Annotated in this window: 54 protein-coding genes, 2 tRNA genes and 2 pseudogenes (2 of these 58 cut by a window edge); 27 read left to right on the top strand and 31 right to left on the bottom strand. The window is 63.0% G+C overall.

What is annotated here, in order from left to right; all coding sequences use genetic code 11:
• Positions 1–161: the beginning of an MFS transporter gene (locus BMY68_RS18545; protein ID WP_225970762.1), read on the bottom strand. It extends 1,081 nt beyond the left edge of the window; only the first 161 of its 1,242 coding nucleotides appear in the window; it begins with the start codon at positions 159–161; its stop codon lies beyond the left edge, outside the window.
• Between the two features lie 242 nt (positions 162–403).
• Here BMY68_RS18545 and BMY68_RS18540 point away from each other — a divergent pair.
• Positions 404–544, top strand: a pseudogene (locus BMY68_RS18540) (DUF4142 domain-containing protein); the annotation flags it as partial.
• Positions 545–637: 93 nt separating this feature from the next.
• On the opposite strand, the gene BMY68_RS18535 reads toward BMY68_RS18540, so the two are convergent.
• From BMY68_RS18535 to BMY68_RS30145, 3 genes and pseudogenes are all read right to left on the bottom strand, one after another.
• Complete coding sequence (locus BMY68_RS18535) at positions 638–1,036, bottom strand: low affinity iron permease family protein (protein ID WP_085530042.1); 399 nt, start codon at positions 1,034–1,036, stop codon at positions 638–640.
• A 184-nt stretch (positions 1,037–1,220) separates the two neighbouring features.
• Complete coding sequence (locus BMY68_RS18530) at positions 1,221–2,093, bottom strand: AarF/UbiB family protein (protein ID WP_085530497.1); 873 nt, start codon at positions 2,091–2,093, stop codon at positions 1,221–1,223.
• A 236-nt stretch (positions 2,094–2,329) separates the two neighbouring features.
• Positions 2,330–2,540: pseudogene (locus tag BMY68_RS30145) on the bottom strand (AidA/PixA family protein); the annotation flags it as partial.
• Positions 2,541–2,667: 127 nt separating this feature from the next.
• On the opposite strand from BMY68_RS30145, the gene BMY68_RS18520 reads away from it, so the two are divergent.
• The gene (locus tag BMY68_RS18520) at positions 2,668–3,441 is read left to right on the top strand and encodes a GNAT family N-acetyltransferase (RefSeq protein WP_085530043.1); all 774 of its coding nucleotides are present in this window, start codon (positions 2,668–2,670) and stop codon (positions 3,439–3,441) included.
• A gap of 24 nt (positions 3,442–3,465) precedes the next feature.
• On the opposite strand, the gene BMY68_RS18515 is transcribed toward BMY68_RS18520, so the two are convergent.
• The 5 genes from BMY68_RS18515 to BMY68_RS18495 all read right to left on the bottom strand — a co-directional run bounded on the left by BMY68_RS18515 (position 3,466) and on the right by BMY68_RS18495 (position 7,909).
• On the bottom strand, positions 3,466–4,242 hold the full coding sequence (locus BMY68_RS18515) for an AraC family transcriptional regulator (protein ID WP_085530044.1): 777 nt from the start codon (positions 4,240–4,242) through the stop codon (positions 3,466–3,468).
• A 112-nt stretch (positions 4,243–4,354) separates the two neighbouring features.
• Complete coding sequence (locus BMY68_RS18510; protein ID WP_085530045.1) at positions 4,355–5,620, bottom strand: NAD(P)/FAD-dependent oxidoreductase; 1,266 nt, start codon at positions 5,618–5,620, stop codon at positions 4,355–4,357.
• Positions 5,617–5,850, bottom strand: coding sequence for a 2Fe-2S iron-sulfur cluster-binding protein (locus BMY68_RS18505; RefSeq protein ID WP_085530046.1), 234 nt, complete (start codon positions 5,848–5,850; stop codon positions 5,617–5,619). The genes BMY68_RS18510 and BMY68_RS18505 overlap by 4 nt, the downstream gene beginning before the upstream one ends.
• Positions 5,847–6,980 (bottom strand): NAD(P)/FAD-dependent oxidoreductase, encoded by a 1,134-nt coding sequence (locus BMY68_RS18500; protein WP_085530047.1) that lies wholly within the window; start codon positions 6,978–6,980, stop codon positions 5,847–5,849. The genes BMY68_RS18505 and BMY68_RS18500 overlap by 4 nt, the downstream gene beginning before the upstream one ends.
• Positions 6,977–7,909: a 4-hydroxyproline epimerase gene (locus BMY68_RS18495; RefSeq protein ID WP_085530048.1), complete on the bottom strand. Its 933-nt coding sequence runs from the start codon at positions 7,907–7,909 to the stop codon at positions 6,977–6,979. Before BMY68_RS18495 ends, BMY68_RS18500 begins: the two co-directional genes overlap by 4 nt.
• Positions 7,910–8,360: 451 nt before the next feature.
• Between BMY68_RS18495 and BMY68_RS18490 the strand changes: the two genes are divergently transcribed.
• The 6 genes from BMY68_RS18490 (at position 8,361) to BMY68_RS18465 (ending at position 15,057) form a co-directional block, all read left to right on the top strand.
• The gene (locus tag BMY68_RS18490) at positions 8,361–9,281 is read left to right on the top strand and encodes a dihydrodipicolinate synthase family protein (RefSeq protein WP_085530049.1); all 921 of its coding nucleotides are present in this window, start codon (positions 8,361–8,363) and stop codon (positions 9,279–9,281) included.
• Between the two features lie 171 nt (positions 9,282–9,452).
• Positions 9,453–11,021, top strand: a complete 1,569-nt coding sequence (locus tag BMY68_RS18485; RefSeq protein WP_085530050.1) for an APC family permease — start codon at positions 9,453–9,455, stop codon at positions 11,019–11,021.
• Between the two features lie 52 nt (positions 11,022–11,073).
• On the top strand, positions 11,074–12,648 hold the full coding sequence (locus BMY68_RS18480) for an aldehyde dehydrogenase (NADP(+)) (protein WP_085530051.1): 1,575 nt from the start codon (positions 11,074–11,076) through the stop codon (positions 12,646–12,648).
• Positions 12,649–12,755: 107 nt separating this feature from the next.
• A complete protein-coding gene (locus BMY68_RS18475; protein ID WP_085530052.1) occupies positions 12,756–13,772 on the top strand; it encodes an Ldh family oxidoreductase in 1,017 nt (338 codons plus the stop codon).
• A gap of 230 nt (positions 13,773–14,002) precedes the next feature.
• A complete protein-coding gene (locus BMY68_RS18470; protein ID WP_085530053.1) occupies positions 14,003–14,533 on the top strand; it encodes a GNAT family N-acetyltransferase in 531 nt (176 codons plus the stop codon).
• Between the two features lie 182 nt (positions 14,534–14,715).
• Positions 14,716–15,057, top strand: a complete 342-nt coding sequence (locus BMY68_RS18465; RefSeq protein ID WP_009042559.1) for a YXWGXW repeat-containing protein — start codon at positions 14,716–14,718, stop codon at positions 15,055–15,057.
• 90 nt (positions 15,058–15,147) lie between these two features.
• Here the strand turns inward: BMY68_RS18465 and BMY68_RS18460 are convergent, their stop codons facing one another.
• A complete protein-coding gene (locus BMY68_RS18460) occupies positions 15,148–15,810 on the bottom strand; it encodes an NADPH-dependent F420 reductase (RefSeq protein WP_085530054.1) in 663 nt (220 codons plus the stop codon).
• A 102-nt stretch (positions 15,811–15,912) separates the two neighbouring features.
• On the opposite strand from BMY68_RS18460, the gene BMY68_RS18455 reads away from it, so the two are divergent.
• Both BMY68_RS18455 and BMY68_RS18450 read left to right on the top strand, forming a co-directional pair.
• On the top strand, positions 15,913–16,803 hold the full coding sequence (locus BMY68_RS18455) for a LysR family transcriptional regulator (protein ID WP_085530498.1): 891 nt from the start codon (positions 15,913–15,915) through the stop codon (positions 16,801–16,803).
• Between the two features lie 237 nt (positions 16,804–17,040).
• Positions 17,041–18,819 carry a sensor domain-containing phosphodiesterase gene (locus BMY68_RS18450; RefSeq protein WP_062823418.1) on the top strand — a complete coding sequence of 593 codons (1,779 nt, stop codon included), beginning with the start codon at positions 17,041–17,043 and terminating at the stop codon, positions 18,817–18,819.
• Positions 18,820–18,852: 33 nt separating this feature from the next.
• Here the strand turns inward: BMY68_RS18450 and BMY68_RS18445 are convergent, their stop codons facing one another.
• From BMY68_RS18445 to BMY68_RS18410, 8 genes are all read right to left on the bottom strand, one after another.
• Positions 18,853–19,767, bottom strand: coding sequence for an SGNH/GDSL hydrolase family protein (locus BMY68_RS18445; RefSeq protein ID WP_085530055.1), 915 nt, complete (start codon positions 19,765–19,767; stop codon positions 18,853–18,855).
• A gap of 205 nt (positions 19,768–19,972) precedes the next feature.
• The gene (locus BMY68_RS18440; protein ID WP_009042564.1) at positions 19,973–20,380 is read right to left on the bottom strand and encodes a type II toxin-antitoxin system HicB family antitoxin; all 408 of its coding nucleotides are present in this window, start codon (positions 20,378–20,380) and stop codon (positions 19,973–19,975) included.
• Positions 20,381–20,412: 32 nt separating this feature from the next.
• Positions 20,413–20,595 (bottom strand): type II toxin-antitoxin system HicA family toxin, encoded by a 183-nt coding sequence (locus BMY68_RS18435; RefSeq protein ID WP_053259927.1) that lies wholly within the window; start codon positions 20,593–20,595, stop codon positions 20,413–20,415.
• Between the two features lie 445 nt (positions 20,596–21,040).
• Positions 21,041–21,114, bottom strand: a tRNA-Gly gene (locus BMY68_RS18430).
• 202 nt (positions 21,115–21,316) lie between these two features.
• The gene (locus BMY68_RS18425) at positions 21,317–22,201 is read right to left on the bottom strand and encodes an alpha/beta fold hydrolase (RefSeq protein WP_085530056.1); all 885 of its coding nucleotides are present in this window, start codon (positions 22,199–22,201) and stop codon (positions 21,317–21,319) included.
• 351 nt (positions 22,202–22,552) lie between these two features.
• Positions 22,553–23,245: a pseudouridine synthase gene (locus tag BMY68_RS18420; protein ID WP_062823358.1), complete on the bottom strand. Its 693-nt coding sequence runs from the start codon at positions 23,243–23,245 to the stop codon at positions 22,553–22,555.
• A gap of 33 nt (positions 23,246–23,278) precedes the next feature.
• Positions 23,279–23,497 (bottom strand): cysteine-rich CWC family protein, encoded by a 219-nt coding sequence (locus BMY68_RS18415; protein WP_275668600.1) that lies wholly within the window; start codon positions 23,495–23,497, stop codon positions 23,279–23,281.
• Positions 23,498–23,504: 7 nt separating this feature from the next.
• On the bottom strand, positions 23,505–24,992 hold the full coding sequence (locus BMY68_RS18410) for a sensor domain-containing diguanylate cyclase (protein WP_085530058.1): 1,488 nt from the start codon (positions 24,990–24,992) through the stop codon (positions 23,505–23,507).
• A 272-nt stretch (positions 24,993–25,264) separates the two neighbouring features.
• On the opposite strand from BMY68_RS18410, the gene BMY68_RS18405 reads away from it, so the two are divergent.
• Positions 25,265–25,690, top strand: a complete 426-nt coding sequence (locus BMY68_RS18405) for a hypothetical protein (RefSeq protein ID WP_009042572.1) — start codon at positions 25,265–25,267, stop codon at positions 25,688–25,690.
• Positions 25,691–25,744: 54 nt separating this feature from the next.
• Here BMY68_RS18405 and BMY68_RS18400 read toward each other — a convergent pair whose 3' ends face one another.
• Positions 25,745–26,857, bottom strand: coding sequence for an enoyl-CoA hydratase/isomerase family protein (locus BMY68_RS18400; protein ID WP_085530059.1), 1,113 nt, complete (start codon positions 26,855–26,857; stop codon positions 25,745–25,747).
• A gap of 131 nt (positions 26,858–26,988) precedes the next feature.
• Between BMY68_RS18400 and ung the strand changes: the two genes are divergently transcribed.
• Positions 26,989–27,681 carry a uracil-DNA glycosylase gene (gene ung, locus BMY68_RS18395; protein WP_009042574.1) on the top strand — a complete coding sequence of 231 codons (693 nt, stop codon included), beginning with the start codon at positions 26,989–26,991 and terminating at the stop codon, positions 27,679–27,681.
• 168 nt (positions 27,682–27,849) lie between these two features.
• Here ung and BMY68_RS18390 read toward each other — a convergent pair whose 3' ends face one another.
• The 5 genes from BMY68_RS18390 to BMY68_RS18370 form a co-directional block, all read right to left on the bottom strand.
• Positions 27,850–28,881, bottom strand: coding sequence for an AbrB family transcriptional regulator (locus tag BMY68_RS18390; RefSeq protein ID WP_085530060.1), 1,032 nt, complete (start codon positions 28,879–28,881; stop codon positions 27,850–27,852).
• On the bottom strand, positions 28,874–30,388 hold the full coding sequence (locus BMY68_RS18385) for a tripartite tricarboxylate transporter permease (protein WP_085530061.1): 1,515 nt from the start codon (positions 30,386–30,388) through the stop codon (positions 28,874–28,876). Before BMY68_RS18385 ends, BMY68_RS18390 begins: the two co-directional genes overlap by 8 nt.
• 1 nt (position 30,389) lies before the next feature.
• Complete coding sequence (locus tag BMY68_RS18380) at positions 30,390–30,848, bottom strand: tripartite tricarboxylate transporter TctB family protein (protein WP_009042577.1); 459 nt, start codon at positions 30,846–30,848, stop codon at positions 30,390–30,392.
• Positions 30,849–30,904: 56 nt separating this feature from the next.
• Complete coding sequence (locus BMY68_RS18375; RefSeq protein ID WP_085530062.1) at positions 30,905–31,891, bottom strand: Bug family tripartite tricarboxylate transporter substrate binding protein; 987 nt, start codon at positions 31,889–31,891, stop codon at positions 30,905–30,907.
• Positions 31,892–31,971: 80 nt separating this feature from the next.
• Positions 31,972–33,264 carry an OprD family porin gene (locus tag BMY68_RS18370; RefSeq protein ID WP_009042579.1) on the bottom strand — a complete coding sequence of 431 codons (1,293 nt, stop codon included), beginning with the start codon at positions 33,262–33,264 and terminating at the stop codon, positions 31,972–31,974.
• Positions 33,265–33,500: 236 nt separating this feature from the next.
• Here BMY68_RS18370 and BMY68_RS18365 point away from each other — a divergent pair, with 236 nt between their 5' ends.
• Positions 33,501–34,172: a response regulator gene (locus tag BMY68_RS18365; RefSeq protein ID WP_009042580.1), complete on the top strand. Its 672-nt coding sequence runs from the start codon at positions 33,501–33,503 to the stop codon at positions 34,170–34,172.
• Positions 34,165–35,550, top strand: a complete 1,386-nt coding sequence (locus tag BMY68_RS18360; RefSeq protein WP_085530063.1) for a sensor histidine kinase — start codon at positions 34,165–34,167, stop codon at positions 35,548–35,550. Before BMY68_RS18365 ends, BMY68_RS18360 begins: the two co-directional genes overlap by 8 nt.
• A 32-nt stretch (positions 35,551–35,582) precedes the next feature.
• Here the strand turns inward: BMY68_RS18360 and BMY68_RS18355 are convergent, their stop codons facing one another.
• Together BMY68_RS18355 and BMY68_RS18350 are read right to left on the bottom strand one after the other, a co-directional pair.
• On the bottom strand, positions 35,583–36,404 hold the full coding sequence (locus tag BMY68_RS18355; RefSeq protein WP_062823349.1) for an HDOD domain-containing protein: 822 nt from the start codon (positions 36,402–36,404) through the stop codon (positions 35,583–35,585).
• 37 nt (positions 36,405–36,441) lie between these two features.
• Positions 36,442–37,383 (bottom strand): CAF17-like 4Fe-4S cluster assembly/insertion protein YgfZ, encoded by a 942-nt coding sequence (locus tag BMY68_RS18350; protein WP_085530064.1) that lies wholly within the window; start codon positions 37,381–37,383, stop codon positions 36,442–36,444.
• A gap of 149 nt (positions 37,384–37,532) precedes the next feature.
• On the opposite strand from BMY68_RS18350, the gene BMY68_RS18345 reads away from it, so the two are divergent.
• Both BMY68_RS18345 and BMY68_RS18340 read left to right on the top strand, forming a co-directional pair.
• Positions 37,533–37,787 (top strand): FAD assembly factor SdhE, encoded by a 255-nt coding sequence (locus tag BMY68_RS18345; RefSeq protein WP_007930227.1) that lies wholly within the window; start codon positions 37,533–37,535, stop codon positions 37,785–37,787.
• The gene (locus tag BMY68_RS18340) at positions 37,771–38,223 is read left to right on the top strand and encodes a protein YgfX (protein ID WP_085530065.1); all 453 of its coding nucleotides are present in this window, start codon (positions 37,771–37,773) and stop codon (positions 38,221–38,223) included. Before BMY68_RS18345 ends, BMY68_RS18340 begins: the two co-directional genes overlap by 17 nt.
• Here the strand turns inward: BMY68_RS18340 and nadB are convergent.
• Entirely contained in the window at positions 38,192–39,808 is a 1,617-nt protein-coding gene (gene nadB / locus BMY68_RS18335; RefSeq protein ID WP_085530066.1) for an L-aspartate oxidase, read from the bottom strand. The two genes, BMY68_RS18340 and nadB, sit on opposite strands and share 32 nt — an antisense overlap.
• Before the next feature lie 570 nt (positions 39,809–40,378).
• Here nadB and rpoE point away from each other — a divergent pair.
• From rpoE to BMY68_RS18315, 4 genes are all read left to right on the top strand, one after another.
• Entirely contained in the window at positions 40,379–40,960 is a 582-nt protein-coding gene (rpoE, locus tag BMY68_RS18330; RefSeq protein ID WP_007930230.1) for an RNA polymerase sigma factor RpoE/AlgU, read from the top strand.
• A 31-nt stretch (positions 40,961–40,991) separates the two neighbouring features.
• On the top strand, positions 40,992–41,579 hold the full coding sequence (locus BMY68_RS18325; RefSeq protein WP_009042586.1) for a sigma-E factor negative regulatory protein: 588 nt from the start codon (positions 40,992–40,994) through the stop codon (positions 41,577–41,579).
• A gap of 8 nt (positions 41,580–41,587) precedes the next feature.
• A complete protein-coding gene (locus BMY68_RS18320; RefSeq protein WP_085530067.1) occupies positions 41,588–42,550 on the top strand; it encodes a MucB/RseB C-terminal domain-containing protein in 963 nt (320 codons plus the stop codon).
• A 246-nt stretch (positions 42,551–42,796) separates the two neighbouring features.
• Entirely contained in the window at positions 42,797–44,224 is a 1,428-nt protein-coding gene (locus tag BMY68_RS18315) for a DegQ family serine endoprotease (protein ID WP_009042588.1), read from the top strand.
• Positions 44,225–44,300: 76 nt separating this feature from the next.
• Here the strand turns inward: BMY68_RS18315 and BMY68_RS18310 are convergent, their stop codons facing one another.
• The gene (locus BMY68_RS18310) at positions 44,301–45,734 is read right to left on the bottom strand and encodes a M48 family metalloprotease (protein WP_085530068.1); all 1,434 of its coding nucleotides are present in this window, start codon (positions 45,732–45,734) and stop codon (positions 44,301–44,303) included.
• Positions 45,735–45,831: 97 nt separating this feature from the next.
• Here BMY68_RS18310 and BMY68_RS18305 point away from each other — a divergent pair, with 97 nt between their 5' ends.
• Together BMY68_RS18305 and BMY68_RS18300 are read left to right on the top strand one after the other, a co-directional pair.
• Positions 45,832–46,071, top strand: a complete 240-nt coding sequence (locus BMY68_RS18305) for a sulfurtransferase TusA family protein (RefSeq protein ID WP_007930235.1) — start codon at positions 45,832–45,834, stop codon at positions 46,069–46,071.
• A gap of 41 nt (positions 46,072–46,112) precedes the next feature.
• The gene (locus tag BMY68_RS18300) at positions 46,113–47,183 is read left to right on the top strand and encodes an AI-2E family transporter (RefSeq protein WP_007930236.1); all 1,071 of its coding nucleotides are present in this window, start codon (positions 46,113–46,115) and stop codon (positions 47,181–47,183) included.
• A gap of 87 nt (positions 47,184–47,270) precedes the next feature.
• Here the strand turns inward: BMY68_RS18300 and BMY68_RS18295 are convergent, their stop codons facing one another.
• Both BMY68_RS18295 and BMY68_RS18290 read right to left on the bottom strand, forming a co-directional pair.
• Positions 47,271–47,744 carry a peroxiredoxin gene (locus BMY68_RS18295; protein WP_007930237.1) on the bottom strand — a complete coding sequence of 158 codons (474 nt, stop codon included), beginning with the start codon at positions 47,742–47,744 and terminating at the stop codon, positions 47,271–47,273.
• Positions 47,745–47,754: 10 nt separating this feature from the next.
• Positions 47,755–48,315 carry a glycine cleavage system transcriptional repressor gene (locus BMY68_RS18290; RefSeq protein WP_007930238.1) on the bottom strand — a complete coding sequence of 187 codons (561 nt, stop codon included), beginning with the start codon at positions 48,313–48,315 and terminating at the stop codon, positions 47,755–47,757.
• Positions 48,316–48,642: 327 nt separating this feature from the next.
• On the opposite strand from BMY68_RS18290, the gene dapA reads away from it, so the two are divergent.
• The 5 genes from dapA (at position 48,643) to BMY68_RS18260 (ending at position 52,327) form a co-directional block, all read left to right on the top strand.
• Positions 48,643–49,521 carry a 4-hydroxy-tetrahydrodipicolinate synthase gene (dapA, locus tag BMY68_RS18280; RefSeq protein WP_085530069.1) on the top strand — a complete coding sequence of 293 codons (879 nt, stop codon included), beginning with the start codon at positions 48,643–48,645 and terminating at the stop codon, positions 49,519–49,521.
• 17 nt (positions 49,522–49,538) lie between these two features.
• On the top strand, positions 49,539–50,651 hold the full coding sequence (gene bamC, locus BMY68_RS18275) for an outer membrane protein assembly factor BamC (RefSeq protein ID WP_009042591.1): 1,113 nt from the start codon (positions 49,539–49,541) through the stop codon (positions 50,649–50,651).
• A 4-nt stretch (positions 50,652–50,655) separates the two neighbouring features.
• Positions 50,656–51,414, top strand: a complete 759-nt coding sequence (locus tag BMY68_RS18270; RefSeq protein ID WP_009042592.1) for an MBL fold metallo-hydrolase — start codon at positions 50,656–50,658, stop codon at positions 51,412–51,414.
• Between the two features lie 28 nt (positions 51,415–51,442).
• Entirely contained in the window at positions 51,443–52,153 is a 711-nt protein-coding gene (purC, locus tag BMY68_RS18265; protein WP_007930242.1) for a phosphoribosylaminoimidazolesuccinocarboxamide synthase, read from the top strand.
• An 84-nt stretch (positions 52,154–52,237) separates the two neighbouring features.
• Positions 52,238–52,327: transfer RNA gene (locus tag BMY68_RS18260), tRNA-Ser, on the top strand.
• Positions 52,328–52,501: 174 nt separating this feature from the next.
• On the opposite strand, the gene BMY68_RS18255 is transcribed toward BMY68_RS18260, so the two are convergent.
• On the bottom strand, positions 52,502–54,218 hold the final stretch of the coding sequence (locus BMY68_RS18255; RefSeq protein WP_085530070.1) for a beta strand repeat-containing protein. The gene runs 4,265 nt beyond the window's last position; the window shows 1,717 of its 5,982 coding nt (coding positions 4,266–5,982); its start codon lies off the right edge, out of view — the gene reads right to left on this strand; it ends in the stop codon at positions 52,502–52,504.

Below are 54,218 nucleotides of genomic sequence, written 5' to 3'. Positions count from 1 at the left end.
CCGATGGCGTAGGTGGTGGTAACGGCCAGCGTCGTTCCGCTGATGGAGTAGGCAAGGTTGGCGAATACCAGGTCGTAGATGGCTTCGGAAAGTATGAGTAATACCCCCAGGGCCACAAAGGACCAGACTGACCGCGCCGTTGAATTGAAAGAGGTGTGCACAGAAATTTAATCCGTTAAATTTTTTATATGCCCGGTATCACGCGGCCTGGGCTTTGATATTGGCAGGCAAGAACGATTGGAGTTCTTCTATGCTGTTGAACTCCTGTTTGGCCGTAAGGCTATCCAGCGCAACAATTTCCATGGCTTGTATCTTGCCCAGGAGGGTACGCAGTGCTCCAGGTTATAGATCTGAATGTTTCAGATTTAGCATATGTTCTTTTGTTAAGTCCTTAGATCGAACCAAAGTCCAGCAACAGGCCGAAATCACCGAGGTCCCCGAACTCAAGGCCTTCGCTGAAGAAACCCTGCCGAAACTGCAGAATCACCTGCAAATGGCCAAGGCCCTCAAGGCTGGCCGGCTCCTGGATCAGTTGGACGGTTGAGTGCCGTCCCGCCGCCGATGCGCCTTCAGGCCTGGCCTGAAGGCGCACCGCGCCCGGTGTCGCCGTCTCTCCCTGGCATTTTCAGCATCGATTTCAGCTGGGTTTCTGCTGTTGCTCCGGCGGTAGCTCATCCAGCTTCAAGGGCTCGCCCTCGCCGATTTCCTTGTATTCCTGGCGCAGTTTCTCCAACTGCTCGAGATCCAGCCCATCCAGGCTCAGCAACGCATTGTGCGCATCCTTGGTGGCGCGCAGCAGTTCGTCGATCTTCAAGTGCAGGATGTCGTTATCGCGGTTCTGGGTGTTCTGGATCAGGAACACCATCAGGAAGGTGATGATGGTGGTAGAGGTATTGATGACCAGCTGCCAGGTATCGTTGAAACCAAAGACCGGCCCGCTCATGCCCCAGATCGCAATCAATGCCAGCGCGATCAGAAAGGTCACCGGACTGCCGGCCCACAGCGACAGCTTCTGCGAGAATTTGGCGAATTTCATTGTCGTTTCCCCTGTGCGGCGGCATCTGAAATTCAGACAGCGGCGGCAGGGGGAAAATTCTTTTTCTCTTCAGTCGACCTGGCTCGCTGCCTGCTGTCTGACGTTGCCCCGGTATAGATCCGCCAAAGGGGCTGCTAGGCGATATAAAAAACACTCATCAAGAACGCTTGAGCGGGATCTCGGATTAGCCTTGGGAGCCGCTGATTTCGCGCTGGAACGCCGCTTGTGCCCGGGCGCAGGTGAGGATGCGGTAGCGCGTGCTGCGTGAGACGTTTTGGTCGCGAAAGCGCTGGTACACCGGCTGGAAGACGGTGCGATCCAGGTTGGGGTGCTCCGCGTTCAGGTAGGCCTCGCAAAGCCGGTCGTAATCCTGCTGCGAGATGAAGCGCCGGAACCAGAAGCGGTAGAAGTAACCCAGCAGGAAACCCAGGCTGAAGTCGCGGTCGAGTACCGAGTGGGCGCAGCACTCGAAGTCGATCAGGCGCAGGTGGCCATCGGCGGCGACCAGAATGTTTTTCGGGTGGGGGTCCATGTGCACGAAGTCGTCGTCAAGCATCTGGCCGAACAGCCGGAAGATCGCCGGTAACAGGGTTTCAGCCTGCTCGGGATGGGCCAGCAGGCGGTCGTCGACGCTGCAATGATCTGCCCAGAAACCCAGCAGTAAGTACTCTTCGCGCAGGAACGGAAAACGCCCCTTGTAGCCAAACGCCGAGACCTGGGGCGAGAGGGCGGATTTGCCCGACACCACCGACAGGTTGATGAATTCATTGGTCAGGTCGTGCAGGCCGAAGCTGCGCTTGAGCCCGAGGAAGTTCTGCAGCTGCTTTTTCCAGTGAGTCAGGCGGTTGCGCTTGAGCACCCATTGGCGCTCACCTTCGAGCAGGAACACGCCCCGGGTGTCTTCCGGAATATCCAGCGTGGGATATTGCTCGGGCTTGGCCAGAAAACGCCGTAGCAGCGGGTCCAGTTCGTGCCGGTGGGATGGATCGAAGTGGAAGGTCACGCCATCGATCTGCTGCCGATGCAGCGTTCGGGTGAAGCTCCTGAGGTGAAGCATGCAGGGTTCCTGGCCTTGGATGGCGAACGAAGGGTGGCGCTGTGAGCCTGCGCTGAAACGCGAGCCGAAAGGGCGCGCATCATAATTCATCGCAAGTCCTGGCGTTCACGAAATTCATCCGGGTGCCTTCTGTGCCCTTGCGAGGGAAAAGCACCTCTGGCCGGCCACAGCCTGTTTTGGCCGGGGTTGGACCGAGTAGGCCGGTAGGCGGGGTCAAAGCGCGGCATTCTGCCGGAACTGCCGCAGGCCAGGATTTCGGACGACCAGTAGTCGTTGTCCACTTTCTGATAGCTGGGCACCGAAGGGTTGCTGGTGTTGGTAACCGCCATTCAGGCGGTGGCCTTGCGTGGAGTGGGGGCCGTTGCCCTGGCCACTGATGACCTTGTAGAACATCACCGCGGTTTCGAAGCTCTGCGACAGGCTGGTTTCGCGCCGGCGGATCCGGTTGCTCTATCGACGAACACACACCTTCACACTCTAAAACAGAATTTTTCTGGAGGGCCCGGGTGCTCGGGGTTACCGGGGATTGAAGAGCGCGACACCGGGGGCGCGAGCAGACTTAGGAGTGAGCACGATGTCCAGCGTTACGCAGTCCCGTACGGTCGCTCTCTATCATCAGGCAGAGGACCTTTTTTTCTCGGCCATTTCACAAGAAAACTGGCACTTTAACGATAGTCTTGCGGCGTACTGCACGGGGGTCGTCGCCAGCAGTCTGAACCTGCTGTTCGTCAAGCGAACAGGGCCGGACCTGGCCGTGGGGGTGCTTGCAGGCATCGGGTTTCTTGAACGCGCGGGGCTGCCTTTTTGTGTGGTTGTGCACGATGACCTGGTGGCGCAGGTCCGCGACCTGCTGCTGGAGCAGCACTTGTTGGAAGGCGATAGAACCACGTCGATGTGGGTCGATCTGAGCGTCCATGAATTGCCACCGGATGTGGCGGTGAGCTTCGACATTCGTCGTACCGATGAGCAGCTCGAGGATTGGGCTGATCCCGTGGAAAGTGCCTTCGAGTCGGGTGATGCGGGAGCGGGGCAATACCTGGCCCGGCATCGGGTGGCGCTGCAAAACGGCCAGCCGTTGATGCATTTCACCCTGTATGAGCAGTCGCTGCCCGTCAGTTCGCTGACCCTGTCGTTGGGGCCGGCGGTGGCGCGTCTGGATGATATCGGCACCCGGCCCGAATACCAGGGCCGGGGCTATGCCAGCGCACTGATTCGACACGCGCTGGCGTATGCGAAAAAACAGGGGGTGAGCCTGTGTGTGCTGGAGGCCTCCCAGGAGGGGCTGTCGATCTACCGGAAGGCGGGGTTCGACACTTTGTTCGGGTACACGACCTTTTACCGCGAATGAGCAGGTGGTGGGCAAACACTTCGCTCAATGCGCGGCGTTCTGCCGGAACTGCCGTGGGCTGACGCCGGTCAGCGCCTTGAACTGGCGGCTGAAGGCGCTGTGGTCGGTGTAGCCGCATTGCAGGGCGACGTCGGTGATCGGCAGTTCGCCGAGCAGCAGGCGCGAGGCGTGTTCCAGGCGCACCTTGTGGATCATCTGCCGTGGGGTGAGGTGGAAGATGCGTTTGCAGTAGCGCTCCAGCTGGGCGATCGACAGGTCGGCGATATGGGTCAGGTCGTCGAGGCGGATGGCTTCGTTGTAGTGCTCGCGGATATGCCGGTCCACCGCGGCCAGGCGTTCGTAGGCCGGGTGCGCGTCGCGGGCGGCCTGCAGGTCGAGGGAGATGCCGGCCATGCCGATGATCCGTCCGTCGCGCCCGTGCAGCGGCAGCTTGTGGGTCAGGCACCAGCCGGGTTCGCGGCTGCCGTACAGGTGCAGTTCCAGCTGGCCCTTGATGGTGACGCCCTGGCGCAGCACGCGTTGGTCCTGCTCGGTATAGACCGGGCCGAGCACGGCGGGAAACACCTCGGCCGAGGTCTTGCCCAGCAGCGGCGCGACGTTCTTGAAGCCGCAGCGCTGGGCCAGGGTCAGGTTGGCGATGAGGTAGCGGGCTTGCAGGTCCTTGATGAAAAACACCGCGTTGGGCAGGGTGTCGAGCAGCGGGATCACCAGGGCCATGCTGCCCAGCAGGCCGTGAATATCCTCGGGCGCCTGGCTGGCGATGGCTTCGGGCAGGCGGTGCAGCTGAGCGGTATCGATCATCAAGGGCTGCTCTTGTTGTGGGACGGGGCGCGCCCCGCGACTTTGGGTCTACTGGCTCATCCTTGAATGCCGCGGCGTCGTTGGCATGCGGCCCGCGGCAACGGTCTGCGTTTCACTTCGCGCCGGGTGTCGGCGATTCCATCAGCAAGGTTTCGATCCGCGCCGGCACCAGGGGCGCTCGTGGCGTCGGCGCGGCCCAGCCGAACAGGGCCTGTGCCGCCGTGGCGCAGACTCGCCCCTGGCAGGCGCCCATGCCGCAGCGACTGTGCAGTTTGGCCTCGCTCCAGCTCGCTTCGCCAGCTACCTCGGCGTAGGGCACATCCTCGCAGCGGCACAGCAGCGTATCAGCTCGCGCCAGGCGCAGAAGCGCCGGTTGCAGGGCGAAGGTTTCACTCACTCGCTCGGCGAACGCCTGCCAATGGGCCCGGCGCTGGATCAGCGCGATGGCCTCCCGGGTCTGCCCGCTGGCGGCCAGCCCGGCGATCTCGCCTTCGACCCTCGCCAGTTCGCTGCCGCCGACCCCGGTGCATTCGCCGGCCGCGTAGACCCGGGCGAGGCTGGTGGCCTGGTAACGATCCACCGCAATCGCGTTGGCCTGCAGCTGGCAGCCGAGATGGCTGGCCAGGGTGGTGTTGGGCACCAGCCCGAAACCGCAGGCGAGACGTTCGCAGGGTATTTCCCGAACCTGCTCGCCCTGCTGGATACGCACCGCTTGCAGGCGATCTTCGCCCAGGGCCTCGAGCACATGGGCATTCCAGCGATAGGCCGCAGTGGCCAGCCCGGCGGCCTGGCCGAGCTTGGCCGGCCAGCGCCAGAGCCCGGCGGCGAATGTCGCCAGGGCGGCCAGCGGGGCCTGCTCCAGGACCGCCTGCACCCGGGCACCGGCCTGGCGCGCGGTGGCGGCGCTGGCCAGCAGCAACGGCCCGCTGCCGGCGATGACCACGCGCTCGCCGGCCAGCGTCAGGCCGTTTTTCAGCAGCGCTTGCAAGGCCCCGGCGCCCGTCACTCCGGGCAAGGTCCAGCCGGGGAAGGGCAGCAGCAGTTCGCGGGCGCCGCAGCACAGGATCAGGCTCTGATAGCGGACCAGCAAAGCCTGCTCGGCATTTTCCAGCAGCAGGGCATTGGCGCCGGCGCCGGCCACCACCCGGGTGCCTGGCAGGTAACGCAACCGAGGATGCTCCAGCACCTGCAAGGCGTCGCGGGCGACGCCGGCGAGCGTGACGCCCGGCCCGTTGCGCCAGATCTGGCCGCCGGGGCGCGGGTTGTCGTCGAGCAGGACGATCGAGAGATCGCTGCGGCTCGCCGCCCGGGCCGCTGCGAGGCCGGCCGGGCCACTGCCGACGATAAGGATGTCGCAGCTCAGGCGCTGTTGACTCATGGCGTGCGCTCCACGTGCATGCCTTCGCGGCACAAGGTCTGGCAGGCCAGTTGGCGCCGGCCGTCGATGGTCATGCGGCATTCCTGGCAGATGCCCATGCCGCAGAAGGGCGCCCGGGGCTGGCCGCTGCAGGAGGTTCGGGTACGTGGGTCGCCGCTGGCGGCGACGGCGGCGGCGACGCTCAGGCCATCGCGCACGGTCAGCGCCTGACGGTCCAGGTAAATGATCATGGGGCGGTTCCAGTCAGGGAGGCGTTCAGCTCAGTGAAGCGTGCGGGGCGATAGGCCTGGGCGTCGATATCCGGTCGTTCGCCGAGCAGCAGTTGGGTCAGCAGCCGGCCGCTGCCGGGGGCGGTGGTGACGCCCAGGCCTTCATGCCCGACCGCCAGCCACAGGCCTTTATGTTGTGGGTGTTGGCCAAGGATCGGCAGGCCGTCCGGGGTGGCGGCGCGAAAGCCGGTCCAGGCGCGGATGCCGTTCAATTGCGCGAGTCCCGGCAGATAGGCCACGGCCCGTTGCAGCATTGGGGTCAGTACTTCGGGCTCGATGGCCGGGTCGAGGCTGTCGAACTGCCGGGACGAGCCGATCAGCAATTGCCCGGTCGGCCGTGGCTGCACATTGAACGCCACCGAGGTGCCGTTGCTGGCGTGGGCGCTGGCGGCGTAGCCCAGTTCCACCAGTTGGTGGGACACCTGCCGGGGGTAACGATCGGTGATCAGCAGATGGCCTTTCTTCGACCGCAGCGGCAACTCCGGCAGCAGGTTCTTCGCCGCCAGACCGTTGGCCAGCACCACGTACTCGGCGCGCAGCACGCGGCCGTCATCCAGCTCCACGCGGTGGTCGGCGATGGCGCTGACCGTGGCCCGCTCGCAGCTGATCCCCGGTGTGTTGTGCAACAGCCAGTGGGCGGTGGCCGGGGCGTAGAGAATGCCGTCGCCGGGGATTTTCAAGGCGCCGCCAAGCCCTTTGCGCAACAGGGGCTCGAGTGCAGCCAGGGTCGCGCTGTCGAGCAATTCGCCCGCCACGCCGTGCTGGGTCAGGTTGATTTGCTTGGCCCGGGCCAGGTCCATTTCCGCAGCGTCCGCGGCCAGCCACAGGGTGCCGCAATTGCGGTAGGCGCAGGTGGCCGGCAGCTGCGCGCGCAGCTGGTTCCACAGGCCGATGGAGTAGTGACTCAGGGCCAGTTCGGCGCGGTTGTCGTCCATCGCTACCAAGTGGCCCATGCCCGCGCCGGTGGCGCCGCCGCTGGCGTTGTCGAGCACCCGCACCCGCAGGCCGCGGCGGGCCATTTCATGGGCGCAGGCGGCCCCGACTATGCCGCCGCCAATCACCAGGACGTCGGCTTCGGCCGGCTGGCTCACGAGACGATGCCCCAGCCGAAAGGGTCGCTGTCTTCGATCAGCAAGGTGGCTTCGGCGCTGATATGGGCAGTGCCGCGAAGGGTCGGGATGACCTGCTCGCCCGCCTGTTCGTAGTGGGCGCTGAACTGGCTGCCGATCACGCTGGCCTGACGCCAAATCGCCCCGGGCGCGAGTTTGCCGTCGGCGGCCAGGCAGGCCAGCTTGGCGCTGGTGCCGGTGCCGCAGGGGGAGCGGTCGTAAGCCTTGCCGGGGCACAGCACGAAGTTGCGGCTGTCGGCCTGCGGGTCGTCGGCGAACAGCTCGATATGGTCGATCACACCACCGTCGGCACCGCTGATGCCGGCGGCCTCCAGGGCTTCGCGCACGGCCCAGGTGTAGTGGGTCAGGGCTTCGACGTTATCCAGGGCGATACGCTGGCCATGCTCGCTGATCAGGAAGAACCAGTTGCCGCCCCAGGCGATATCGCCACGGACGGTACCGTGGCCGGGCAGCTGCAGTTCGACGCCGCTGCGGTAACGGTAAGCCGGCACGTTGCGCACGCTCACCGAGAGGTCGTCGTGCAGGGTGGCGCTGACGGTGCCCACCGGGGTTTCGATGCGGTGCACGCCGGGTTCGATGCGCCCCAGGTGATACAGCGAACGCACCAGGCCGATGGTGCCGTGGCCGCACATGCCCAGGTAGCCGCTGTTGTTGAAGAAGATCACCCCGGCACAGGCATCCGCCGCCTGGGGTTCGCACAGCAGGGCCCCCACCAGCACGTCGCTGCCCCGCGGTTCCAGCACGCAGGCCGTGCGCCAATGGTCGTGGCGCTCTTGCAGGATCGCCAGCCGTTCGGCCATCGAACCGCCGCCCAGATCGGGAAAGCCGTCGACAACCAGGCGAGTCGGCTCGCCCCCCGTATGTGAATCGATGACGGTTATTTTTTTCATGGCAGCACCTGACGGAAAAGGCCTACAGAGTGGCTCGGGAAAGGGCTGCATCGCTTGTGGGTTTTCTCTGCGGCGGATGACGAAATCGGCACAGTGATGAAGCTCGCCCATCTGTAGCCGCTGCCGAGGTACGAGGCTGCGATCGGCTGCGCAGCAGACGCAAAGCCTGCATCCCGGATATTTCTGTTGCACCGCGTTGTCTGGCTTGGCGGCCGCTATGCGACCGATCGCAGCCTGCGGCAGCGGCTACAAGGACGCGCTGGGGCGGGGATTTGTGCGGCGGTTCGGTGGGGAAATACTGGGGAAAGTTCTGTACGTGAACGGGCAAATGTGCCGATTTCGTCTTGCTTGAGCGGGAAAAACCTCAAGCTCCAGGGCGGTGAAAGGCGGAATCTGTTTTTCGTTTCCAACGCCTGTCGGCCCGGCCGACTCAACCTACAAGGACAAGACCATGAGCCGTAAAGCCATCCACTGGAGCGGTGTGTTCCCTGCCGTCAGCACCCAGTTCAAACCCGACTTTTCCCTGGACCTGGACGCCACCCACAGCGTCATGCGCAACCTGGTGGCCGACGGTGTGTCGGGCCTGGTGGTGTGCGGCACCGTGGGCGAAAACACTTCGCTGAGCACCGCGGAAAAACTCTCGGTGATCGAGGTCGCCAAGGACGCCGCCGGCGGCCGCGTGCCGGTGATCGCCGGGATCGCCGAGTTCACCACCGAGTTCGCCCGCAACACCGTGCGCGAAGCGGCCAAGGTCGGGGTCGACGGGGTGATGGTCATGCCGGCCCTGGTGTATTCGGCCAAGTCCCATGAAACCGCCGCGCACTTTCGTGCCATTGCCACCGGCACCGACCTGCCGGTGATGGTCTACAACAACCCGCCGATCTACAAAAACGACGTCACCCCGGACGTGCTGATCGCCCTGCAGGACTGCGAAAACATCGTTTGCTTCAAGGACTCCTCCGGCGACACCCGGCGCTTCATCGACCTGCGCAATGCCGTGGGCGACCGCTTCGTGCTGTTCGCCGGCCTGGATGACGTGGTGGTGGAAAGCATCGCCGTCGGCGCCGAAGGCTGGGTCTCCGGCATGTCCAACGCCTTCCCGAAAGAGGGCGAGACGCTGTTCCGCCTGGCCAAGGAAAAACGCTTCGAAGAGGCCCTGGCGCTGTACCGCTGGTTCATGCCGCTGCTGCACCTGGACGCGCGTCCGGACCTGGTGCAGTGCATCAAGCTCTGCGAGGAACTGGTCGGTCGCGGCTCCTCGATCACCCGCCCACCGCGCCTGGCCCTGCAGGGCGAGACCCTGGCCGAGGTCAAGGCGATAGTCGCCAAGGCCCTGGCCGAGCGTCCGCAGTTGCCGGACGTCGGTCTGTAAACCAGCCGACAGGCCGCCCCCGCGCAGTGGCTCGCGGGGCGGCCTGGTCCACGAGAAGAACCATCAGGCACTCGCGCAGTGCCGTGTTTCACCCCGTCGGCAGCCTGCTCGCAGGAGGCCGGCGCGACATTCGATCTGCCTACTCCAATAACTCAATAAGAAGGCGCGCCTATGTCAGGCCAAGGCAAATTCAAGAAACAGCTCTCTCTGGTTGACCTCACCTTCATCGGCCTGGGGGCGATCTTCGGTTCCGGCTGGTTGTTCGCCGCCAGCCATGTCTCGGCCATCGCCGGGCCGGCGGGGATCTTCTCCTGGCTGCTCGGCGGTTTCGCCGTCCTGCTGCTGGGCATCGTCTACTGCGAACTGGGCGCGGCCCTGCCGCGAGCGGGCGGGGTGGTGCGTTATCCGGTGTTCTCCCACGGGCCGCTGCTGGGCTACCTGATGGGCTTCATCACGTTGATCGCGTTTTCCAGCCTGGTGGCCATTGAAGTGGTGGCGGCGCGGCAATACGCGGCGGCCTGGTTTCCGGGCCTGACCCATGCCGGCAACAGCAACCCGACCCTTCTCGGCTGGCTGGTACAGTTCGCCCTGTTGTGCCTGTTCTTCTGGCTCAACTACTCCAGCGTCAAGACCTTCGCCAAGTCCAACAACTTCATCAGCCTGTTCAAGTTCGTGGTACCGCTGCTGGTCATCGGCGTGCTGTTCACCTTCTTCAAACCAGAGAATTTCCACGTCCAGGGCTTTGCTCCCTTTGGGCTGTCCGGCATCGAAATGGCGGTCTCCGCCGGCGGCATCATCTTCGCCTACCTGGGCCTGACGCCGATCATTTCGGTGGCCAGCGAAGTGCGCAATCCGCAGCGCACCATTCCCATCGCGCTGATTCTTTCGGTCCTGCTCTCGACCCTGATCTACGGCCTGCTGCAACTGGCGTTCCTCGGCAGCATTCCCACCGATATGCTGGCCAACGGCTGGAGCAGCATCAGCAAGCAATTCTCCCTGCCGTACCGCGACATCGCCCTGACCCTGGGCGTCGGCTGGCTGGCCTATCTGGTGGTGGCGGACGCGGTGATTTCCCCCAGCGGCTGCGGCAACATCTACATGAACGCCACGCCACGGGTGGTGTACGGCTGGGCGAAGACCGGCACCTTCTTCACGATCTTCACCCGCATCGACGAGCAGTCCGGCATCCCGCGCCCGGCGCTGTGGCTGACCTTCGGCCTGTCGGTGTTCTGGACCTTGCCGTTCCCGTCCTGGGAAGCGCTGATCAATGTGGTGTCGGCGGCCCTGGTGCTGAGTTACGCGATCGCCCCGATCAGCGTGGCGGCGCTGCGCAAGAGTGCGCCGGACCTGCCGCGGCCGTTCCGGGTCAGCGGCTTCGGCCTGTTGGGGCCGGTGTCCTTTGTCATCGCCGCGCTGATTGTCTACTGGTCCGGCTGGAGCACGGTGTCCTGGCTGCTGGGCCTGCAGATCCTGATGTTCTTCATTTACTTGGGCTGCAAGCGCCTGGTGCCCACCGACCACCTGAACCTGACCGAACAGGTGCGCTCGTCCCTGTGGCTGATCGCTTTTTACGCCCTGACCATGGTCATTTCCTACCTGGGCAGCTTCGGTGGGATCGGCGTGCTCACTCACCCCTACGACACCCTGGTCGTCACCCTCATGGCCCTGTGCATTTACTACTGGGGAGCCAACACCGGGGTGCCAGGCAGCAAGCTGCTGCTGGAAGGGGCAGACGAATGAGCACGGCCCAGGCATCCATTCAGCTCACGCCATTTATTCAGAGAGGTAACCCATGCTTGTAACAGGACAACTGCTGATCGGCCAATCCCGCGTGCGGGGTGGCCACGGCGAAGTGCATGCGCTGGCCGCCGCTACCGGCGAGGCTCTGGCGCCGGGTTTTGGTGGCGCCGGCCCGAACGACCTGGAGCACGCCTGCGCCCTGGCCGAAGCGGCGTTCGACCGCTATCGGGAAACCAGCCTGGAACAACGGGCGGCGTTCCTGGAGAGCATCGCCGGCAACATCCTCGCCCTCGGTGATGAGCTGATCGAGCGCTGCATGAGCGAGACCGGCCTGCCCCGTGCCCGCCTGGAAGGCGAGCGCGGGCGCACCGTAGGCCAGCTGCGTTTGTTCGCGGCGGTGGTGCGCGACGGCAGCTTCCTGGAGGCACGCATCGACCCGGCCCAGCCGGAGCGCCAACCCTTGCCCAAGGTGGATCTGCGCCTGCGCCAGATCGCCATCGGGCCGGTGGCGGTGTTCGGCGCCTCGAACTTTCCCCTGGCGTTTTCCGTGGCCGGCGGCGACACCGCCTCGGCACTGGCCGCCGGTTGCCCGGTGGTGGTCAAGGCGCATTCGGCGCACCCCGGCACTTCGGAGCTGGTAGGCCAGGCGATCCAGCAGGCGGTGCACAGCCACGGGTTGCCGGAAGGGGTGTTCTCGCTGCTGTTCGATGCCGGCCGCGGCATCGGCCAGGGGCTGGTGGCGGACAGTCGGATCAAGGCCGTGGGCTTTACCGGTTCGCGCAGCGGCGGCGTGGCGTTGATGAAAATCGCCGCGGCCCGCGAGGAACCGATCCCGGTCTATGCCGAGATGAGTTCGATCAACCCGGTACTGCTGCTGGCCAATGCGCTGGCCGAGCGCGGCGAAGAAATTGCCCAGGCCTTTGTCGGTTCCCTGACCCTGGGTGCCGGGCAGTTCTGCACCAACCCGGGTTTGCTCCTGGCGGTCGACAGCCCGGCGTTGCGCGCATTCGAAGCCGCGGCGGCGGCAGCGCTCAGGGTGGCGCCGGCGCAGACCATGCTGACGCCAGGCATCCACGCCAGCTACTGCCAGGGCGTCGAGCGGCTGCTGCGGCATGCCGAGGTGGAGTCCTTGGGGCAGGGCGCCGATGGTCAGCGTTATCAGGCCCGTGCCGCGCTGTTCGCCACATCGGCCGAGGCCTTTATGGCCCGCGCTGCGCTGCGCGAGGAGGTCTTCGGTCCGGCCTCATTGATCGTGCGCTGCAGCGATGCGGCGCAGATGAAAGCGCTGCTGGCGAGCCTGGAAGGCCAACTGACCATCGCCCTGCACCTGAGCGACAACGACCATCCGCAAGCCCGGGAACTGCTGCCGCTGCTGGAGCGCAAGGCCGGTCGCCTGTTGGTCAACGGTTTTGGCACCGGGGTCGAAGTCGGCCACGCCATGGTCCATGGCGGGCCGTTCCCCGCCACCTCGGACACGCGCACCACCTCGGTGGGCAGCCTGGCGATCCAGCGGTTCCTGCGCCCGGTGTCGTACCAGGACTGGCCGCCAGCACTGCTGCCGCAGGCTTTGCGCAACGACAACCCCTGGCAGGTTCCACAGCGTCTCAACGGCGAGCGCCTGTTGTAGCCGCTGCCGCAGGCTGCGATCAGGCCGCAGGCCTGCGGCGTTCTCACCCTCAACCCCATAGGGCCGGGTTTCCTGGCCCCCACGGTTTTTATCGGAGCACAAGCCCCATGTCCGATCTCGTCACTCTTCCCCTCGCCGAAGTCCATGACCTGTCCCTCAAGGTGCTGACCCGCCACGGCCTGTCCAATGCCCATGCCCGGGCCATTGCCGAGGTCATCACCCAGGGCCAGCGCGACGAGTGCCATTCCCACGGGGTGTACCGCCTGCTGGGGTGTGTGCGCTCCGTGCGCGAGGGCAAGGTCGACCCGCTGGCCGAGCCGAGCCTGCGGCCTATCTCCGCGGGCGTGCTGGAGGTGGATGCGCACTACGGTTATTCCCTGCTGGCGTTCCAGACCGGCTTGCCATTGCTGGCGGAAAAGGCCCGCAGCCAGGGGCTGGCGGCCATGGCGATCAAGCGGTGCTTCCACTTCTCCGCTCTGTGGCCGGAGGTCGAGGCCATCGCCGCCGAGGGACTGGTGGGCATCGCCATGAACCCCAGCCACAGCTGGGTGGCGCCGGCCGGCGGCAGCAAGCCGGTGTTCGGCACCAACCCCCTGGCGTTCGCCTGGCCACGGCCGGCGGGCCAGCCGTTCGTGTTCGACTTCGCCACCAGCGCCATCGCCCGCGGCGATATCGAATTGCACGCGCGCCAAGGCAAAGCCATCCCCGAACACTGGGCTATCGATGCCCAGGGCCAACCGACCACGGATGCCAGGGCGGCCCTGCAAGGCGCCATGCAAACCTTCGGCGGGCACAAGGGGTCAGCCTTGGCGGCGATGATCGAACTGCTGGCCGGCGCGCTGATCGGCGACCTCACCAGCGCCGAGTCCATGGCCTTCGACGCCGGCGTCGGCGCCGCGCCTTGCCATGGCGAGCTGATCCTGGCGTTCGATCCGCAGGTGTTTCTGGGGCAGGACTACGAGAAGGGGCTGGAACGCGCCGAAGGACTGTTCGCGGCCATCACGGGGCAGGGCGCGCGGCTGCCGTCGCAGCGGCGTTTCGAAGCCAGGGCCCGTAGCACGCAACACGGTGTAAAGATCCCCCGCGCGCTGTTCAACGATATCCAGGCGCTGTTGGCGCAGTAACCGCGATCTGTAGGAGCGAGCTTGCTCGCGATAGCGTCGGTGGCCTCCAAGACGAGGTAACTGCCTGGACGCAGTGGCGCCTGTGACGACTTTATCGCGAGCAAGCTTCGCTCCTACAGGTATCTGCGTGTCAGGGGGAAGTTCTGCTACGGATATCCAGCGATTCCGACGCCAGCCTGCTACTTTCACTGCGGCGTTTTTTACCCTCGGCGAATACGGATATCCAGTTAATGAACCACCACTTCGAAACCCCCAACCTGTTGCTGCGCCCACGCACCCTCGAACACTTCGAGGCGTGCATCGCCATGGACCTCGATCCGCATGTCACCCGTTACCTTCCCGGCCCCTGGGACGGTGGCGAGGAGCATCGCGATTTCGTGCGTTCGCGTATGGAGCGCGATTTTGGTGAGCATTGCGGCTATTGGGCGATCTTTGCCAAGTCCGCGCCGCAGGAGTTTCTCGGCTGGGTGTCGTTCATTCCCTACGATGCTGTCGGCCCGGAACTGGAAATGGGCTGGCGCCTGGTGCGCCGGGCTTGGGGCAGGGGTGTTGCGTCCGAGGCGGCGGGGCGCATTGTCGAGCACGCTTTTCTCGGGGCCGGGGTCGAGCGCATCGTCGCCGATGCCCATGCCTTGAACGAGGCCTCGCTGGGGGTGGCGCGCAAGCTGGGTTTTCGTTTTGTGCGCGATGGCGAGTTCGAGGGCCTGCCGAGCAAGTTTTTCGAGATGACCCGGGCGGATTTCGACGCCCGAGGACGCTGATCTGCCGCCGCTGACTGGCCGTTTATCGCCACCTTGCTGCCGCTATCTGCCTGCTGCTATCAGGTTCAGCTAGCAGACAGTTTCGAGCTGTTAAAACACGTCTTACGCCTGGCAGGAGCCGGGTGGTTGCAGGGGGCGTTGTCAGTAGTTCACGCGTCGGCGTCAAGCGCCGGGGAGGCAGCATGTTGTTACGTTACACGGCTCTGGTGGCGGTGGTCGTAGTGGCCTCCGGGTGTGTGCAGGAACGGGTGGTGCATGAGCGGCGGGTGGTCGAACGCGCGGCGCCGGTGGAATACGTCGAGGTGGTTGCACCACAACCACCGCCGGTGCGGGTCATCGAAGTCGAGCCCATGCATCGCCCGGGTTATGTCTGGTCCCGGGCTTACTGGCACTGGGATGGCCGACAGTATGTGGCGGTCCATGGTCACTGGGAGGCGTTGCGTCCCGGGTACCATTATGTGCACCCGTTCTGGGAGCGTCGCGGCGATGGCTGGCACCTGCATGCGGGTGGCTGGGCCAGTTGAGCGAAGGCGAACCGGCACACAGGCAAACCTATGAAAACGACCCGAACGGGTCGTTTTTTTTGCGCTCGCGGAACGCTGCATGCCTTGGCGTCAGGAGCGCCACCAGCCTTCGGGCAGTTCGACTTCTCGTTGCGCCTGCGCCAGGGCCGCGCGCAGCCCCGGTTTATCCAGCGGTATGCAGTAGGCCGGTTTGGCCCGTTCGAAACGCCAGCTGTCCGCCAGGCCGCCGCCATCGACCGTGTCGAAACCCAGCTCGTCGAGCAACTGCACGACCTGCGCCTTGGCCTGCGGATCGTCGCCGGCAATCGGCAGGGCCCGGCGATCAGGGGCGCCACTGGGGCGGGCGTCGGTCAGCAGGTCCTGGGCGAGGATGGCATTGAACACTTTCACCACCCTGGCGCCTTCGAGGTGCTCGGCGAGCAGTTGGCTGGTGGTGGTTTCGAAGCGGTCCAGGGCCTCGATATGACCGTCGCGGGACGGGTAATAGTTATTGGCGTCCAGCACCGTCTTGCCGGCCAGCAGGGCCGCGGGGAGGCTACGGTAATGGGCCAGGGGGATGGCCACCAGTACCAGCTCGCCGAATTGCACGGCGTCTTCGACGCTGCCGATGCGGCTGCCGCGAATGCCGCTGGCCACGCTGCTCATGGTCTGCGGGCCGCGGGAGTTGCTGAGCATCACTTCATGCCCCGCCGCCAGGGCCAGTTGCGCCACGGCGCGCCCGATAAAACCTGCTCCGATAATGCCGATACGCATGTCCATGCTCCGTTGAAAGGGTCGAGCGGCTATGATGATTCGCCACTAAATGGCGATAAATAAGCGTCTGGTATTTGGTCTTGTTACTAGGAGTGTTGAATGATGGATCGTCTGACCAGCATGGAGGCCTTTGTCGCGGCCGCCGAAAGCGGTTCCTACGCTCGTGCGGCGACCCGCCTGGGACTGTCGCCGCAGATGGTCGCCAAGCATGTCGCGGCGCTGGAGCAGCGGCTGGGCGCGCGCCTGCTCAACCGCACCACGCGCCGGCAGAGCCTGACCGAGCTGGGCAGTGCCTACCTCGAGCGCTGCAAGCACATTCTCGGCGAGGCCCAGGCCGCCGATTCCCTGGCGCAGATCATGAACGCCACGCCCCGGGGCAAGCTGCGCATCAGCGCGCCGGTGACCTTCGGTTCCTACAGCCTCATACCGTTCGTGACGGCGTTTTTGCGCGAGCATCCGCAGGTGGAAATCGACCTGCACCTCACCGATCGCTACATCGACCTGGTGGAGGAGGGCTATGAAGCAGCCTTTCGTATCGGGCCGCTGGCCGATTCCAGCCTGACTGCCAGGCCGCTGGCGCCTTATCGCCTGATCGCCTGCGCGGCACCTGCCTACCTCGCGGCCCGGGGCACGCCACGGGTACCGGGCGATCTCGAACAGCATGAGTGCCTGGGGTACGCCTACTGGTCGCGGCCGGCGGACAACCAATGGCAGTTCCGCCGCGATGGCCAGGTGCAGGAGGTTCAGGTGCGCAGCCGCTTGCAGGTCAACGAGAGCAAGGCCTTGCTGTCGGCGGCCGTGGATGGCTTCGGCATTGTCCTGGGGCCGGCGGATTTTCTCGAACCGGCGCGGGCCGCGGGGGAGTTGGTGCAGTTGCTACCCGGCTATGAGGCGCCGAGTCGCGCCATGCATCTGCTGTACCGGCCGGACCGGCAGATGACCGCCAAGCTTCGGCACTTCGTCGATGCGGCGATCGCTCGTTTCGGCGCCTGAGAGCAACGTCGAAAACCGTCGAAGCGCTCTAGACCGAAGCTCTTGAGAACCAAGCTTTTTTGTAACCAATACCGTTCGTCCGACGGATGGGTTTGGCAAGCGCCTGCCCGTCAGTCATTCTGGTGGCCGGGATGTCCTAATGCCACTATCGCTTTCATCCCCGTCGCTCCCCCTCCAGCCTCCCTGCGAATAGGTTGTTTATTGTGATGATCGCGTTGTCCCGGCCCGAGGTCGTGTATGCCCGATAAGGCGATCGCCGAGGAGCGGCGCCTGGCCGCCCTGCATGCCCTGGAGTTGCTGGACACCGCCAGTTGCGAGAATTTCGACCGGATCTGTCGCATGGCGGCCGAGTACTTCAAGGTGCCTACCGCCTTGATCAGCCTGGTGGACCGTGATCGTCAGTGGTTCAAGTCGCGGGTGGGTTTCGATGAGCCGCAGACACCGATCAGCCAGTCGTTCTGCGCCTTCACGGTGCAAGGCCGCGAAGTGCTGGAGGTGCGCAACGCGGCGCTCGATCCGCGTTTCCAGGACAACCCGCTGGTGACCCGTGAGCAGGGCATCCGTTTTTACGCCGGGGCGCCGCTGTTGACCGCGTCCGGTTATGCCATCGGCAGCCTGTGCATCATCGACAAGGTCGAGCAGCAGCTGAGCATCGTCGAACGCCAGCAGTTGCGGGACATGGCAGCGATGGTCATGGAGCAGGTCGAGCAGCGCCAGCGCCAGCGTCGTCGCGACCCGGTCAGCGGCCTGGCCAATCGCGAGCAGTTCCAGAGCGACCTGCGTGATCTGGTCGAGCACCACATCGGCGAACAGCGCGTGCTGGTGCTGATCGATGCCCTGGACATGAAAGTGGCCCACGAACTGACCCTGGCCCTGGGGCTGGCGCCTTTCGAGACCATCATCCGTTTTCTCGCGCGGCGTTTGCAGGAGTACCTGGGGCGGCATGTGCGGGTCTATCACGTGTCGGTCAAGCGCTTCGGCTTCCTGCTGCCGGCGCCGGCCGAGGGGCTCGATAGACTGCTCGATGCGCTGGTCAGTCGCCTGCGTCGCCAGCCGCCCGGGCTGGGGTTTCCCATGATTCCCACAGTCTGCGCCGGAACCGTGGAGTTCGAGATCGATACCCAGTCGGTGGACGATGCCTTACGCAAGGCCATGTTCGCCCTGGAGCTGGCCATGGCCGGGCGCAGTTTCTGGGCGCATTACGATGCCGAGCGCGATCATGCCCAGCGCCGTGCGTTCAACCTGGCCTCGGACCTCAACGACGCCTTGCGCAGTGGCCAGATCTACCTGATGTTCCAGCCACGCTTCGCCCTGCCCGACGGAGCCCAGGTCAGTGCCGAAGCCTTGCTGCGCTGGGAACATCCGTGGCTGGGGCCGATCTCGCCCGCCGAGTTCATTCCGGTGATGGAGCGCAACGGCCTGATTCATCAGGTGACCCGCTGGGTCATCGACACGGTGTTGAGCAAGTTGCGCACCTGGGGCCTGCCCGAGAGCTGCAAGCTGTCGATCAACCTGTCGCCCAAGGATTTCGAGGACCAGGATATCGCCGAGCTGATCCGCCGCGCCTGTGAGCTGCATGGCATCGACCCACGGCGGCTCGAAGTGGAGATCACCGAGGGCGAGTGGCTGCGTTCCAACCCGAATGTCCTGGCGCAATTGACGCGCATTCGCGACCTGGGCATGGACGTGGCCATCGATGATTTCGGCACTGGCTACAGCAACTTCGCCTACCTGCACCAGATCCCGGCCAACGTGGTGAAACTCGACAAGTCGATGATCACCGACCTTGAGCGCAACACCCAGCACCAGAAGATCACCCGCTCGATCATCAGCCTGGCCCGCGAGCTGGGTTATCGCACTGTGGCCGAGGGCATCGAGAGTTTCAAATGCCTGCAGATGCTCTACACGTTCGGTTGCGATGAAGCCCAGGGTTATTTCCTCGCCAGGCCGATGCTGCAGGAACGTTTCCTGGCCTGGAGCGGGGCGAACCGGTTTCCGTTGCAGCTTTGCGTCTAGGGCAGGCCTGCTGCTCGCCGGCGAGGCTGTGCCTTAGCGGGCCGGGCCGAGGGTCTTGGCCATGGCTTCGCCCGCCAGGGCATGGACTTTGCGGGTCGGGTGCCATTCATCCCAATAGAAATATTCGTCTGGATGGGCGCACGCCGGCTTCACCTCGGGATAGGTCGGCTGGCACGGTCGGTCGAGCTGGGCCAGGCCATGCTCGGCAGGCTGGCGGCGCAGCTGATCGCTGAAGGCGATGTGGTCGAAGTAGGTGATTTGTACATTGAGCTTTTTGCTCTCGGCCACCAGCAGCGACGGCAGTTGCCGTTCAAGTATCTGTTGATAGCGCTGTGCCTGTTCGCTCTGCCCGCTGGCCACCACCGCCGGGGCATGGCGCAGGTCGGTGCTGCCGACCACCAGGAAATGCCTGGCGCCGGCTTTGGCCAGGCGACTGACGGCATTCTGGATATGGGCGATGCTGCTGGCGGCCAGTTCGTCGATCGGTTCCTTGTGGCCGAAGTCGGCATGCTCGAAAAAGTCGTTGGCGCTGATGAAGATGAAGTACAGCGCGCCAGGGTCGGCCTGGCCTTTGGCGTTGGCCAGGTAGTCGTCGATCTGCCCGCTCACTCCTGTGTCGCGGTACGCGGTCATCCAGGCGTAGTAATTGTTCTGGCCGCTTTTCGCGCCGCCAACGGCGTGGTCGGTTAGGGGCAACCGCAGGCTTTTGGCAAGCACTTCCACGGCGGTCGGGCCGTTGCTCCAGCGGCCTTGCCAATACAGCTCGCCGGGCAGTTGCTGGGCGTCCTTGAACTGGTGGGCGAGCATGTCCCGGGTCAAGCGGTCGCTGGCGCCGTTATCGGAATAGCTGTCGCCGAAGGCGTAGAGACGATCGAACGACGGGGCGGCCAGGCAGTTGCCGGCGGCCAACGAAAGTGCGAGCAAGGGAGCGAGCAGGATCTGGCGCATGGGCGGTCTCTGCGGTGAAAGGCGAGGGCTCATCGTAGAAGTTTCGAGCGTTGCCGATGCGCCGGATGCGACCTGGGCTTAGCCGTACTCGTCCGCGCGTGCCTGTGGGCGACCTGTACGACTAAATTCCACCCGGCCGGTCCAGCGTTGAGCGGCCACCAACAGCGTCATTGGCCGCTCATGTTTTTCGGTCAGGGCGGCGTGTTCAGTCTTGCTGCAATACCTTCAGTGCAGCCGAAGCGAGAAAACCCGAGCGGCTCTTGGCTTCCGGGTGATGCAGCACGTATTCGTCGATGCGGTTCAGCAAGTAGCCGGGCAGGGTGATGTTGAGCTTCTGCGCCTTGCCCAGGTACTTGGTGACATCGATGTCGATCAGCGCCCAGGTGCAGCCTGCGTACCGGGGGTTGGCCGCGTGCAGGGTGACCTTGTTGGCGTGCGGGATGGGGGCACCGTCTTCAGCGAGAATCTCGAAGTGCCCTTCGATGGCTTCGCGGGCCATGGCCATGGCGTCGTCGAGGTCGTCGCCGGCCGAGAAACAGCCAGGAATATCGGGGACTTCCACCCCCCAGGCGTGTTCGTCATCGCCCATTGAAATTGCAATCGGGTAAAGCATGTGCGGAACCTCCAGGGCGCGGTGAATCGCCTTCACATGAGCAGCGCCTGTTTCAGAATACTGATGGCGGTTTTTCTCAGCAGGTCCTTTTTGGGATGGGGAACGGTCACCAGCCCCGGTTTATGGGGATGCTTGAAATGGTGGTGACTGCCCCTGACCCTGACCAGATACCAACCGTCTGCGACGATTTGGCCGATCAAATACCGACTGTCCACATCACCTCCTTGTGATGTTTGGTGGTTACTATACCTACCAAAAAAATGTGTTCAATACCTGGCCCGCCCGACGGTCGTTGGCAGGGGAACTCCGCAGGCTGAAGTGTAGAAAGAGCGAGTTTGGAACGCGGCGGATAAGAGCGCTGGCTGTGTTGCAGGATCCTTCTCGAACCGCGATATCTGCCGAAGTACTGGCCAAGCTGATTTTGTTGAGGGTCGACAGGAATACAGATGAGCGGGCCTGGTCAGCATCTTTGAAGATGAGCGAACCCGGTCGAGGCGCTGGAGGACAGCACGGGGCTATTCGGGGCTATTGCCATTTCCGTGCTCGTTCATCGTGGCCGCAGGTTGATAAAGCGCCCATAAAAAAACCGGTCACTCGAGGACCGGTTTTTTTGTTTCTGCATCCCTCGTCGGCAGGGCCTGACGCTGGACTCGAATGAAGTGGAGCGGGTGAAGGGAATCGAACCCTCGTTATCAGCTTGGGAAGCTGGAGTAATGCCATTATACGACACCCGCTCGGAGCGGCTGACTTTGTACCAGAAGTGCGCGCGGATTTGAAGTTTTTCTTTGCCGGGCCTGTGTTTGCGAAGCGGCGGGAAATGCACGCAGGCACGCTTCTACGCCGTCATCGCGGCGACGGGGCGAAGACCGGCTTGCGGTCTATCGCGGGCAAGCTCGCTTCTGGGGCAGGGGACGAGTTGCTCGCGATGACGTCACTTCAGATAGCCAGGGCATGGTGGTCCTGCAGGTAGTGATAGCGCGGACGACTGGTGTGCTGGGTCGGTTTGAGGAACCCCATCAGCGCGTTACGGCTGTCCCGGCAGGCGGCCTTGTGTTCCATGTCGAGGAAGTGCCCGGCGGCCTGGATGGTGCTGAACGTCGAGTGCCGGACATGGTTGCCGAACAGCCGGGCGTCATTGGCGGCGGTGTATTCGTCCCATTCACCGTTCATGAACAGCATCGGTACCTCGATGTTCTTCGCCGCTTTCAGGTAGCACTGGCGGTCGCTGTTGAGGATATGGCTGATGTGGAAGTGCATCTGCCCATATTCATGCTCGGCCAGGGTGCTGACATGGCGATAGTTGAAACGCTTGAACAGCGACGGCAGGTGCTTGCCGATGGTCTCGTTGACCAGGTGCCCGACACGGTCGCCGTCCAGGCTGCCGAGGTAATCGACACCGCGTTCGAGGTAGTCGCGCATCGGCTCGTTGATCACCGGCGAGAACGAGCTGATCACCGCCTTTTCAATGCGCCGCGGGCGTTGTGCCAGGGCGAGCAGCGTCGGCGCGCCACCCCAGGAGAACGACATCACGTGCTCGGCGGCGAAGTGGTCGATCAGCTCCAGCAGGATCAGCCCCTCGACTTCCTTGGTGAGCATTTTCTCGTGTCTGTTGTGGGCTTTCGAACGGCCGGCGTAGGGCTGGTCGTAGAGCACCACATTGAATTGCGGATACAGGTTCTTCACGGTCTGCGCAAAAGACGCAGTGGTGGCCATTGAGCCGTTGACCAGAATGATGGTCTTTTCTGCGGCATCTGCGCGATAGAACTCCGTGTAAACCCGATACTGACCTTGTATATCCAGCACAGCGATTTCTGGCCTCATGTCATAAGACTCCTGGCAAGCGGGTATGCGCGCAACCGAGGGTGCACGAGATTTGTGACAGGTAGGCATACGCCTGGAATTGTTTAGCCCATGTCGATCCGCAACAGATGGTCGACGGGTGTTGTTATAAGCGGGCAATTTGCCGTAATGCGGGGTGAGCACAGGCGGCTCGGACGGCAAAGGATTTCTTAGAAGTATGTTCGTGACTCATCGGTCACATTTCGGCCGACGGACTGATTCAAGCAGGGAGAACGCCGTCTCGCAAGTGCCGTTGGTAAATTGTTCGACAACTTCGGCTGAATGGTCATCGCATCGTCGATGGCTTACAGCGGCTACGGAAATTGTAGACGCTCAGACCAGGCGGATTTCTTCATCGGTCAGCGGCCGGTACTCTCCGGGCACCAGTTTTTCGTCGAGGGCCAGCGGTCCCATGCGTTCGCGGTGCAGGCGCAAGACCTTGTTGTCGAAATGGCCGAACATGCGTTTGACCTGGTGATAGCGGCCTTCGACGATGCTCAGCCGCGCGCACCGGGGGCCGAGGATCTGCAGCTCGGCGGGCAGGGTGGTGAGGTCCTCGAAAGCGAAGTACAGGCCCCGGGCGAAGGTCTCGGCGTACTCCGGGCCTATGTCCTGTTCGGTCTCGACGTAGTAGCGCTTCGGCAGTTTGGTCTGCGGCTGGGTCAGGCGCCGCGACCAGCTGCCATCGTTGGTGAGGATCAGCAAACCGGTGGTGTTGTAGTCCAGGCGACCGGCGATGTGCAGCTCGTGCTTGTCCGGTTCGTCCAACAGGTCGAGCACGGTGCGGTGTTCGGGATCGCGGGTGGCGCTGACGCAGCCCATGGGTTTGTGCAGCATGAAATAGCGCGGCGGCTTGCCGGCCTGCAGCACTTCGTCGTCGAGCTCGACCCGGCTGAACTCGCGCACCTCGGCATGGGGATCGCTGACCACCTGGCCGTCGATACGGATGCGCTTTGCCACCAGCAGCAGGCGCACCTGCTGGCGGTTGAAGCGGGGCAGGTTGCTGAGGAAGCGATCAACGCGCATGGCTATCGGCAGGCTGGCAAAAGGCTGCGCATCTTACGGGGTCGGCCGGGCGGCCGCTTGCAGTTGCGCGTCGACCCGGGCACAGCGCGGGCACAGGCAGGCGCGATCGCGCAGCTCCGGCGGCAGGGCTTCGAGCACCGCCGGGTCGATGCTCACGCTGTAGCACCAGCAGGCCTGGTCGGCGGTACGCGGGTCGGCCAGGCTGCAGTCGTTGCGGGCGCCGCAGGCCGGGCAGAGGTTGGGGCTGTTCAGGGTCGGTTCATTCATAACGGGAGTGAGGCATTTCCACGCAGGTTCGGTTACGGCCGGTCTGCTTGGCACGGTACATCGCATGGTCGGCGCGTGACAGCAGGCTGTGCAGGGTATCGTCCGCCTGCAGTGTGGTCACGCCGATGCTGACGGTCAGCCGCATATTCTTGCCCTCGTAGGTATAGCGCTGTTGCTCGATCAGCAGGCGGATCTTCTCGGCGATCTTCAGCGCCGTGGCGCTGTCGGTGTCCTTGAGCAACACGATGAACTCTTCGCCGCCCCAGCGGCAAACGATATCGGACTGGCGCAGGCAGCTTGCCAGGTGCCGGGCGAAGCCGCTCAACACCTGGTCGCCGGCGAGGTGGCCGTAGGTATCGTTGAGGCGTTTGAAGTGGTCCAGGTCGAGCAGCAGGGCGGTCAGCGGCTTGGGCTCGCGCTGGGCTTCGAGCATGGCCTGGGCGGCCAGCAAGTCGAAGCCGCGGCGGTTGGGCAGGCCGGTGAGGCTGTCGAGGGTGGCCTGGGTTTCGATCTTGCGCTGGAAACGTCTGACCACGCCGTTGAGCAGGGTCAGCACGATCAGGGTGATCGCCAGGCAGATCAGCAGGTTGAGGTACAGCGAGCGGCGAATATCGCTCAGGGCGCTGTCCTCGCGCTTGTCGACGAACAGGTACCAGTTCAGCTCGGGAATGAAACGCACATTGAGGAAGTGCCGCTGGTCTGCGGCGCTGTATTCGTAGTTGCCGCTGTGGGGCTTGGGCATCCTGACCTGCAGGTCGCGCAGGTTTTCCAGTTCGAACAGCGACTGGCCGGCCCGAGCGCCCTGCGGGCCGCCTTCAGCCCCGGTGAGGACGATCCGGCCCTGGGTATCGACGAAATACACGCTGCGCTGATAACGCTGCTGGTAGCGGTCGATCAGCTTGATCACCGCATCGACCTTCAGGCCGACACCCGCTGCGCCGATGAAATTGTCCTGGTAGTCGTAGACCTTGTAGTTGATGAAAAACGTCAGGTTGTTCTGGTTGGCCTGGTCCGGATCGACGTTGATTTCATACGGGGTGGCCATGTCGCGGACCCGGAAATACCAGGCGTCGCGGGGGGTATCAGGGGCGATTTTCTTCAGCACGCCCTTGGCGTGGTAGTAGGTCAGGCTGCTGTTGGAGACGAAGAACGCGGTGTAGGCGCCGTAGTGGGTCATCACCTCGTTGAGATAGCGGGTCATCTGCTCGGGATCGCGTTCGCCAGCCATCACCCAGTCGCGCATGAAGGTGTCGCGGGACATCATCGAAGAAATCAGGATCGGTCGTACCAGGTCTTTCTGGATCTCCGAATACACGGTGTCGGAGGTCAGCGGCAGCTCGGTGTTGACGATATTGTCGCGGATCGAGGTTCGCGAGGCGTAATAGCTGAGCAAGGAGGTGACCATAAAACCGCCGCCCAGCAGCGCGATGAGCGTGATGATCAGCCAGCGTTGCGAATACAGCGGGGAGCTAAGCGGCATGGGCGACTCCGTGGCCGTGACCCGATGCAAGCATTCTAGTGGCCGCGCCGACGGGTAGCTGCGCCATTTGATCGCTCGCCAGCAATGGCATACAGCCCGCGAAAACCGGCCGTTTTCGGATCCAAAATCCTTGCCTGGCGACTTGTATCAAGGTGTAACCAAAATCGCACCAGACCCGGTTTTCGCGGTCAGATATTTCGTCAGCCAGAACATCCTTGGCTGCCGCCGGCCAGCGTCGCTGGCATGGCCCATCAGCGGTCCAGGAGGCCGCCATGTATCGTCGAATTCTTCTCACTGCGTTCCTGGGTTTGGCTCTTTCTGCCTGCGTTCCCTATTACGACTACGACGGAGGTTCCACTTACTACCGCTCTGAGGTCTATACGACGCCGGCGCCGGTCTACTACGGCGGTTCCTATTATTCTTCCGGCCGCGGCTATTACGCGCCGCGTTATTACCAACCAGCGCCGCGGTACTACCAGCCCCGGTATTACCAGCCGGCACCGCGTTACTACCAGTCGGCGCCGCGGGCTGTTTATCGCGCCTACCCGAACCGTGGCTGGGATGGCCACCGCCAGGGCTGGAACAACGACTATCGGCGCCATGACGGTCGCCGCGACCATGACGGCCGGCGTGGCGGTCGAGACTGGAGCGATCGCGGTCGCGACGATCACCGCCGTGACCGCCACCACAACCGCTGATCTGCCCACAACCAACAAGCGGCGCCTGGAGCGCCGCTTTTTCATGGCTGGTTTTCAGAAGTCCGACAGATCCGCCAAGGGGTGACGGCCTTCCCAGGCCTTGTGGAAATGCGCCTCGACCACGGCGTCGGGGATGCTGTTGATGTCCGGCCAGTGCCAGCGGGGCTTGTGGTCCTTGTCGATCAGGCGCGCCCGCACCCCTTCGCTGAATTCGGGATGCCGGCAGCAGTTCAGGCTCAGGGTGTATTCCATCTGGAACACCTGCGCCAGGGACAGGTGCTGGGCTTGCTGGATCTGCTCCCAGACCAGGCAGGCGGTCAGCGGGCAGCCTTCGCTGAGGGTTTTCGCCGCCCGCGCCAGCAGGGCATCGGAGTGATTGTGCAACTGGCTGATGGCTCGCCAGGCACAGCGTACATCGCTGACGTCCAGCCACTCGTCGATCTGCTGGCGCCGTGGTAGCCACTGGGCTGTGGGCATTTGTTCGACGGCCTCCTGTTGCAGGGCCTTGAGCAGGCTGTTGAGCTGCATCGGCGTCTGTTCCTGCCAGTTGAGCTGTAGCAGCCCGTTGATCAGCGCTTCTTGCTGGTCGTCCCGCAGGAAGCGGTCGGCCAGGTCCAGGTCGATGGCGTCGCGGCCGTTGATGTGCGCGCCGGTCAGGCCGAGGAACAGCCCGAGCTTGCCCGGCAGGCGCGAGAGGAACCAACTGGCGCCGACATCCGGGTACAGGCCGATGCTGATTTCCGGCATCGCCAGGCGGCTGCTTGGCGTGACGATGCGGATGCTGGCGCCCTGCAGCAGGCCCATGCCGCCACCGAGCACATAGCCGTGGCCCCAGCAGATCAGCGGTTTCGGGTAGGTGTGCAGGCGGTAGTCGAGACGGTATTCCGCGGCGAAGAACTGCGCGGCCAGCGGCGGTACTTCGCCGGGGTGGGCCAGGCAGGCCTGGACCAGGCTGCGCACTTCACCGCCGGCGCAGAAGGCCTTGGCGCCGTTGCCGCGCAACAGCACACAGACCACTTGCGGGTCCTTGGCCCAGGCTTCCAGGCGGTCGCTCAACAGATGGATCATGGGCAGGGACAAGGCGTTGAGGGAGTGTTCGGCATCCAGGCTGGCAATTGCGATGCGCGCGCCGTCGGTGCCGGTGAGTTCTTCGAAGTGCAGATTCATCGTGACCTCGATCGGGAATTTGAGCGTTCAGTATGATCGCTATAGGCGAAAGTGGCGGTTCTGCGTCAGATCAATTGACAAGCGTGGTGGGCTTTCCTAGGGTGCGCCCATTGATTTTTCCGGGTGCAACCATGACCGATGACGACCGTATCAAACTCGAACCCAGCTGGAAGCAGGCGCTGCGTGCCGAATTCGACCAGCCTTACATGGCGGAGTTGCGCGAGTTCCTGCGTCAGGAACATGCCGCTGGCAAGGAGATCTACCCGCCGGGCCCGCTGATCTTCAATGCGCTGAATTCCACGCCACTGGACAAGGTCAAGGTGGTGATCCTCGGCCAGGATCCTTACCACGGCCCCGGCCAGGCCCACGGCCTGTGCTTCTCGGTGCAGCCGGGCGTGCCGGCGCCGCCGTCCCTGGTGAATATCTATAAAGAGCTCAAGCGCGACCTGAACATCGACATGCCCAACCACGGCTACCTGCAGAGCTGGGCCGACCAGGGTGTGTTGATGCTCAACACCACCATGACGGTGCAACGGGCCAACGCCGCTTCCCACGCGGGCAGGGGCTGGCAACATTTCACCGACCGGATCATCGAAGTGGTGAGCGAGCACCAGCCGCACCTGGTGTTCCTGCTGTGGGGTTCCCATGCCCAGGGCAAGCAGAAGCTGATCGATGCCACCAAGCACCTGGTGCTGACTTCGGTGCATCCGTCGCCCTTGTCGGCGTACCGCGGCTTTATCGGTTGCGGGCATTTCAGCCGGACCAACAAGTACCTCGAGCAGAATGGCGAGACGCCGATCGAATGGCGGTTGCCGCCGGTTTGATGGGGGAAGGCCGCCATCGCGGGCAAGCCTCGCTCCTACAGAATCAACGCAAAACCCTGTAGCCGCTGCCGCAGGCTGCGATAGGTCCGAAGGACCTCGGCGACGCTGAACATCGCGCCCCCTTCGAGGTCGATCGCAGCCTGCGGCAGCGGCTACAGGGGACCGGCTTCAGTCCGGTTTCTTGTCCCAATGCCGGAACAGCGGCTCGGCCAGAAACAGCACGAACAGCAAGCGCATCACCTGCATCGCCGTCACCAGCGGCACCGACAGTTGCAGGGTCTCGGCCGTCAGGCTCATTTCCGCGATGCCGCCGGGCATCATGCCCAACGTCAGCGAACGCAAATCCAGATGAGTCAAGGCGCTCAGGGCCACGGCCGCGAGGCTGGCGATCAGCATGGTCAGCGCCGTGCCGATCAGGGTGCGGCCCATGAACGAGGGCGCGCGGCGGAAGAACTGGCGATTGAAGTGACAGCCCAGTCCGCTGCCGATCAGCCACTGGCCGATCTGGCTGCCGCCGTCCGGCAGGCCGATATGCAGGTCCCAGCCGATACTGACCGCGGCGCTGACCAGCAGCGGCCCGAACAACCAGGGGTTGGGCTGGCGCAGGCGTTGCCAGAGCCAGGCGAGCAGGGCGCCCGCCGGAAACAATACGGCCAGCCAGCGCCAATCGACGCTGGCCGGATGCAATTGAGGCACGCCCTCACCGAGCAGGTACTTGAAGGCCGCCGGTACACACAAGACCACCACCAGCACCCGCAGGCTCTGCCCGGCCGCCACGCGGCTGAGCACCGCGCTGTTGCGCGCGCCGAGGTTGACCATCTCGCCGGAGCCGCCCGGCATGCTGGAGAAGAACGCGGTGGCCCGGTCCTCACCGGTGCGCCGCAGCAGCCAGACCCCGACCACGCTGGACAGGCTGGTGACCAGGGCACCGAAGAAGATCAGGCCGAAATGGCTCATGACCTGCTCCATCACCACCGGGGTGAAGTGCAGGCCGATGCCGATACCCACCACCCATTGCCCGCATTTGCGGCCGCCGGGAATTTCCCCCAGTTGCCAGGGCGTCAGGCAGCGCACCAGGATGATCGCCAGCAGCGAGCCGACCATCCACGGCAGCGGCCAGCCGATCTGGCTGGCGAGGTAACCGCCGGCCAGACCGACCAGGGGCGTACCCCACCACTGTTTGAAGCTGGCCTCAGACATCGGCCACAGCGCGTTGCAGGGCCGAGCGCTTGCGCCAGATGCGGATCATCGGCATCAGCAGCATGATCACGGTCAGCACCCAGACGCCGACGGTGATCGGGTTGGACCAGAGGATTTCCATCGCGCCGTTGGAGATCGACAGCGCGCGACGCAGGTTCTGCTCCATCAGCCCGCCGAGGATAAAGCCCAGCAGCACCGGCGACAGCGGGAAGTCCAGCTTGCGCAGGATGTAGCCGAAGATGCCGATGCCGACCATCAGGAACAGGTCGAAGGTGGTGGCGTGCACCGCGTAGACGCCGATCCCGGTGATGATTGCGATCACCGGCACCAGGGCCCAGTTCGGCACGGCGAGGATGCGGGTGAAGACGCGGATCATCGGGATGTTGAGGACCACCAGCATGATGTTGGCGATGAACAACGAGGCGATCAGGCCCCAGACGATGTCCGGTTGCTGCTGGAACAGCAGCGGGCCCGGGGTGATGTTGTACAGCGACAGGGCACCGATCATCACTGCAGTGGTGCCCGAGCCCGGGACGCCGAGGGTCAGCATCGGTACCAGGGCGCCGCAGGCCGAGGCGCCGATCGCGGTTTCCGGTGCCGCCAGGCCGCGCTTGTCGCCCTGGCCGAACTTGCCGCTGGCGCCGGCGATGCGTTTTTCGGTCATGTAGGCCACGGCGCTGGCCAGGGTCGCGCCGGCACCCGGCAAGACGCCCATGATGAAGCCCAGCAGGCCGCAACGGATGTTCACCACGAACACCGACGCGGCTTCCTTGAAGTTGAACATCATGCGTCCGGTGGCTTTCACCGCTTCCTGGCCGCGATGGGTTTTTTCCAGCAGCAACAGGATCTCGCTGATGGAGAACAGGCCCAGTACCAGCACCACGAACTGGATGCCGTCGGTGAGGTGGATGTTATCGCCGGTGAAGCGGTACACGCCGCTGTTGGCGTCGATACCGACCGACGACAGGAACAGCCCGATCAGCGCGGCGATAAAAGTCTTGATCGGACGATCGCCGGCCATACCGCCGAGGCAGACAATGGCGAACACCATCAGCACGAAATACTCCGCCGGGCCGAAGGCGATCGCCCATTTCGCCAGCAGCGGGGCGAACATCACCATGCCGCAGGTGGCGATGAAGGCGCCGATGAACGAGCTCCAGGCCGACAGCGACAGAGCCACCCCGGCCAGGCCCTGGCGTGCCATCGGGTAGCCGTCGAGGGTGGTCATCACGGTGGAGGCTTCGCCCGGGATGTTCAGCAGGATCGAGCTGATCCGGCCGCCGTATTCGCAACCCAGGTACACCGCCGCCAGCAGGATCAGCGCCGACTCCGGTGGCAGGCCGAGGGCGAAGGCGATCGGGATCAGCAGTGCTACGCCGTTGATCGGGCCCAGGCCCGGGAGCAGGCCGACCACGGTGCCGATCAGGGTCCCGGTCAGGGCGGTGACCAGGTTGTAGGGGCTCAGCGCGACGCCGAAACCCTGGCCCAAATAGCCAAGCGTATCCATATCAGTTCTCCAGAACGTCGAGCAGGCCCAGGGGCAGTGGCACGTCCATCACCCGGTCGAAAAGCACATACAGACCGATGGCCATCAGCGTGGTGACCACGGCGCTGGGCACCCAGCGGCCGCCGTACAGGCGCGCCATCGGAATGCCGATCAGGATGCTGCTGAGAATGAAACCCAGGGGTTCGAACAGACCGGCGAAGATCAGCAGCAGGACCACACAGATGCTGATCTTAGTCAGGGTTTCACGGTCCAGTGGTGGCTCGTCTTCGCTGTGCTTGATCGGCGCCGGGCGAAACACCATGTACAGCAGCGCCAGGCCCATCAGGCCGAGCATCAGCAGGGGAAAGGCGCGCGGGCCGACCGGTTCGTAGGAAAAGGCGGCCTGGTAGGGCCAGGCCATCAGTGCCAGGCCCAGGCAGACCAGGAGCAGCAGCGAGGCGAAAAGGCGTTGTAAGAGCATGGGAAACTCCTGGGCCCCGCCCCCGCGAAAGGGGCAGGGCCGCTAGACAGGGGCGATTACTGGATCAGGCCGAACTCTTTGGCCAGGGTCTTGTAGTCGGCCACCTGTTTCTTCACGTAGGCGTCTAGTTCCGGCCCGGTCATGGCGAACGGGAAGAGTTCGCGCTGGTCGCGCAGCTTGGCGAACTCTTCGGAAGCCAGCAGCTTGTCGAAGGCGTCTTTCCACCAGGCGTAGTCTTCGTCGCTGACCTTCGGCCCGAGGTAGAAGCCGCGCACCACTGGCCAGACGATGTCGTAACCCTGCTCCTTGGCGGTCGGGATGTCTTTCATTTCCGGCTCATCCAGGCGCTTGTCGGAGAACACCGCGAGCAGGCGCATGTCGCCGCTCTGGATGTGCGGCATGGAGTCGGAAATGTCAGTACTGCCGACCTGGATGTGCCCGCCCAGCAGCGCGGTGGCGATTTCGCCGCCGCCTTCCAGGGCCACGTAGCGCAGGTCGCGCGGGTTGATCCCGGCGGCCTTGGCGATCAGCGCGGTCTGCATCCAGTCCTGGCTGCCGACGGTGCCGCCGGAGCCGATCACCACCGAGCTCGGGTCTTTCTTCAGCGCCTTGACCAGGTCGTCGAGGGTCTTGTACGGCGAGTCGCTCTTCACCGCGATGGCGCCATAGCTGGTGCCGACCGCGGCCAGCCAGCGCACCGCGCTTTCATCGAAGCGGCCGAACTTGCCCTGGGCCAGGTTCAGCAGCGAACCGCTGGACCAGGCCACCAGCGTGCCGGCGTCGGCGGGACGCTGGGCCACCACCGCGTTGTAGGCCACCGCGCCGACACCGCCGGGCATGTAGGTCACGCGCATCGGCTTGGTCAGCAGCTTTTCGTTGACCAGCGCGCTCTGCGCCAGTTTGCAGGTCAGGTCGAAACCGCCGCCGGGGGAGGCCGGGGCGATGCATTCCGGGCGCTTGGGTTCGGCGCTGGCGGCGAGCAGTTGACCGGCGAACAGCATACAGCCGGCGGCGAGGGCCAATTTACGCAGTGATGAGTTCATGCTTGTCTCCACAGGAGTTGTTGTTGTGTGTTGCATGCCAGGGGCCTTGGCAGGCGCAGCGCCTGCCGAAGGTCGGTCGATTACCAGAGCGCCAGGCTGTAGCTCACCAGCAGGCGCACTTCATCCGCATCGCGGGCCGAATAGTTGGAGCGGTAGGTGGCGTTGCGCAGGCGCACCGCGACGTCCTTGAAGGTGCCGCTTTGCACCACATACTTGATCTCGGTGTTGCGTTCCCATTCCTTGCCGGTATCGCCGTTTTTCAGAGCGATGTTGTCGCCGCTCAGGTAGCGGGTCATGAAGGTCAGGCCGGGGATGCCGAGCTTGCCGAAGTCGTAGTCGTAGCGGGCTTGCCAAGAGCGTTCTTCGGCGCCGGCGAAGTCGTTGATCTGCACGAAGTTGACCAGGTACGGGTCGGCCCCGTCGAGGTAGGGGAAGGCGCTGTCGCCGGACATGTGCTGGTAGCCGGCGCTGAGTTTATGCCCGTTCAGGGCGTAGCTCACCAGGCCGTTGAGGGATTTGTTGTCGATCTTGCCGCCGCGAGCCTGGCCCTGGTCGTCACTGACGGCGAAGCGCAGGTCTGTGGCGAAGGTGCCCGGGCCCATCGGCTGCGAGGCGAGCAGGCCGAAGAAATGCTGGTTGTAGACCTCGGCGAGTTGGGCGAAATGGTAGCTGCCGGTGATCTTGTCGGTGAACTTGTAGTCCAGGCCGCCGAAGTCGAAGTGCTTGCCGGCGACGGTGCCGGCGAAGCGGCTGTTCTTGTTGTTGAGGGCGATGTCCTCGAAATCGGTGCTGTCGCGATCCTTGGCTTTCTCCAGGCGGCCGCCGGTGAAGGTCAGGTTCTTGATTTCCCTGGAGGTCAGCAGGCCGCCCTCGAAGGTCTGCGGCAGGATGCGCCCGTCGTTGGGCTTGATGGTCGGCAGTTCCGGGATCAGGCTGCCGATCTTCAGTTCGGTGGCGGAGATTTTCACTTTGCCGGTCAGGCCGACCTTGGAGTACTCGTCGGCGGCGCGCCCGTCGTCGTGGGTCGGCAGCAGGCCGGTGCCAGTGCGGTCGGGGCTGGAGTCGAGCTTGATGCCGAGCATGCCCAGCGCGTCGACGCCGAAGCCTACGGTGCCGTCGGTGTAGCCCGATTGCAGATTGAGCATGAAGCCCTGGGCCCATTCGTCGCGCTTGGATTGCTGGGCACTGGTGCCGCTGCGGAAATCACGATTGAAGTACATGTTGCGGGTTTCGAGGGTGGCGCTACTGTCTTCGAAGAAGGCGGCCTGGCTGATCGGTGAGAAACCGGCAAGGGCGGCGGCGCTGGCTAGGGCGGTGTGGCTGAGACGGGAAAAACGAACAGGCTGGCAAGCCTGAGGCTGCATGGACAGCATCGTGTTGTACTCCGTTATTGTTCTTATTGGCGAAAACGCTTCGAGGCGTTTTTCGGGAGGCCACCGGGAGGTAGCCACGGAAGTCGAAACAATCCGTGACAGGACTCTAAAGGGCCAACCTTTCGCTAACCTTTCAGCAGACTTTCACGGTTTTCGGGCTTCACAGCAGCGGTCCCGGCTGTAAACTCCGCGGCAATAAAAAGTGCCGTCGATCCCCTGAACGAGGTAGGAAATCCATGCGCGTGCTTCTCGTCGAAGACCACCTGCAGCTGGCTGAAAGTGTCGCCCAGGCGCTCAAGAGCACGGGTTTGACCGTGGATGTGCTGCACGACGGAGTCGCCGCGGACCTGGCCCTGGGCAGCGAGGATTACGCGATGGCGATCCTCGATGTGGGCCTGCCGCGTCTGGATGGTTTCGAAGTGCTGGCGCGCCTGCGTGCCCGCGGCAAGAACCTGCCGGTGCTGATGCTGACCGCGCGCAGCGATGTCAAGGACCGGGTCCACGGCCTCAACCTGGGGGCGGACGACTACCTGGCCAAGCCCTTCGAACTGACCGAGCTGGAAGCACGGGTCAAGGCCCTGCTGCGGCGCAGCGTGCTCGGCGGTGAACGGGTACAGCGTTGCGGGGTGCTGGCCTACGACCTCGATACCCGGCGCTTTACCCTGGGTGAAGAGCTGCTGACCCTGACCTCCCGCGAGCAGGCGGTACTCGAGGCGCTGATCGCCCGGCCGGGACGGGTCATGAGCAAGGAGCAACTGGCTTCCCAGGTGTTCGGCCTGGATGAAGAGGCCAGCCCGGACGCCATCGAAATCTATGTCCATCGCTTGCGCAAGAAACTCGACGGCCAGCCGGTGGCCATCGTCACCTTCCGCGGGCTTGGCTACCTGCTGGAAAGTCGCGATGCATAGGCCCAGCAGCCTGCGCTGGCGCCTGCTGTGGAACCTGGCGCTGCTGCTGGTGGTGCTGATGCTGGCCAGCGGCCTGAGTGCCTACTGGAACGGCCGCGAGGCGGCGGATACGGCTTACGATCGGACTTTGCTGGCCTCGGCCCGGACCATCGCCGCCGGTTTGTCCCAGCGTGACGGTGGCCTGAGCGCCAATGTGCCCTATGTCGCCCTCGATACCTTCGCCTACGACAGTGCCGGGCGGATCTATTACCAGGTCAACGATATCCATCAGAAGCTGATTTCCGGTTACGAAAACCTGCCCGGTCCGCCGCCGGGCACGCCGCGCACCGACGATTATCCGGCGCTGGCGCGGTTCTACGATGCCACCTATCAAGGGCAGAACGTCCGAGTGGTGAGCCTGCTCAAGGCGGTCAGCGAGCCGAACATGAACGGCATGGCGGAGATTCGCGTGGCGGAGACCGACGAGGCGCGGGTCCGCATGGCGCGCAGCCTGATGGCCGATACCCTGTTGCGCCTGGGCATGCTGGCCATGGGGGCCTTGTTGCTGGTGTGGTTCGCGGTCAGCGCCGCGTTGCGTCCGCTGGAGCGTTTGCGCAGCGCGGTGGAGGAGCGCCAGCCCGACGACTTGCGGCCTTTGCCGCTGGTCGAGGTGCAACGCGAGTTGTGGCCCCTGGTGCGGGCGCTCAATCACTTCACCGAGCGACTGCGTGGCCAGTTCGAGCGTCAGGCGCAGTTCATTGCCGACGCCGCCCATGAATTGCGCACCCCCCTGGCGGCACTCAAGGCGCGCCTGGAGCTGGGGCTGCGGGCCTCGGAGCCTGAGACCTGGCGCAATACCCTGGAAAGCGCCGCGCAGGGCACCGATCGCCTGACCCATCTGGCCAATCAACTGTTGTCCTTGGCGCGGATCGAAAACGGCGCCCGGGCGATTGCCGAGGGCGGCGCGCAATTGCTCGATCTCAGCCAGTTGGCCCGCGAGTTGGGCATGGCCATGGCGCCCTTGGCCCACGCCCGGGGTGTCGCCCTGGCCCTGGAAGCCGATGAGCCGGTGTGGCTGCGCGGCGAGCCGACCCTCTTGAACGAACTGCTGAGCAACCTGGTGGACAATGCCCTGGCCCACACCAGGCCGGGCGGAAACGTGATCCTGCGGGTCAGCACGCCGGCGGTGCTGGAGGTGGAGGACGACGGCCCGGGGATTCCCTTGGAAGACCGCGATCGGGTATTCGAGCGCTTCTACCGGCGCAACCCCCATGTCGCCGGCTCCGGCCTGGGCCTGGCGATCGTCGGCGAGATCTGTCGTGCCCATCTGGCGCAGATCAGCCTGCACGATGGCGCGCAGGCGGGGCTGAAGGTGCGGGTGAGTTTTAACGCGGGCTAGAGGCTGTGGTACAGGCTCAGTAGAGCATTGATTCAGTAGAACATTGACCGCGACTCGGCCAGATCGCTGCACATCACTTTGTTCTCGGGGTCGATCCCGAGCTTTTTGAAGGCTGGCACGCTGAGGATATCGATCTTCGCCAGTGGGTGGTCGGTGTCCTTGTGGCAATACAGGCTGGCGACCTGCACCAGGTCGACGTAGTCCAGGCGCGCGGACTGGCGCTGGAAGTCCAGGTACTGCCCCGGCAACTTGGCCAGCTGTTCCGGAAACTCCCAGACCTGCAGCAGCTTGTCGCCCAGCAATGGGTGGATGTGCTCGATCACGTGGTTGAGGCTGACCGGGTCAGACAGCAGCTCATAGTGATCTTCCGCATAGGTCAGGATCGGCAGCACGCCGATCTGGTGCACCAGCCCGCCGAGGGCGGCCTGGTCGGGCTTCAACTGGGTATGGCTGCGGCACAGGGCATAACTGACTCCGGCCACTTCCAGGCTTTTGCGCCAGACGTCGTGCATCTTTTGCGCGATCACCTCCGAGCGGGCATGGAAAATCTGCTCCATGACCAGGCCGATGGCCAGGTTGCTGCTGTAATTGACCCCCAGCCGGGTAATCGCGGTGTGCAGGTCGGTGACTTCCTGGGTGGCGCGCAGCAGGGGGCTGTTGACCACTTTGATCAGGCGCGCCGACAGCGCCGTATCACGGCCAATCACTTTGCTCAGGGTACTGACGCTGATTTCCGGATCTTCAGCGGCCCGGCGAATCTGCAGGGCCACTTCCGGTAGCGTTGGCAGAACCAGGTCATCGTTGTCGATGGCCTCAACCAAATCCTGTTGGACCTTTTCCGCCAGCTCACTCATTTCTGTTCTCTAGGGGTATTGCAGGAAGTTGCGGCAATCAGCGCTGGATTTCTCGATCGCGATCCAGCTGGTAAGGCAGGTCCAGCAGGTGCAGCCCGGGACCTTCGAGCGCGCCAAGATGGAGATTGCCATCCTCTGCAGCTTCGGCTTGCAGTACGGCCAGGAGTTCAATGTTTTGTTCGGCGCGCGCGGCGATCACCACCTCACCGATGGAGCTGCCATGGGTCGGGGAGAACAGCGGGGTGCCGGCTTCCGGCAACTCTTCGGCGTTCAAGGCCAGGCGGTAGAGGCGGCGCTTGAGTTTGCCCAGGTACTGCATGCGCGCGACGATTTCCTGGCCGGTATAGCAGCCTTTCTTGAAACTGACGCCGCCGATGGCCTGCAGATTGAGCATCTGCGGGATGAACAGCTCACGAGTGGCCGGCATGACCTGGCCGATGCCGGCACGGATCTGGCCCAGCAACCATTGATTGAGGTCGCCTTCGGGCAGTTGCGCGGCCAGCTTTTCGCGCAAGACCTCAGCTTGATCTGCGGGGGCCCAGAGCTCGGTCCGATCCGCTGAAACACGAATGGCGATCAGGCCGTCGTTGCGGGCGACCGCGCCGTCTTCCGGCGGCAGTTCCAGCCCGAGACCGGCCAGCAGCGTATCGGCGTTGCCCAGGCCGAAGCGCGCCCACAGGGCACTTTCATCGCTGAGCTTGGCCTTGGAAAACACGGCGTATTTTTTCAGGTCCGCCAGTTGCGGCTCCAGCAACTCGGTGGCCATGGCCAGCAGGCAGCCATCGCCTTCGAGCAGGATGCGAAAGCTCGATTGCATGCGGCCTTTCTGGGTGCAACGGGCGCCCAGGCTGGATTGGCTATCGCTGAGGTAATTGAGATTGCAGGTCAGCTGGCCCTGAAGGAACTTGCTGGCATCGGGGCCGCGGACGGCGAGAACGCCCTCGTGGGACAGGGAGCAGAAAAAAGCGGAATCAGCCATGGGTCATCGCAGGGTAAAAAGTCTGGCGAACATCATAAGGGGGCGCCCTTGAAATGGGTAGTTCACAAAGGATGGGTGGTGACCGACCAAAGCCGACTGTTCTGGTGTCCGTCGGGCTGTATACTTGCGCTCTATTTGAGGAGCGCTCCATGGTCGAAGATGTTGAATTGAACCGCCTCTACTGGCACAGCCGCCGCGGCATGCTGGAACTGGACGTGTTGCTGGTGCCATTCGTGAAAGAAGTCTATCCGCATCTGAACGATGTTGATCGTGCCTGTTACGTCAGGCTGCTCGAATGCGAAGATCAGGACATGTTCGGCTGGTTCATGGAACGCTCCGAATCCGAAGATCCCGAGCTGCAACGCATGGTCCGCATGATCCTGGATCGTGTCCAACCCAAGTAACGCCTTCGAATGCCGCTGGCAGCCTTCCAGGCAATTGCTGGCGGCCTATCTCCTGGCCCAGCTGTTCGCGCTGGGCGCCTTGCTGATGCTCGATATTCCGCTCTGGGCCCGTCTACTCGGGGTTCTGCTGTGCCTGGGCCACGGAGTCTGGGCGTTGCCGCGGCGGATTCTGCTGAATCATCCCTCGGCTTTCAGCGGTCTGCGTCGTAATGCCGATGGCTGGCAGTTGTGGTGCGCCGGGCAGGGCTGGCGGCCGGTGCAGCTGCGGCCTGACAGCCTGGCGCTGCCGCTGCTGGTGGTGTTGCGTTTTCGCCTGCCGGGCGAGCGCTGGGTGAGGTCGGTCTGTGTGCCACGGGACGCGCAGGCGGCCGATGTGCATCGGCGCCTGCGCGTGCGGCTCAAGTTCAGTCGCCGTAGGTGGGCGGCACCAGAATAGTGTCCAGTGCCTCGGGCAGCAGGTTCGGGTAATCGAGGGTGTAGTGCAGGCCCCGGCTTTCCTTGCGCTCCATGGCTGAACGAATCATCAGCTCGGCGACCTGGGCCAGGTTGCGCAACTCGATCAGGTCGCGGCTGACCTTGTAGTTGCTGTAGAACTCATCGATTTCGTCCAGCAGCAGACGGACCCGGTGCTGAGCCCGTTGCAGGCGCTTGTTGGTGCGTACGATGCCGACATAGTCCCACATGAATCGCCGCAGTTCGTCCCAGTTGTGCGCAATGATCACGTCTTCGTCGGAGTCGGTGACCTGGCTGGCGTCCCAGGCGGGCAGGGCGATCGGAATGGCGATCTGCGGCAGTTGCTCGAGAATGTCGGCTGCCGCGGAGCGGGCATAGACGAAGCATTCCAACAGCGAGTTGCTGGCCATGCGGTTGGCGCCGTGCAGGCCGGTAAAGCTGGTTTCGCCAATGGCATACAGGCCCGGAACGTCGGTGCGGCCCTGCTGGTCGACCATCACCCCGCCGCAGGTATAATGCGCGGCCGGTACCACCGGGATCGGCTGTTTGGTGATGTCGATGGAGAATTCCAGGCAGCGCTCGTACACGGTCGGGAAGTGGCTTTTGATAAAGGCTTCCGGTTTGTGGCTGATGTCCAGGTACACGCAATCGATACCCAGGCGCTTCATCTCATGGTCGATGGCCCGGGCGACGATATCTCGTGGTGCCAGTTCGGCACGCGGGTCGAAACGCGGCATGAAGCGTTCGCCGTTGGGCAGCTTCAGATGTGCTCCCTCGCCGCGCAGGGCTTCGGTGATCAGGAAACTCTTGGCCTGTGGATGGTAGAGGCAGGTCGGGTGGAATTGGTTGAACTCCAGGTTGGCCACCCGGCAGCCCGAGCGCCAGGCCATGGCGATGCCATCGCCACAGGCGCCATCGGGGTTGCTGGTATAGAGGTAGACCTTGGCGGCCCCGCCGGAAGCAAGGATGACAAAGCGCGCACCGTAGGTATCGACTTCGCCGGTGGCGCGGTTGAGTACGTAGGCGCCGAGGCAGCGATCGCCTTCCAGTCCCAGGCGTTTTTCGGTAATCAGATCGACGGCGACCCGCTGCTCCAGCAGCTCGATGTTCGGGCGTTGCCGGGCCTGCTCCAGCAATGTAGTGAAGATGGCCGCGCCGGTGGCGTCGGCGGCATGGATGATGCGGCGATGGCTGTGGCCGCCTTCGCGGGTCAGGTGGAATTCGAAACCGCCGTCTTCATTGCCCGATTGCTCGTCACGGGTGAAGGGCACGCCCTGGTCGATCAGCCACTGAATGGCCTCGCGGCTGTGTTCGACGGTAAACCGCACGGCGTCTTCATGGCACAGACCGCCACCGGCATTGAGGGTGTCGTCGACGTGGGATTCGACGGTATCGGTGTCGTCCAGCACTGCCGCGACGCCACCCTGAGCCCAATAGGTCGAGCCATTGGCGAGATCGCCCTTGCTCAATACGGTAATGCGCAGGTGACCAGGCAAGGTCAGCGCAAGGCTCAAACCGGCAGCGCCGCTGCCTATCACCAGAACATCGTGTTGAAACTGTTGGCTCATTGGAAGATTCCGCTCAAAAGCGACCCGGGTCGGGGTTGGCGCAAGACGCCTGGATCGGCGAGTCAAAGCAGCCATGCAGCCCACTAGTATATAGAGGGGGGGATCGGCACAATAGCGGTGCCTTCGTGGCATTATGAAATTATGGGGGCGAAAAAGGCGGTCTTGCGAGGCAGTGATGGGTGGCTCGATTTTTCCGTCAAGTCGGGGAGCTGGCGACTGTATCGAAGATGTAGCAACCTTTTTCTCTTCATGGTTACACAATGTTCGCTCTGCACAGCTATAAAGATTGGGAACTTTTGACACGGCCCCAAACTCAATAGAAGGTTGCCTGATAGAAGGGACAGCGTCGGTTTTTATGCAGGACTTGTGTTGTGGTCATGCAACTCAATTCGACGACAGGATTATTCGCGCAGCCGGCCTTGCCCGCGCTGCGTTTTTCGTGCGTGCCAAATCAGAGCCCGCAGGAAACTTGCTTGGAGGGGGAGAACTTTTGCGAAAAGCCCGAGTCTATGTTTGCAAGCCTGATCGTTTAGTTATGCAAGCCTCCTTCGAGCTTATCGAGGAGTGTTCATGCTAACCCAGGAAGAGGATCAGCAGCTGGTCGAGCGCGTTCAGCGCGGCGACAAGCGAGCTTTCGATCTGCTAGTGCTGAAATACCAGCACAAAATTCTCGGGTTGATCGTGCGTTTTGTGCACGACACCCATGAAGCCCAGGATGTTGCACAAGAAGCCTTTATCAAGGCTTACCGTGCGCTTGGTAATTTCCGCGGTGACAGTGCGTTTTATACGTGGCTGTATCGTATCGCCATCAACACGGCGAAAAACTATCTGGTTTCGCGCGGCCGCCGGCCGCCGGATAGCGATGTCAGTTCCGAGGATGCGGAGTTCTACGATGGCGATCATGGCCTCAAGGATCTCGAATCGCCGGAGCGCGCATTGCTGCGGGATGAGATCGAAGGCACCGTCCATCGAACCATTCAGCAACTGCCAGAAGATTTGCGTACGGCTTTAACTTTACGTGAATTCGATGGTCTGAGTTACGAGGACATTGCCAGCGTCATGCAGTGTCCGGTGGGTACCGTGCGCTCCCGGATTTTCCGCGCTCGGGAAGCCATCGATAAAGCCCTGCAGCCGTTGTTGCAGGAAACCTGAGACAGCGGCGACAGCCAAGAGAGGAACCGCCATGAGTCGTGAAGCCCTGCAGGAATCGCTGTCCGCGGTGATGGATAACGAAGCGGACGAACTGGAATTACGTCGGGTATTGAATGCCGTCGACGAAGTGGAAACCCGTGAGACCTGGGCTCGTTACCAGATCGCCCGGGCGGCCATGCACAAGGAATTGCTGCTTCCGCGTCTGGACATCGCCGCGGCTGTTTCTGCTGCGCTGGCTGACGAAGCCGTACCGGCCAAGGCCACTCGTGGTCCATGGCGTAGCCTGGGTCGCCTGGCTGTTGCCGCATCGGTGACCGTTGCCGTATTGGCGGGTGTTCGCCTGTACAACCAGGACGAGATCGCTGGTGTCGAACTGGCACAGCAATCGAATCAGCCAACCCTGGCCGCTCCTCAAGTAAAAGGCCCAGCTGTATTGGCCGGCTACAATGAGAGTTCGGAAGCCACTGGTCCTATGGCCAACGGCGTATTGCAAGGTCAGCCAGGCTGGCACGATCAGCGTCTGCCAAGCTACCTGCGTCAGCATGCTCAACAAGCTGCACTGAAGGGCACTGAAAGCGCTCTGCCTTACGCTCGTGCGGCGAGCCTGGAAAACCGTTAAGGAGGATCATGCGCGCCATCCCTCTACTCTCGCTTCTGCTCAGTGGCTGGTTCATTGTTCCAGCCCACGCCGACGAAGCTCAGGATTGGTTGAAACGTCTTGGGCAAGCCGAACAGCAGCAAAGCTTTCAGGGTACTTTCGTCTACGAGCGTAATGGTAGTTTTTCTACCCATAACATCTGGCATCGCGTCCAGGATGGCCAGGTCCGCGAGCGACTGGTTCAGCTCGACGGTTCCGCTCAAGAGGTTGTGCGTGTTGATGGGCGTACCCAATGTGTCAGCGGTACGCTGGTGGCTGGGCTGGGGGACGCCCCCAGCTCTTCGGCCCACTCACTCGATCCAGAAAAGCTCAAGAATTGGTACGACCTTGCCGTCATCGGCAAGTCGCGTGTGGCTGGGCGTTCCGCGGTCATTGTTTCCCTGACCCCGCGGGACCAGCACCGTTATGGTTTTGAATTGCATCTGGATCGCGAGACGGGCCTGCCGCTGAAATCGCTGTTGTTGAACGATAAGGGGCAGTTGCTCGAGCGCTTCCAGTTCACTCGCCTGGATACGGTGGATGTGCCGAAGGACAGCGAGCTGCAGGCCAGCGTCGAATGCAAGGCCGTGGCCCTGGACAGCGACAAGGCTTCCGCGGTGAAGGCTGCGCAGGCCTGGCATTCCGACTGGCTGCCGCCAGGCTTCGAGTTGACCAGCAGCAGTGCGCGTAAAGATCCCGACACCAAGACCATGGTCAACAGCCTGATGTATGACGATGGCCTTGCCCGCTTCTCGGTGTTCCTCGAACCGCTCAATGGTGCGACGGTGACCGACACCCGCACTCAACTGGGCCCGACCGTGGCGGTATCCCGACGCCTGACCACGCCTGAAGGCGAGATGATGGTAACGGTGGTGGGTGAGATACCTATCGGTACCGCCGAACGGATCGCCTTGTCGATGCGTACCGACGCCGCTGCGCCCAAGGCGCAGTGAGTACAGCCCCAGGTGTTCATCGAGCGTTAATGTTGGTTGTGTAAGAGGTCTGCAATGCCAGCTCTGCAATCGAGATATCTAAATGTTCGGTGAACATTTTCATTTGCAAAACCCCCTGTTTTTTCTTATAGGTCAGAGCCACTAGGTTCTGGCCTTGTTTGTCGTTTCCGGGACAAAAGTACTGCGCGAGTCGCCTGGTATTTCTTGTCCCTATCGCTTAACCACGCTCGTTGTAATGGGAGCCGTATGTCGATACCACGTTTGAAATCCTATCTCTCCATTTTCGCTACTGTGCTGGTGCTCGGTCAGGCCGTTACCGCACAGGCGGCGGACTTGCCTGACTTCACACAACTGGTCGAGCAGGCGTCGCCGGCAGTGGTCAACATCAGTACCACGCAGAAGCTCCCGGACCGCAAGGTTTCCGCCCAGATGCCGGACCTCGAAGGTCTGCCGCCGATGCTGCGCGAGTTTTTCGAGCGTGGCATGCCGCCGCAGCCGCGTTCGCCACGGGGCGATCGCCAGCGTGAAGCCCAGTCCCTGGGTTCTGGCTTCATCATTTCGTCGGACGGTTACATCCTGACCAACAACCATGTGATTGCCGACGCGGATGAAATCCTTGTCCGCCTGGCCGACCGTAGTGAACTGAAAGCCAAGCTGATCGGCACCGATCCACGCTCCGACGTGGCGTTGCTGAAGATCGATGGCAAGGACCTGCCGGTGCTGAAGCTGGGCAAGTCCCAGGACCTGAAGGCTGGCCAGTGGGTAGTGGCCATCGGCTCGCCGTTTGGTTTCGACCACACCGTGACCCAGGGCATCGTCAGCGCCATCGGTCGTAGCCTGCCGAACGAAAACTACGTGCCGTTCATCCAGACCGATGTGCCGATCAACCCGGGTAACTCCGGTGGTCCGCTGTTCAACCTGGCCGGTGAAGTGGTGGGTATCAACTCGCAGATCTACACCCGTTCCGGCGGCTTCATGGGTGTGTCCTTCGCCATCCCGATCGATGTCGCCATGGACGTTTCCAACCAGCTGAAAGCCGGTGGCAAAGTCAGCCGCGGCTGGCTGGGCGTGGTTATCCAGGAAGTGAACAAAGACCTGGCGGAGTCCTTCGGCCTGGAGAAGCCGGCCGGTGCGCTGGTGGCGCAGATCCAGGACGACGGTCCGGCAGCCAAGGGCGGCTTGCAGGTGGGTGATGTGATCCTGAGCATGAATGGTCAACCGATCATCATGTCGGCGGACCTGCCGCATCTGGTCGGTGCCCTCAAGGCGGGGGCGAAAGCCAATTTGGAAGTGATTCGTGACGGCAAGCGCAAGAACGTCGAATTGACCGTTGGTGCGATTCCGGACGAAGACAAGGCCCTGGACGCCATTGGCAAGTCCGGTGTCGAGCGCAGCAGCAACCGTCTGGGCGTTGCGGTGGTCGAGCTGACCGATGAGCAGAAGAAAACCTACGACCTCAAGGGCGGTGTGGTGATCAAGGAAGTTCAGGATGGTCCAGCCGCGCTGATCGGCCTGCAGCCGGGCGACGTGATCACTCATCTGAACAATCAGGCGATCACTTCGACCAAGAACTTCACTGAAATCGCCCAGGCGCTGCCGAAGAACCGTTCGGTATCGATGCGGGTTCTGCGTCAGGGACGTGCCAGCTTCATTACCTTCAAGCTGGCCGAGTAATCCGTGTAGCGGATTGATCGCGCAATAAAAAGCCCGCCTCGAAAGAGGCGGGCTTTTTTGTGGGCGCCGGTTGGGCTCAGCGCATCATGTCCTTGACCATTTGCTCCTGGTCCATCAGCTCACGCTGGCGAGCGTCGATCCGTGAAGACAGCGGGAAGTTGCTGCCGGCGCGACGTTTGGCGAAATCCAGCTGCTGGATCGCCTGGCGATAGTCGCCGACCAGGGCAAAGTATTCGGCCCGCGCCTGATGCAGGCCGATGATATTGCCCGACAGGCCACGGGTTTCCGCCACCGAGTACCAGACGTCCGGATCGTCGGAGCGGGTCTTGAGCAGGCTTTCCAGGGCCTTTTCGGCGTCCGCCGGGCGATTCTGCTTGAGCAGCAGGTCGACCCTGACCTGGTTCAGTGGATAGTTGCCCGGATACTGCGCAAGCATTTTATCCACCCGGGCCTGGGCGTCGGAAAAGCGGCTGGTAGCGGTATCCAGGTCGATCTGGGCCAGGTTGTAAGTGATGTCGTTAGGTTGTTTGGCCAGCAACTGCTTGAGGTTGTCCCGGGCCTCGTTGAACTGGCTGCCCTTGATCTGGGCGATGGCGAGGCCGTAGCGGGCGATGTCGTTTTTCGGGTTTTCGTCGAGCTGGGCGCGGAAACGCTTGGCGCCCATGCCGGGGGACTCTTCGTAGATCAGCTGTACTCGTGCGCGAATCAACTGGTAACGCAGACTGTCTTCCTTGCCCCCGGCCTTGGCCTGTTCGGCGCGGTTGCGGGTGTCGGCGATCCGCGATTCGGTGACCGGGTGAGTCAGCAGGAACTCCGGCGGCTTGGCGTCGAAACGGTACTGGCGCATCAGGCGTTCGAACATGGTCGGCATGGAGCGCGGGTCATAACCGGCCTTTTCCAGGTTGAGGATGCCGATGCGGTCGGCTTCCTGCTCGTTCTGCCGGGAGAAGCGCCGTTGTTCCTGGATGGCCGCGGCCTGGGTGCCGGCAATGGCGGCGATCCCGGCGTCGCCACCGCCCGCCGCGGCGATCACGATCCCGGCCAGCAGGGCAGCCATCATTGGCACCTGCATGCGTTGCGAGGCTTCGACGCCACGGGCGAAGTGGCGTTGCGACAGGTGAGCCAACTCGTGAGCCAGCACCGAGGCATATTCGCCTTCGGTCTGGGCGTTGAGGAACAATCCACCGTTGACTCCGACAATCCCGCCGGGAGCGGCAAACGCGTTGAGCTGCGGGCTGTTGATCAGGATGAACTCGAGACGCCGGTCGTTGACCTGGCTGGTCTCGACCAGTTTGTAGACGCTGGTTTCGACGTAATCCTTGAGTTGCGGGTCGTTGAGTTGCGAAACCTGGCTGCGCAGCAATGCCAGCCAGGCGCGGCCCAGTTGGTGTTCCTGTTGGGGCGAGACAATGGCAGAACTGGCGTCACCGAGTGATGGCAGGTCGTCGGCGAAGCCTGGTGAGGCGAGCAGGCAAGCGAGCGTCAGCAGGGTAGGGCGCAAAAAAGTCATGCACAAAGCCTTAGTCGACAAAGAGTCTACTGTAGCCGGACACCAGGCCTTGGACCAGATATTCTAGGCACTTCGACGACCCTCCCGGAGTGACGCAATGACTGATGCTGTAGCCCACGACGCCGAGCTCGATGCCAGCGGACTGAACTGCCCGCTGCCGCTGCTCAAGGCCAAGATGGAACTCAATCGCCTGGCCAGCGGCGCGGTGCTCAAGGTGATCGCCACGGATGCCGGCTCCCAGCGCGACTTTCGCACCTTTGCCCGTTTGGCCGGTCATACCCTGCTTCGCGAGGAAGACGAAGCCGGGGTCTATCGTTACTGGCTGAAGAAGGCCTGAACCGCCCCGGAAATCATCGCGCCTCTGTCTAAGGATCATTGATGTTCAAAGTGTTACGCGACTGGATTCAGCGCTACTTCTCCGATGAAGAGGCCGTGGTACTGGCCGTTCTGTTGTTCCTGGCCTTCACTGCGGTGCTGACCCTGGGTGGCATGCTCGCGCCGGTGTTGGCGGGGATGGTGCTGGCCTATCTGATGCAGGGGCTGGTGCTCACGCTGGAACGCTGGCGTTTGCCTGGCGGGGCGGCGGTGGGCCTGGTCTTCGCCTTGTTCATGGGGCTGCTGTTGGTGTTCATCGTGGTCGTCGTGCCGCTGTTGTGGCATCAATTGATTACCTTGTTCAACGAGCTGCCGGGAATGCTCGCCAAGTGGCAATCGTTGCTTCTGTTGTTGCCGGAGCGTTATCCGCACCTGGTGTCCGACGAACAGGTGCTGCAGGCGATCGAGGTGGCGCGCGGCGAGATCGGCAAGTTCGGCCAGTGGGCGCTGACCTTCTCGCTGTCCAGCCTGCCACTGCTGGTCAACATCATGATCTATCTGGTACTGGTGCCGATCCTGGTGTTTTTCTTTCTCAAGGACCGGGCGATGATCAGCCAGTGGGTGCGCGGTTACCTGCCGCGCGAGCGGGCCCTGATCACCCGGGTGGCCCAGGAAATGAACCGGCAGATCGCCAACTACATTCGTGGCAAGGTGATCGAGATCGTCATTTGCGGCGGGGTGACCTACATCGCCTTCGTGGCCCTGGGGCTGAACTACGCGGCCCTGCTGGCGCTGCTGGTGGGGATTTCGGTGGTGGTGCCCTACGTCGGGGCGGTGGTGGTGACTGTGCCGGTGGCGCTGATTGCCTTGTTCCAGTGGGGCTGGAGCGACCAGTTCATCTATCTGATGGCGGTCTACGGGATCATTCAGACCCTGGACGGCAACGTGCTGGTGCCGCTGCTGTTCTCCGAGGCAGTGAACCTGCATCCGGTGGCGATCATTTGTGCAGTACTGTTGTTTGGCGGGCTGTGGGGCTTCTGGGGGGTGTTTTTCGCGATTCCCCTGGCCACCCTGTTCAAGGCGGTACTGGATGCCTGGCCGCGCAAGGAGCCGGTCGTGGCGCCCTTGCTCTAGAGCGGCCCTGCTCTGGAAATGAAAAAGGGGGCGGCTGAATCAGCCGCCCCCTTTTTTAGTCGGTTACCTTTTAGTCGGTTACCGCGCTCAGGCCTTGTTCAGCGCCTGCGCGGCAGCCAGTACCGCATCCACGTGGCCTGGCACTTTCACGCCACGCCATTCCTGACGCAGCACGCCATTCTTGTCGATCAGGAAGGTGCTGCGATCGACACCCATGTATTCCTTGCCGTAGAGCTTCTTCAGCTTGATCACGTCGAACAGCTGGCAGACGGCTTCGTCCTTGTCGCTGATCAGTTCGAAGGGGAATTCCTGCTTGCACTTGAAGTTCTCGTGGGACTTCAGGCCATCGCGGGAGACGCCGAACACCTCGGTGTTGGCGGCCTTGAACGCGGCGTATTGATCACGAAAGCCCTGGCCCTCGGTGGTGCAACCCGGGGTGCTGTCCTTGGGGTAGAAGTAGATCACCACCTGCTTGCCCTTGAGCGCGGCGAGGCTGACGGTTTGACCGCTGGTGGCCGGGGCTTCGAAGTGGGCAACAGGTTGGTCGATGGCAACGGCCATTAGGGCTTCCTTACATTGGGTTCTGTGGGCGCCAGGGTTCGATCAACGCGTCGAGATTCATTGCGTCGGCGAAGTCCAGGAACTGATCGCGCAGCCAGCTGATCTGGGTGCCGGCCGGCAAGGTCACGGTAAAGGTGGCGTTGAGCATGGTGCCGCCGGTCTGCGGGGCCTGATAGGTATCGCAGGTCAGGTTTTCCAGCTCGACATGGTGGTCGATGAAGAACTGGCACAGTTCATTGACGATGTCCGGGCGGTAGGCGGCGCTGACGTAAGCCACATAAGGCAGGGCCTGCGGGCGGTTTTCCAGGGCCGCGCTGCGCACCACGTTGACGGTGAAGGCGTATTTCTTCGCCAGCGACGGCAGGCCGGCCTCCAGGCGCGCCAGGGCATCCCAGCTGCCGGAAACCTCCAGGACCAGCGCACTGCACTCGCCATGGCGGGTCAGGCGGGAGGTCACCACGGCGCAGCGGTTTTCATGGCTGGCGCGGCACAGGACGTTGGTCAGCTCCATGGGGTTGGCGCCGAGGGCACTGATGACAAGGAATTGTTCGCGGACTGTGGGGGTGGACATGCAGCATTCCTAAAGCGATGAGCGGTCGATACTTTTGCAGGCTCGAGTACTGGGTAAACGTCCGGATGCGGTTTCAGAAGCCCTGAACCGCCAGGTTGCGACGAGCTCCATAAAAGGCGAGAGCGAAGGGCGGCAACGCAGGATTGGGGCTTCGGATGCCGAAAAGGGAGGCTGGAACCCGGCGTACAAGCTTAGCAGTACCGATCAAAGCCTGAAGGGTAGCGAAATACATCGCTCAGGGGAATGCTCGCAGCGCGGTACTTCGCTTGTGCAAGCATCTTGGCGCCAGTACCATTACCGCTCTCTTTTTCCGGCAGGAGCGGTTGCATGATTGCGGGCAGTATGGTGGCACTGGTCACACCCATGGATGCACAGGGTCGTCTCGACTGGGACAGCCTGAGCAAACTGGTGGACTTCCACCTGCAAGAGGGCACCAACGCCATTGTGGCGGTCGGCACTACAGGTGAGTCGGCTACCCTCGATGTGAACGAACACATCGAAGTGATTCGTCGCGTGGTCGCTCAGGTTGCAGGGCGTATCCCGGTGATCGCCGGTACCGGCGCGAACTCGACACGCGAAGCGATCGAGCTGACCACCAATGCGAAGATCGCCGGTGCCGACGCGTGCCTGCTGGTGACCCCTTATTACAACAAGCCGACGCAAGAAGGCCTGTATCAGCATTTCCGTGCCATCGCCGAAGCCGTCGATATCCCGCAGATCCTCTATAACGTGCCGGGCCGCACCGCTTGCGACATGCAGGCCGAGACCGTGATCCGCCTGTCGACCGTGCCGAACATCATCGGCATCAAGGAAGCCACCGGTGACCTGCAGCGCGCCAAGGACATCCTGGCCGGCGTGAGCAGCGACTTCCTGGTGTACTCCGGCGACGATGCAACCGCCGTCGAACTGATCCTGATGGGCGGCAAGGGCAATATTTCGGTGACCGCCAACGTGGCGCCAAAAGCCATGAGCGAGATGTGCGCCGCCGCGATGCGTGGCGATGCCGCCACCGCCCGGGCGATCCACGAGAAGCTGATGCCGCTCAACAAGACTCTGTTTATCGAATCCAACCCTATTCCCGTGAAATGGGCCCTGTGCGAGATGGGCTTGATGGCGAACGGTATCCGTCTGCCGCTCACCTGGCTCAGTGCTGCCTGTCACGAACCGCTGCGGCAGGCCATGCGCCAGTCCGGCGTATTGGTTTAATTGAGGAAGTACTACGCATGAAGCGATTGGCCGGACTTTCCGCACTTGCCTTGATTATCTCCAGCACCAGTGGCTGCGGTTGGATTTGGGGGCCGGAAGGCTACTTCCGTGACCGCGGCAGCGATTACCTGCAAGCGCAACAGACCGCACCGATGCAACTGCCGTCGGATGTCAGCACCTCCAAGCGCCTCGATCCGCTGCTGCCGATTCCGCGCAACGTGGCCGACGACACCGTCAAGGGCGAATACATCGTGCCGCGTCCGCAGCCGTTGGGCTCGGTGGCCGATGCCAGCGACTACACCCTGCAGAAGAGCGGCGATGCGCGTTGGGTCATGGCCCAGCACGCCCCAGCCGAAGTCTGGCCGGTGGCCATGCAGTTCTTCCAGGACAACGGTTTCCGTATTGACGAACAACGTCCGCAAACCGGCGAGTTCACTACCGCCTGGCAGCGTTCCGACGAGCTCTCCGCATCCATGGCCAAGCGCCTGGGCAGCGTAGGTTCGGCCGATAACGAAACCCGCGTGCGGGTGCGTATCGAACCAGGCGTGCAGCGCAATACCAGTGAAGTCTACGTGGTCAGCGCCGAGCGTCCTGCCGGCAGCACCTCCAGCGTCGATTTCACCAACCGCTCGGTCAACACCAGCCTGGATGCCGCGCTGGTCGACGAAATGCTCGCCAGCATGAGCCGCAGCGCCGAGAAGGGCGGTTCGGTCTCCCTGCTGGCCGCGCGTGATTTCGATACCCCTAGCCGTGTCAGCCTCACCGAAGACGGCAGCGGCAACGTGGTGCTCAACCTCGGCGAAGACCTCGACCGCGCCTGGTCGAGCGTCGGCCGTGCCCTGGAACAGGGCGAGTGGCGCGTTGAAGACATCAACCGCAGCCTGGGCCTGTACTACATCAACCTGGCGGAAAAAGCCGAGAAGAAAAACGACGAGCCGGGCTTCTTCGGCAAGTTGTTCGGCAGCGCACCGGCCAAGGAAGAAATCGAGGCCCGCGCCGAGCGTTATCAGGTTCGTCTGAGCAAGGTGGGCGACAACGTCCAGGTCACCGTCGAGAAAGACATCAATACCGTTGCTCCGCCTGAAGTGGCGCGCAAAGTGTTGACCGTGATTCAGGACAACCTGGGCTGATCCGATGCGTTTCGCCGTTCTCGGCAGTGGTAGTCAAGGGAATGGCACGCTGATAGCCAGTGACGACACCTACGTCTTGGTGGATTGTGGTTTCTCCTTGCGCGAAACCGAGCGGCGCCTGCTGCGCCTGGGGGTAGCCCCTGCGCAGCTGAGCGCGATTCTGGTAACCCACGAACATGCCGACCACGTGCATGGCGTGGGTTTGCTGTCTCGGCGCTACAATTTACCGGTCTACCTCAGTCGCGGCACGTTGCGCGGGATGCGCAAACCGGTGGACGCCGCGGGTTTTCTCGCCGGGGGCGAGACGCTTCAGGTCGGTGCCTTGAGTATCGACGTGACCCGCGTCGCCCACGATGCACTGGAACCTGTGCAGTACGTGTTCAGTGACGGCCAGCGGCGCTTCGGCCTGCTGACCGACCTGGGTTCCTACTGCGACACGGTGATCGACCGCTATCGCGGGCTGGATGCCTTGATGATCGAGGCCAATCACTGCCGCGACATGCTGGCCCGAGGTTACTACCCGTATTTCCTCAAGCAGCGGGTCGGTGGGGAAATGGGACATTTGAACAACCATCAGGCCGCAAGCCTGGTGGCCGAGTTGGGCTGGCAGGACCTGCAGCATCTGGTACTGGCCCACCTCAGCAGCAAGAACAACCTGCCGCAGCTGGCCCGGCAATGTTTTGTCGACACCCTCGGGTGCGACCCGGACTGGCTGCAACTGGCCGATCAAGATTCAGGGCTCGACTGGCGCCACATCGCCTAGCCCACCTACTTAGCAAGCGGAGCCCATCATGGAAAAACGTGAAGAACTCTACCGTGGCAAAGCCAAATCGGTTTACAAGACCGACGACGCCGACCGCCTGGTCCTGCTGTTTCGCAACGACACCTCGGCGTTCGACGGCAAGCGTATCGAGCAGCTCGATCGCAAAGGCATGGTGAACAACAAGTTCAACGCCTTCATCATGCAAAAGCTCGAAGAGGCCGGCGTGCCGACCCAATTCGACAAGCTTCTGGGCGACAACGAGTGCCTGGTGAAGAAGCTGGACATGATCCCGGTCGAATGCGTCGTGCGTAACTACGCCGCCGGCAGCCTGGTCAAGCGCCTGGGTGTGGAAGAGGGTCTGAAACTCAACCCTTATACCTTCGAACTGTTCCTGAAGGACGACGCCAAGGGCGACCCGTTCATCAACGAATCCCACGTCGTGGCCTTCGGCTGGGGCACCGCCGAGCAACTGGCGCGCATGAAAGAACTGTCGCTCAAGGTCAACGAAGTCCTGAGCAAGCTGTTCGACGACGCTGGCCTGCTGCTGGTGGACTTCAAGCTGGAGTTCGGCGTATTCCACGGCCAGATCGTCCTGGGCGACGAGTTCAGCCCCGATGGCTGCCGCCTGTGGGACAAGGAAACCCGCAAGAAGATGGACAAGGACCGTTTCCGTCAGGGGCTCGGTGATGTGATCGAAGCCTACGAAGAAGTCGCCAATCGTCTGGGCGTACCGCTGTAATCGACGCAACCGACTGATAGCACGGAAAAAATTTGCCCGAGGGGCTTCGCTTCGGGCAAAGGTGCTGTTATGATGCGCGCCGTTGGAGAGATGCCAGAGTGGCCGAATGGGACGGATTCGAAATCCGTTGTACCTTCGCGGGTACCTAGGGTTCGAATCCCTATCTCTCCGCCATTATTGAAGTAGCCGAAGCCCCTGAAAACGTTAAAGTTTTCAGGGGCTTCGTCGTTTCTGGCTGTTTTTATTCCCCCCGCTTGTTCCCCCATTGGGATTTCGAAAAGCTGACTGCGGGGGCATTCGATTCACATCGAGCATATTTACCCTCCCAGCCAGCTCAAGCCCAATGAATCACGCGGTCAGCGCATGGTCGGCCTCTCCGAACCAGGTGCGTACCAGATCGGGGCTGGGCGTGCCAGCGTGGTCAAGCACTGCCACATCGACGAATTGCTTGCCATTATTCGCGCCATCGGGATCCACCTGCACCGTGATGTCGCTGCCGGACTGCGCCAGTTGGACAAAGTCGGCCACCTGGCTGGTGCCGCTGACGAAGTTGGCGTTGAGCAGCGTGGAGAGGTCGAGGGTGTCACCTTCGGCGTAGTTGTAGTCGAGGATATGGTCGCCGCCTTCATTCGCGTTGAGGTAGGCGAACACGTCGGCTCCCGCGCCGCCGCTGAGCGTGTCCTCGCCGCCACGACCCACGATGATGTCGTTGCCGTCGCCGCCACTGAGCGTATCAGCGAGCATGCTGCCCACCAGTGTGCCGCTGGATTCGCCGTGGAAGCTGACTTGGGTGCCGGCTTCGCCACCGTCGGTGACCTGGAAGTCTTCCACCGAGTAGTGCCCCAGCAGGTTCACCTCGGCTCGATGTGCGCCGTCGTCCACCGTCAGCAGGCCGCCGGCGCCAGAGGCGTTGGCGGTGTAGTTGAGCTGGGTGTTGGCGCTAAAAGCGAGATCGCCGAACGTCAGCAAGTCATCGCTCTCCAGGCCGAGGATACCGACCAGCGAGCCCGCCGCTTCAGCCTGGGCGATCACCAGCGAGCCCGCACCTTCGCCGTGGAAGGCGACGGACGTGTGTGCGGCGCCGGCGAAGGTCAGGCTGGCATCGCCATCGATGGTTGCGCTGCCATTGCCGGTCACGTCGGCCAGCAGGTTCAGGTCGCCACCGTTGGCCCACAGATGGCCGGTGTTTTCGACCGTGCTGGCCACCGTCATGCCGCCTGTGCCTGTGGACTCCAGCACACCGCTGTTGGTGATGGTGTGGCTGCCGGTGTCGAGCACCAGGCTGTTCAAACCGCTGGCCAGGATCAGCCCCGCATTGGCCAGTATCATTTGCCCGGCGCCCAACTGGCCGGCGCCGGAAATGCGGTTATCGACGTTGGTCAGCACGGTGTCGGCGCTACCGCCGAAAATCACGTTTTGCGCGTTGTCGGATAACAGCACCTGGCCGCCACCGGTCAAGGTCGCGCCACGGAACAGAATCTCGAGACGGGTCTCGTTGCCGGCGGAGCCGAGTTCGATGGTGCCGCTGTTATGGAGGCCGCCACCGAACGGCATGATCGCGCCGTCGGCAATGGTGAGGGTGCCGGTGTTGCTGGTAAGCGGGTCCCTATCGAACTGGAAGTTCGCTTCGCTCAGGTCCACCGCATCGACACCTCTCAAGGTGACCGTCTGGCCGGAGCCGATGCTGACCAGGGCATTGCCGTTTACGTCGTTGCTGATGCTCAAGTCAGCGAAGGCGGTGATACCTGTGAAGCCGATCAAGTCGATCTTGTCCGCCGTGACGTCGAAATTGTAGATCTGGTTGTTACCGATTGGCTGGGCGAAGACGAACGTGTCGGCACCGGACGAACCGGTCAGGTTGTCATCAGCGGACAAGGCAAAGATTGGCGAGCCTGGGGCATAGACTTCGACGTTGTTGAACACGTAGGCGCTTGCGGTGCTGCCGTCACTGTTGCTCCAGTACAGGTTGACATCAAGTACCAACGCACCCGCGAAGTCGCTTGGGGTTGTCACGGTCAAGGCGCCAGGATCGTTGGTCTGCACGGTCCAGGTGCCGTCGCCGTTG

This window comes from Pseudomonas sp. NFACC41-3 (genome assembly GCF_900109505.1).
GTDB classification, from domain to species: domain Bacteria; phylum Pseudomonadota; class Gammaproteobacteria; order Pseudomonadales; family Pseudomonadaceae; genus Aquipseudomonas; species Aquipseudomonas chlororaphis.
This window is presented reverse-complemented; position numbering and strand designations above follow the sequence as displayed.

What these genes read in the sequence shown, in the direction of transcription:
- BMY68_RS18535 (WP_085530042.1), bottom strand. Translation starts at nt 1,036, where the DNA reads ATGAAATTCGCCAAATTCTCGCAGAAGCTGTCGCTGTGGGCCGGCAGT.
- BMY68_RS18530 (WP_085530497.1), bottom strand. Translation starts at nt 2,093, where the DNA reads ATGCTTCACCTCAGGAGCTTCACCCGAACGCTGCATCGGCAGCAGATC.
- BMY68_RS18520 (WP_085530043.1), top strand. Translation starts at nt 2,668, where the DNA reads ATGTCCAGCGTTACGCAGTCCCGTACGGTCGCTCTCTATCATCAGGCA.
- BMY68_RS18515 (WP_085530044.1), bottom strand. Translation starts at nt 4,242, where the DNA reads ATGATCGATACCGCTCAGCTGCACCGCCTGCCCGAAGCCATCGCCAGC.
- BMY68_RS18510 (WP_085530045.1), bottom strand. Translation starts at nt 5,620, where the DNA reads ATGAGTCAACAGCGCCTGAGCTGCGACATCCTTATCGTCGGCAGTGGC.
- BMY68_RS18505 (WP_085530046.1), bottom strand. Translation starts at nt 5,850, where the DNA reads ATGATCATTTACCTGGACCGTCAGGCGCTGACCGTGCGCGATGGCCTG.
- BMY68_RS18495 (WP_085530048.1), bottom strand. Translation starts at nt 7,909, where the DNA reads ATGAAAAAAATAACCGTCATCGATTCACATACGGGGGGCGAGCCGACT.
- BMY68_RS18490 (WP_085530049.1), top strand. Translation starts at nt 8,361, where the DNA reads ATGAGCCGTAAAGCCATCCACTGGAGCGGTGTGTTCCCTGCCGTCAGC.
- BMY68_RS18485 (WP_085530050.1), top strand. Translation starts at nt 9,453, where the DNA reads ATGTCAGGCCAAGGCAAATTCAAGAAACAGCTCTCTCTGGTTGACCTC.
- BMY68_RS18480 (WP_085530051.1), top strand. Translation starts at nt 11,074, where the DNA reads ATGCTTGTAACAGGACAACTGCTGATCGGCCAATCCCGCGTGCGGGGT.
- BMY68_RS18475 (WP_085530052.1), top strand. Translation starts at nt 12,756, where the DNA reads ATGTCCGATCTCGTCACTCTTCCCCTCGCCGAAGTCCATGACCTGTCC.
- BMY68_RS18470 (WP_085530053.1), top strand. Translation starts at nt 14,003, where the DNA reads ATGAACCACCACTTCGAAACCCCCAACCTGTTGCTGCGCCCACGCACC.
- BMY68_RS18465 (WP_009042559.1), top strand. Translation starts at nt 14,716, where the DNA reads ATGTTGTTACGTTACACGGCTCTGGTGGCGGTGGTCGTAGTGGCCTCC.
- BMY68_RS18460 (WP_085530054.1), bottom strand. Translation starts at nt 15,810, where the DNA reads ATGCGTATCGGCATTATCGGAGCAGGTTTTATCGGGCGCGCCGTGGCG.
- BMY68_RS18455 (WP_085530498.1), top strand. Translation starts at nt 15,913, where the DNA reads ATGGATCGTCTGACCAGCATGGAGGCCTTTGTCGCGGCCGCCGAAAGC.
- BMY68_RS18450 (WP_062823418.1), top strand. Translation starts at nt 17,041, where the DNA reads ATGCCCGATAAGGCGATCGCCGAGGAGCGGCGCCTGGCCGCCCTGCAT.
- BMY68_RS18445 (WP_085530055.1), bottom strand. Translation starts at nt 19,767, where the DNA reads ATGCGCCAGATCCTGCTCGCTCCCTTGCTCGCACTTTCGTTGGCCGCC.
- BMY68_RS18440 (WP_009042564.1), bottom strand. Translation starts at nt 20,380, where the DNA reads ATGCTTTACCCGATTGCAATTTCAATGGGCGATGACGAACACGCCTGG.
- BMY68_RS18425 (WP_085530056.1), bottom strand. Translation starts at nt 22,201, where the DNA reads ATGAGGCCAGAAATCGCTGTGCTGGATATACAAGGTCAGTATCGGGTT.
- BMY68_RS18420 (WP_062823358.1), bottom strand. Translation starts at nt 23,245, where the DNA reads ATGCGCGTTGATCGCTTCCTCAGCAACCTGCCCCGCTTCAACCGCCAG.
- BMY68_RS18410 (WP_085530058.1), bottom strand. Translation starts at nt 24,992, where the DNA reads ATGCCGCTTAGCTCCCCGCTGTATTCGCAACGCTGGCTGATCATCACG.
- BMY68_RS18405 (WP_009042572.1), top strand. Translation starts at nt 25,265, where the DNA reads ATGTATCGTCGAATTCTTCTCACTGCGTTCCTGGGTTTGGCTCTTTCT.
- BMY68_RS18400 (WP_085530059.1), bottom strand. Translation starts at nt 26,857, where the DNA reads ATGAATCTGCACTTCGAAGAACTCACCGGCACCGACGGCGCGCGCATC.
- ung (WP_009042574.1), top strand. Translation starts at nt 26,989, where the DNA reads ATGACCGATGACGACCGTATCAAACTCGAACCCAGCTGGAAGCAGGCG.
- BMY68_RS18390 (WP_085530060.1), bottom strand. Translation starts at nt 28,881, where the DNA reads ATGTCTGAGGCCAGCTTCAAACAGTGGTGGGGTACGCCCCTGGTCGGT.
- BMY68_RS18385 (WP_085530061.1), bottom strand. Translation starts at nt 30,388, where the DNA reads ATGGATACGCTTGGCTATTTGGGCCAGGGTTTCGGCGTCGCGCTGAGC.
- BMY68_RS18380 (WP_009042577.1), bottom strand. Translation starts at nt 30,848, where the DNA reads ATGCTCTTACAACGCCTTTTCGCCTCGCTGCTGCTCCTGGTCTGCCTG.
- BMY68_RS18375 (WP_085530062.1), bottom strand. Translation starts at nt 31,891, where the DNA reads ATGAACTCATCACTGCGTAAATTGGCCCTCGCCGCCGGCTGTATGCTG.
- BMY68_RS18370 (WP_009042579.1), bottom strand. Translation starts at nt 33,264, where the DNA reads ATGCTGTCCATGCAGCCTCAGGCTTGCCAGCCTGTTCGTTTTTCCCGT.
- BMY68_RS18365 (WP_009042580.1), top strand. Translation starts at nt 33,501, where the DNA reads ATGCGCGTGCTTCTCGTCGAAGACCACCTGCAGCTGGCTGAAAGTGTC.
- BMY68_RS18360 (WP_085530063.1), top strand. Translation starts at nt 34,165, where the DNA reads ATGCATAGGCCCAGCAGCCTGCGCTGGCGCCTGCTGTGGAACCTGGCG.
- BMY68_RS18355 (WP_062823349.1), bottom strand. Translation starts at nt 36,404, where the DNA reads ATGAGTGAGCTGGCGGAAAAGGTCCAACAGGATTTGGTTGAGGCCATC.
- BMY68_RS18350 (WP_085530064.1), bottom strand. Translation starts at nt 37,383, where the DNA reads ATGGCTGATTCCGCTTTTTTCTGCTCCCTGTCCCACGAGGGCGTTCTC.
- BMY68_RS18345 (WP_007930227.1), top strand. Translation starts at nt 37,533, where the DNA reads ATGGTCGAAGATGTTGAATTGAACCGCCTCTACTGGCACAGCCGCCGC.
- nadB (WP_085530066.1), bottom strand. Translation starts at nt 39,808, where the DNA reads ATGAGCCAACAGTTTCAACACGATGTTCTGGTGATAGGCAGCGGCGCT.
- rpoE (WP_007930230.1), top strand. Translation starts at nt 40,379, where the DNA reads ATGCTAACCCAGGAAGAGGATCAGCAGCTGGTCGAGCGCGTTCAGCGC.
- BMY68_RS18325 (WP_009042586.1), top strand. Translation starts at nt 40,992, where the DNA reads ATGAGTCGTGAAGCCCTGCAGGAATCGCTGTCCGCGGTGATGGATAAC.
- BMY68_RS18320 (WP_085530067.1), top strand. Translation starts at nt 41,588, where the DNA reads ATGCGCGCCATCCCTCTACTCTCGCTTCTGCTCAGTGGCTGGTTCATT.
- BMY68_RS18315 (WP_009042588.1), top strand. Translation starts at nt 42,797, where the DNA reads ATGTCGATACCACGTTTGAAATCCTATCTCTCCATTTTCGCTACTGTG.
- BMY68_RS18310 (WP_085530068.1), bottom strand. Translation starts at nt 45,734, where the DNA reads ATGACTTTTTTGCGCCCTACCCTGCTGACGCTCGCTTGCCTGCTCGCC.
- BMY68_RS18305 (WP_007930235.1), top strand. Translation starts at nt 45,832, where the DNA reads ATGACTGATGCTGTAGCCCACGACGCCGAGCTCGATGCCAGCGGACTG.
- BMY68_RS18300 (WP_007930236.1), top strand. Translation starts at nt 46,113, where the DNA reads ATGTTCAAAGTGTTACGCGACTGGATTCAGCGCTACTTCTCCGATGAA.
- BMY68_RS18295 (WP_007930237.1), bottom strand. Translation starts at nt 47,744, where the DNA reads ATGGCCGTTGCCATCGACCAACCTGTTGCCCACTTCGAAGCCCCGGCC.
- BMY68_RS18290 (WP_007930238.1), bottom strand. Translation starts at nt 48,315, where the DNA reads ATGTCCACCCCCACAGTCCGCGAACAATTCCTTGTCATCAGTGCCCTC.
- dapA (WP_085530069.1), top strand. Translation starts at nt 48,643, where the DNA reads ATGATTGCGGGCAGTATGGTGGCACTGGTCACACCCATGGATGCACAG.
- bamC (WP_009042591.1), top strand. Translation starts at nt 49,539, where the DNA reads ATGAAGCGATTGGCCGGACTTTCCGCACTTGCCTTGATTATCTCCAGC.
- BMY68_RS18270 (WP_009042592.1), top strand. Translation starts at nt 50,656, where the DNA reads ATGCGTTTCGCCGTTCTCGGCAGTGGTAGTCAAGGGAATGGCACGCTG.
- purC (WP_007930242.1), top strand. Translation starts at nt 51,443, where the DNA reads ATGGAAAAACGTGAAGAACTCTACCGTGGCAAAGCCAAATCGGTTTAC.